Below are 57671 nucleotides of genomic sequence, written 5' to 3'. Positions count from 1 at the left end.
GGTATAGTGATTCCATTTGATTGGAGATGGCCAGTAGAAGGTCAAAATATAATCGGAGCATATAATGGCTTCACATCCATTACTGATGGATGGAATCCAGCGTGGTCTGATATTTTATCTGATATCAACTTAACTTTTGATCGTGACGCATGCGCACTTTAATTAGTTAATAATTTAACAATAAGCCCTGGCAGTATTGTCAGGGCTTTTTTATTGCTTCATAATCTGTAATTGTATCAATAATGATCTAATTTTATTAACAATTGTATAATTAAGTCGTTAAACAGCAAAATGGTTAATCAATGAACGAAGAATTTATCAAAAGCCTTTATCAAGAGCATCAGGAAGCTGCTGAATGTCCCTCTCCAAAAATAGTCAGAGAATTTTTCGTCCATCTACTTGGGTTTCTATTTCCAGAATATGCTCATGCTGAAATTGAAAGTTTTGATAGATTTAAAGCAATAGCTTCAGGCTTAAGAGTGTCATTTGACGAAATAATGAATCGAAATAAAGGAATCTGTCTTGACGAGGGTATAAATATTACTGATGATTTTTTTGATGCCCTGCCTGAAATTAAAGCTAAACTGCAGATGGATGTTAAGGCAATGTATATGGGAGATCCAGCTGCTGAAAGTCATACTGAGGTAGTTAGAACATATCCTGGTTTTTATGCAATTGCGGCTCATAGAATTGCTCATTGTTTAAAACAATTAAAAGTTCGTTTGATCCCTCGAATTATCTCTGAACATGCTCATAGTAAAACAGGTATAGATATTCATCCCGGTGCTTCCATAGGGGATTATTTTTGTATAGACCATGGAACGGGAATCGTCATAGGGGAAACAACTGTAATAGGTAACAAGGTTAAAATTTATCAGGGAGTTACTTTAGGAGCATTGAGTGTTGATAAAAAACTGGCAAAAACAAAAAGGCATCCAACGATTGAGGATAATGTTGTAATATATGCCGGAGCTAGTATTTTGGGGGGTGATACTATTATTGGTGAAAATTCTGTAATTGGTGGTAATGTCTGGTTAACTAAATCAGTTCCACCACATTCCAAGGTATATTATAAAGCCAAAATGACAAATGTCGAAGGTGGTCATGATACGATCACTTTTAAACCCTGATTTTAATTTAGGTTATCGATTCAGGTAATTTGTTAAACGGTCTTTTATAAAATAATTCCATCCACCCCGACAACTTTCTTCAGAAAACTCCGGGATCTCTTGAGTGAATGATTCTAAGCCTGAATGAGTTATTCTGATTATGCAACCAAATTCACTGTGGAATAATTCAAAAGTTACCTCTCCTATACCATCATATTCTTTATATCTCCACTCGTATACTATTTTTGCTCCGGGAATAACCTCTTTTATTTTCCATAGGTGGGTGAAAATTCTTTCTCCGGAATCAACAGGAAATTCAGTGGTAAATCCAACTTCTGCTTTAAAATCAGGGATATTTTCGAAAAACCAATTTCTCATTAAATTCGGGTCGGTAATTACTTTCCAGACTAATTTACAATCGGAATCTAGTTTCTGTTCAACGATAACATCCATATAATTGTATTTTTTTAATAGTTCCCTAAAAATAATAATTGGAAATAAAAATCAATAAAAAAAGCCGGCTTTAACCGGCTTGATTATTTGGTCTGGTAATTATTTATTTTTCTTTCATGAAGGTACCATCAGTATTGAAAAATAGTTTTTTATGTTTTTTTCCATTTTCAATATTGACCTGAATAAATTCTTTACCATGGTCATGATGCTTAATTCGATAGAATTCATCAGAAACTATTCTATAGCCATCATAATCACCACTCGTGGCAAATTCTACAATTTCATCAGGTAATGGAAAGTTTTCTGCAGTCATTTTCGAACTAATGAGCTCACCATCCTTATTATACAATGCATGGATATAACTATTGTTTTCACCTTTTAGAATGACTGTGTAGTGATCCACATCTTCACCACTGGCCATTGTATTATCTGTTTCAACAATCCAGTTTGAGGTTAAATGGTCACCTTCTGCTACGTAATATTGAATAACTTCACCAGTAGGAAAATCTCTCTCAACTGCAGTTACTACGTATTTTGGAGTTTCATTTTTACCTACTTTTTTTGCATCGATCTTAAATTTATGATCTTGTGCATACATCGTAATTGTGAAAATACTTAAAAGTATTAATGTTAAAGTTTTCATCGAAATAGTGGTTTTGGTAATAAATAATGTCTTTATATTAATTTAACTATAAAAAATTGAATTTAAACCATTTTTAACCGCAGATTTCTTTATCAAACTATTAAATTTATTTATTTGTAATCTATTGATATTTAGTGTGTTGGGTTAATCAGGGATTATTGACATAGGTTTGGTTATCGCTTCTGTGGAATTCTCTTTATACAAAGAAATTATTTAAATAAAATTTTGCTAAACCCTAACGTGTTTTTTATGTCAATTTAGCTGGGATTATTCAATTTACATGTCGATTTTAACCAGGCCATTTAAAAGTTTTTCGCACTTATCTTTATAAATATCAAGTAAATTTTGAGATGTGAAGGTTATGAATTGAACCGTTCCACTTTCATCACTATAGTAATATCCGTAATATGAAAACTTAATACCTTGCATGGTTCCGTTTATCTGCATATGCAAGACTTTAAGTCCATTCACATTTCTATATTCTTCTTTTATGATTTTTGCATCAGGGGCAGCTGATCTGGCATTTTCAAGAGCAATATTCTTTAAGGTTGTAAGTGGAATCTCAATCTTTTCCGAAATGACCATTCCATACAGATTACCATCCTTGCTTTCCATTTTATATTCGGCTTCATCGTTCTCATTGGCTTTCTTGAAAGTCCATGATTTTGGATCTATGTAAAACCCAACATTAAGGTTTTGACTCTTTAGTAAGAAGGAAGATTCCTCGTCTTTCTTGAATTTTGTAGGATTTTCAGGGATCTCGTTTTTGGTTGCATTTTCTTTGTTTACATATTCCCATGAGCCGTCTTCGAAAAGTATAACCTCTTCACCAAATTCTGTGATGGCATTTTTTTGAGCAAGACAAGTATAAACGGTTAATATGGATAAAATAAAAAATGCATTCAGTTTCATAATTGACATTAAAGTTTAAAATAAAGCCCAAATATATATTTTTTGAAATTATAACTTTAAATGATGTCACTATTTTGTTGCTGTAATATCTGGATTTCCGAATATACATTTCAGACTAATTATAACCCTATTAGCTAAACAATCTATTATAGATATTGTATCTTATTATAAGATTAAATACTTAAAAAAGATTACCATGAAAAAAGTTATTGTAATTGGGGCTACAGGTAAAATAGGGAAGATTTTAAGTGAAAAATTAAGCGATGAAGCAGATTTTGAAATAAAAGCAGCATTTCGGAATGAGGATAAAAAGGATTTTTTTGAAGACAGGAATATTGAATTCACAATTTTAAATCTTGAAGATCCTGTCGATAAAATCGCGGAAGCAATTGAGGGAGCTGATGTGGTAGTGTTTACTGCCGGATCAGGTGGAAGTACCGGGCCTGATAAAACACTCGTAGTAGACCTGGATGGTGCAGTAAAATCTATGGAAGCTGCTAAAAAGGCGAATGTAAACAGATATGTCATTGTTAGTGCTATGAAAGCTGACAATCGTGAAATGTGGGATAAGTCTGGTATAAAACCTTACTATGTAGCCAAACATTATGCTGATAGAGTACTAAAAGATATTGGTCTTGATTATACAATTATTCGTCCTGGAAGGCTTCTTGATGAAGATGGAACCGGTAAAATCACTACAGAAAATCCTGAGAAGAATAAGAGTGTACCCAGAGAAGATGTAGCAGCGGTGATTGTTGAAGTATTAAAGAATGATAATACAATCGGGAAAATAGTTGAGTTTAATCAGGGTGACAAAGAGATTTCTGAGGCGATAGGAAATATTTAGCACAGCTGGCTATTTCCTTACCAATTTGCTGCATAAATTTTGTCACTCGTTTTATTGTTGATAAAATATTTGCTTCAATCAGTATAAAACACTCTAATTTAGTTTGGATTCGACATGATATAGAAAAATAGAATTATTTTTTATGTCATTTTCACTAATTGGAGGTATTAATCCATTTTGATCCTCTTCACTGAATGGGTACATTCCTTTGGTTGAATTGCTATATACTTATCTCCCGGATAATTATTATTATAATAGCCTTATACAGTAATTAAAATTACAAGAAACAAAGTTCTAGTAAATTCCAATGGAGAGTATAGTTCTTTTTCAAAAAATAATAAAAATAAAAATGTAATTGGTATAGATGTTATCCTGACATCTGCTAACTAAACTATTGAATATAACTAATGTTGAGGCTTATTGAGGTCATTAAATGAAGGGATAACCAATTTTCAAATCTTTTTATATACGATAGTCTCTTTTATTCTTCCTGGTGCAATAGTAGTTTTTAACACACTAACATTTCTCATTTCATCAATATTAATTTCCATTTCATTCTTAAAATCATCTGGTAAACCCGCTAAGCGAAATTTGTTTTTGCCAATATAGTCGTACCTTGTACCAAATACTTGATTTTTTATCCACAGTGATTTATTGTGCTCGAATAACTCAATAGTTTCTATGTTATTATTTACATTTTGATATTTACCAGTTATCATTCTAAATGAATTAAACGAAAGGTCTAGTTTCTTTTTCATGGTACAATCAAAAAGTATATGATTGTGACCATTTTCTGTATTGATATTCAGAATCCTTAATTCTGATTTTGGGTTAGAAGCCATAATATCATTTTCCAGATGTGGGTCACCTTTAAAATATATTTGTGTGATCAGGTCCTGATATCCAGAGGCTGAAAATAAAAAATGAAAATGCGCTGGTCGAATATTTCCATTACCAGCATCATATGGTATGGGCATTTGAGTCTTAAAGATGTACTTTCCATTTTCATCACTAAATGTCGTACCTCGATATTTAAATGCATCAGAATGATTGTCGTAGACTCCCTCAGGGTCACAATGCCAAAGTTCAATTTTGGCATCAGGAATTACGGTCTGACAATCTGGGCGTCTGATAACACCTGATATTTCTACTATTTCACCTTTAAGACCAGGTATTACAAGATTATTTTTCAAAGGACTTTCAGGGCGATAAAATGGCCCTAATATATCAGTGGTTGTTTCACAATCTCCAACATAGGTAGTGCCGTTGAAGTATTTAAAACCGGAAATTGATAAAGCCATCGCAGTAAGTCCGGTGTATTGTAGGAAATCTCTTCTTTTCATGAGAGTGGTAGCTAAGTGGCACCTTTTATTAGTATATTAATTTAACTAATTAATGTTATATTATTCCTAATTAAATCAATTATCCATTAAATATAGATGCTTGATATAAGGTATAAATTATTCATTCTGTTTATTTAAAATGTTATAAAATCGTGAATGAGTAAGGTTTTCAATTTTACATATTCTGTATAATTAAAATAAATTATTCTTAATGCTCTCTCCTACTTTTCGTAACATTACTTTAAAGACTAAAATCATTTAAAAATGAATATAGAACATTTGGTTGGTAATACTCCACTTGTTGAAATAAGGCATCTTACCAAAAACAAAAATGTCAAAGTTTATTGTAAGCTCGAGGGGCAAAATCCTGGTGGATCAGTAAAAGATCGGGCTGCTTTAGGTATGATCTCTGAAGCATTAAAAAGGGGTGATATTAAACCTGGAGATAAACTTATTGAAGCAACGTCAGGAAATACCGGGATTGCCCTGGCAATGATAGCCACACTTAAAGGACTGAATCTGACTCTTATAATGCCTGAAAACAGCACAAAAGAGCGCATCCAGACTATGGAAGCCTATGGAGCAAAAGTAATCCTCACTCCTGCTGATAAAACAATCGAATACTCCCGAACACTTGCAGAGGAAATGGCAGAAAACGAAGGCTATTATATTCTGAATCAATTTGCCAATCCAGATAATTATAAAATGCATCAACGTACCACAGGTCCAGAAATCTGGCGGGATACCTATGGGAAGATAACTCACTTTGTTTCGGCAATGGGTACTACTGGTACAATCATGGGAGTTTCCCGATACTTGAAGGAAGTAAACCCTGATGTGCAAATTGTGGGAACTCAGCCAAAAGACGGTTCCAGTATCCCAGGAATACGACGCTGGTCACCCGAGTTTCTTCCAAAAATTTTTGAACCTGATCGTGTTGATAGAGTGATTGATGTTAGCGAAGATGAAGCTGTACATATGACTAAGGAGATGGCTAAAAAAGAAGGGATTTTAGCTGGAATGAGTAGTGGTGGTGCTCTTCATGCGGCACTTAAATTAGCAGACGAACTAGACGAAGGAGTAATTGTCTGTATAACTTGTGATCGTGGAGATCGATATTTAAGCTCTGGGTTATTTGAATAAAATTAAAAAAAAAGCCTCAACTGAGGCTTTTTTTTAATCTTCCAATATTCCATTAAACCAGGAGTAAACTACTGTTAATACTACTAATGGTAGAAATGCAGTGAACCAGCTTTGATCCATAACAATACTGAGTATTGCTGCGTAACATCCTAAGCTGATCATAGCTAAACTAATCAGGATATTAATAAGGAATTTTACTTTGTTAGTAATTATGTCAAAGTGGTAAACCGGAACTGTAGCAACTAATAACCCTAAGGCAGTAATAAATAAAGAATTGTCAATAAAAATACCTCCCGGAATACAAATTAAAACCAGGCTGAATAAACTTGCATTAATATAAGTAGAGACTTTAGCAGTTTTATCTAGTAAATTTCTTCCATATTTATCAAATAGCAAGATTACTTCTGATATCGGCCCGACAAACCAGGTTCCGAAAACAAGGACCAAATAAAATGGCAATAATACAGGCACCAATTTTACTACTATTATTAATCCGACAAGTAATCCTATTCTTGCCGGTTTTGGTAATGTATTGAGCCACATTGAATATTTTAAAACCCAGCGGTATGCGAAATTTGAAGATTTGATCGCTTCCAGCATGCCTGAACGAGCCAGTTCATTATTGGGGTTTTTCATTAAAGCAATAGAATAATGTTCTTTAGCCTTTTTATGATTTCCCGTTCTTAGCTCCTGATATCCTGCGTTGATATGTGAAAATGCATTCTCAGGATTTTGTTCAAGTAATTCCTCAATATTGGTTTTAGCCTCATGATTATTCCCTGTAACATTATAGATCAAGGTAAGTAAATTGAGACAATGATCGTCATTCGGGTCTAATTCAAGTCCTTCTTTTACTTTTATTTCTGCTTTTTTATAATTCTTTTGGCCAAAATATATCGAAGCCCAGTGACCGTAATATTCTACTCTCGGGTTTATCCTTACGGCTTCAGCGATGGTAGATTCCGCAGTTTTTAAATTATCTTTATGGAAGTTTATCCTTGATTTGGTATAGAAATTATAATCATCTTCCGGGTCTAATTCGATTGCCTGATTAATCAGGTCTTCTGCAATTCTATACTCTTTTTTCTCACAAAACACCATTGCTTTGAGACAGTAGAGATAGGAAGATGCATTTCCTGACTCAAAAGCCTTGTCTATTTTTTCAAGTGCCTGATCATATTTCTCACTATTAATGAGATTTTCGATCGTAACATAAGTTTCAAAACCGATCATTAGTTTAAAAAGTAAAATTTATAGATTTAAGTATTCTTTGACATCATCATATAGACCAGAAGCATTTGAGTATAATGCATAATTTTTAGCAGTAGCAAACCATTCGCTTGTTGAAGGTTTTACCGTCTTTATAGCTTTTAACAGATCTTTGGTATTTAACTTTTCGATCTTGCCACTACGCATCGATATTCTTAATTTTTCTTCAATAGCGACATCTATTACAGCTTTGATATCTGCCCCACTGAATTTTTCCGTTTTTTTCGCTAGTTTTTCATAATCGAGATATTCGATTGGTTTCTCAACTGTCATTAATTTAAAAATCTCAATTCTGGCATTATAATCTGGAGGGGGTACAAAAATGACTCTGTCAAAACGGCCTGGTCTTAAAAATGCTGAATCCATATGCCATGGAGCATTGGTGGCTCCCAGCACTAGCAATCCTTCATTATCGGTGTCTACACCGTCTAATTCTTTCAAAAACTGATTAATAACATTCCTTCCTGCTGAATTTTTAAGATCATTACGTTTACTTCCTAATGCATCAATCTCATCGATAAACATTACGCAGGGATTATGCTGACGGCAGATCTCAAATCTTTGATGAAGATTCTTCTCACTATTACCGATATACATATCCATAATATCATCCAGATCGACATTCATGAATCTAGAATCGATCTCTCCAGCGGTTGCACGGGCCAGGAATGTTTTGCCGCAGCCCGGAGGTCCATACATCAGTATACCACCCCCTGCCTTTTTACCAAATGCCTTATATAAATCAGGATTCTGGAGAGGCTGAATAATCTTTATGCTGATCTCGTCTTTTATATTTTGCATCCCACCTACCCTTGAAAAATCAGCATCTGGTTTTTCAAGGAAAGCGTCAAATGCAGAGCCATCATGCTCAGGCTCGTCGACAGTGATTTTTAATTGCGATTCGATTACTTCATCATAGTAATCCGGAAGCTTTAATTGAAAGGCATTATATTGTTCTACCGCATCCTCTATTTGACCATTATTGATCAGGAGTTGCAGATATACAGGGATAACATCTTCATGCAGATCCTCTTCTAAAAGTTCTTCACATACTAAAATTCCCGGATAATAATTTTCTAAATGAAGGTAACATTTGGCTAACAAAACTTTAGAGTCGAAATCATTTTGATCAGACAAGATGATCTTTAAATGTTCCTTTGCAAATTCATACTCTTTCAGGCCAAAATAACCATTTGCTATTTGCTTTCTGAGAATCACATTTTCCGGAGAAGCCATTAAAGCTTCCTCTAATGCAGCAATAGTTTCTTTATTCACTTTCCTAACAGGTTAAAAAAATATTTAAAACAAATATACACTTCTCCGGAAATTAAAAAGTGGAAATGCATCCGGGAAATTACATATAGATAGATTATGATTTCTTAAGAATCATTCCCCCTGCAAATAAGGAGATAAACGCCCCTCCGAACATTACAAAAGCCATGTTTCTACCTTCTTTATCCGTTGAAGATAATTCCAGCTCCCCAATAGATAATGATCCTGTTGATTCTTCGTACTTATTATATCCTGTATATAGTAATACCAGACCAGCAACAATCAGAACGACTCCTATTATTTTTTTCATATCTTTAAGTTTTATTTTGATCTTAATACATATCAAAAGTAAAGAAGTATTTATTTATCTCATAATATTTTTTTATTACTACATAAATGGGCTTTCACCACGAGAAATATTTTTATCTGGTCAGACTTCAATACCTTGGTTTCAGATACCACGGATGGGCTCGTCAACCTGATGTTAAAACGGTACAGGAACAAGTCGAAAAAACATTAAACTATATATTTCCGGACGCCAAATTCAAAGTTCTGGCAGCAGGCAGAACAGATTCCATGGTTTCTGCGACAGGTGCTGCATTTGAGCTTTTTATCGATCACAAACTTGATCAGAACGCATTTCTAAGTGATTTTAATATTAATCTGCCTCCAGATATAAGAGCAGAATCAATAGATCAGGTGTCTTCCAAATTTAATATTATACATCACGCTGAAGAAAAAGAATATCATTATCTTTTCTGTACTGGTGAAAAACCTCACCCCTTCTCTGCTGCTCATATGGCTTATTTTCCTGATATTAAAGATATAGAACTCATGAAGGAAGCTGGTAAATTATTTGAAGGTGAACATGATTTTCAAAATTTTTGTCATAGTTCTGTAGCTGATGGAGAGACGATCCGTATTGTAGATCAATTTTTACTTCAGGAAAATAATGATTACCTGGCTAATTTTTTTCCAGATGAGTCCTGGGTTATTAAAGTGAAAGGTAAAGGATTTATGAGATATCAGATCCGCATGATGGTTGGAGCTCTTGCTTTGTTGGGAATGGGTAAAATACCTTATGATGAATTTAAAGGTTATCTTTCTCTTAGCGAAACTTATCATAAGCGTTATGTGGCACCATCCTCTGGATTAACATTACATAATATCAATTTTAAAACCGTATAGTTTTTATTTAAGTAAGTGGGTTTAAATAGCTTATATTCAGTTTACTATATAAAATAATGTGACTACATGCTCTAATCTCGGTTTTTTTTAATATATAAAATTTGAGGCTCCTTTTATGTATCGGGGAATAATGTGATTTCAACGATTATTATTCCGTTCATTCTGTTTTGTCCCATTTTATTAGATGAAATAATGTTTTTACCTGAAAAATTTAGATTTTAGGTGGTTTTGTGAAACTTCAAGTGCTAAAAACTTGTTCATATTAGTAGAACATATTTCTAACTTTAAACACCCACTAGCACATGAAATATTTAACTTACAGAAATGGAGACAAGATGCCAATCATTGGATTAGGCACATGGAAATCTGAACCCGGTGACGTTTATGATGCAGTTATTGAAGCTGTTAAAATGGGATACAGACATATAGATTGTGCTGCGATCTATCAAAATGAAAAGGAAATAGGTAAGGCATTCAAATATCTGTTTGATAACAATATTGTTAAGAGAGAAGATCTATGGGTTACGAGTAAATTATGGAATAACTCGCATAAAGAAGAAGAGGTTATTCCTGCTATTAAACAGACACTGGAAGATCTTCAATTGGAATATTTAGATTTATATTTAATTCACTGGCCGGTAGCATTAAAGCATGATGTAACCTTCCCCGAAAAAGGAGATGATTTCATTTCTTTAAATGATGTTCCTCTTTCTGAAACCTGGAAAGGAATGGAGAAAACACTCGCGGAAGGTCTGGCTAAACATATTGGCGTTTCGAATTTTAATTCCGATAAACTACAAAAGGTGGTCGATAGTGCAAATCATAATCCTGAAATGAACCAGGTTGAACTGCATCCGTTACTACCTCAAAATGATCTCATGGATTATTGTAATGGAATGGGAATTCATATGACTGCTTATTCTCCACTTGGTTCAAGAGATCGTGATGATCAAATGAAAAAAGAAAATGAGCCGAATATGTTTGAAATTCCTGATTTGAAAGATGCAGCAAATTCACTTAATATTTCAGTACCTCAGCTGTTGATTGCCTGGGGAGTAAATAGAAATACTGCTGTGATACCTAAATCAGTTAATCCTGATCATATGAAATCTAATCTAGAAGCAGCAGAAATTGATCTTTCTAAAGAAATGATGGAGAAAATAGAATCTGCCGGCGAACAATTCCGTTATGTTGATGGATCTTTTTGGACAATGGAAGGTAGTCCATATAAAATGGAAGACCTTTGGGAAACAGTTTGATATAAATTTTAAGAGAATTAAATTACCTCTTGGAATTCAGTTTCAAGAGGTAATTTTATTTATATGAAAACTAAAGAATGTCCATCGTGTGCAATGGAAATTGATGAAAAAGCAGATGTTTGTCCAATTTGCCAATATGAATTTCCAAAGCAATCACCACTTCTAAAATATGTGGCGATTGCTCTGGCAATATTGCTGCTATTATTTTGGATTATAATCTAAGCTGCTTCTTTACGCAATACTTCTAAAGGAGAGCTCCTGGTTGCACTTTTTGAATTGATCACTCCTATTGTTACTATTAGCCCTGCAATAATTGCAAAGATTATTAATAGAGGAAAGACAGAGAAATTAAATTCTGTTTCAAAACTAAAATAGGCTAATAACCATGATCCCAAAATGGCTATAAGAATTCCAGTAAATGCAGACAAAGTTCCTAGAATCAAATATTCAGTAAAAATAATTCCCCGTACCTGCTTTTTGTTTGCTCCTATTGTTCTTAATAATACATTTTCTCTTAGTCTGGCATCTTTTGAAGATCTTATGGAAGAATACAAAACTAATATTCCTGTCAGGATGCAAAGCCAAGCCATAAACTGAACTATATAGGAGATCTTATCGACAATATTTTCAATAGTGTTAATAACCAGGTTCAGGTCTATGATAGAGATATTAGGAAAATCTCTTGCTACTGTATTCCGGTACGAAGCAGTAGCTTCCGGTGTTTCTGCTCTGGTGAGTAACACATGAAATTTAGGTGCTTTATTTAATACTCCTTCGGGAAATAAAACCAAAAAGTTAGTCTGTAATCGCTGCCAATTTACTTTTCTGATACTTCCCACCGTTGTTTCAATTAAGGCCCCTTGTACGTTAAAAGTAAGATTATCTCCTACTTCCACCTTCATATCTTTAGCAAGGCCTTCATCGAGCGAGATATATACTGGTTCGCCCTTTTTAACTTCTCCGATAAATTCACCTTCTATTAGTTCTTCACTATCTATCAGGTGATCCCTGTAGGTAACCCTGTATTCCCTGTTTAATACCCAGCCACGGATTTGCGTAGTGGTATCTTTATCGATCTCCTCTACCGGCCGGCCTTTTATACTATGCAATTTGATCGTGACAATCGGAACAGAACTGATTACTGGCATGTCTTTCTGTTGAGTAAGTTCTTCTAAAGAATCAATCTGATCACTTTGTACATCAAAAGCAACTATACTTGGTCTTTCACCTGAGGAAACAAAATTCACTTTGCTCAACAAGAGGTCTTGTGTCAGATAAATAGTACACAATAATGCTGTCCCTAATCCAGCAGACATTACCAGTGTTGTGGTCTGATTATTTGGTCTGAATAAATTCGCAAGGCCCTGGCGCCAAATAAAGCTGGCTTTTGCCGGGAAAAATTTCTTTACTAAATAAATGATACCCTGAGCAACAGTCCATAAAATTCCAAAAGAAAAGAGTATGGCAATTGTAAAATATACAGCTCCCAGAGCATTTTTCATTTGGTAAAAGGAAAACAGATATATGAATATTATAAGCAATAAGTATAATAAATAGTTTATTCTAGGGATTTTAACCGGCTGTACTGATGACCGTATTGCTTGTAAAGGAGAAACATTTTTTGCGCGTATCAGGGGAATCAATGCAAATAATAATGTAACGATAATACCTGTAGCAATACCCGAAATTATCGAAGGAATATGAAGCATCATTTCGATGTCAAAAGGAATAAAGTCTTTAAATAATTCAGGTAATATAAATTGAATTATCACTCCTATTCCGGCTCCAATTACTGATCCGATGAAAGCAACAGTCAAAATCTGGATCAAATAAATTTGCATGGCTGTCCTTCCTGTTGTTCCAAGACATCTAAGAATGGCAGTTTGATTGGTTTTTTCTTTGATATAGGAATGAATAGATGAGCCAACTCCAAGGCATCCAAGTAACAGCGCAATGAAAGCTGTTAAGTTTAGAAAACTACCGAGATCGCTATAAGCTTCTCCCAGTTCTTCTTTCCTTTCTTCAACATCATCAAACCGAACTTCCAATGCTTCAAGCTTTGGTTTAATTACTTCTTCAAAGATATTTTGATTGAATTTAGCAGGATATTTTAAGTAGGCTTTGTAGGTAATTCTGGATCCAAATTGTATCAGACCTGTTTCTTCAATGGTTGAAAGGGGAATATATACAGGTGTGGCAAATGAACTGGCAAAACCTGATTCTCCCGGAATTTTGGTAATAGCCGCCGCAATAGGGTATTGTTTTTCGCCTATTTTAACCTGATCACCAATATTAGCATTAAACTGATTCATTAATGACTGTTCCACGACAGCCTTTTTTTCCCGGTTAAAGGTCTTTCCCTTTCCCGCAGGTGATGTTTCAATTTCTCCGTAAAATGGAAATGATTCTTCTACAGCTCTAACGTTTACCAGGCGTGAATCTCCAGTTTTCGGGAAGTATGCCATTGAAGCAAACCTGACCTCTTCACTTATCTGCATATTTAGTGAATCAGCCAGATCATAGACTTCTTTAGGGATCTCATTATTTCTTGAAGTAATTTCAATATCAGCGCCAAGTAGCTCTTTGGCCTCATTGTCAATTTGATTTTTTAGTCCTGCACTAAAAGAATTTATAGCGACCAGGGCTCCTATACCCAGTATAATTCCATTTACAATAAGGATCAATTTACCTATTGATCTTTTGCCGTCTCTGTAGGCCATCAAAGCCTTCCATTTAAATGATCTGTTACCTGGTTTCATCATACAGTTTGAGTGGTTTTATCTGAAACGATCATTCCACCTTTCATTTCCAGAATTCTTTCAGCCTGAACAGCAAGAGTTTGATCATGAGTTACCGTAACAAGCGTAGTCCCTTGCTCTGCATTCATCGAGAAAAGTAAATTTTCTATTTTTTTACCTGTTTCACTATCCAGATTTCCGGTCGGCTCATCAGCAAAAAGAATTTTTGGATTATTAGCGAAAGCTCTGGCTATAGCGACTCGTTGTTGTTCTCCTCCAGATAGCTGAGAGGGATAATGGGATGCCCTATCTGCCAGTCCTACCCTATCAAGCCAATCTTTTGCAGATTTAATAGCATTCTTTTTGCCTAATAGTTCTAAGGGAATTGCTACATTCTCCAGAGCGGTAATAGACTGTATCAGATTAAAACTTTGGAAAATGAACCCGACCTCGCGATTTCTTAATTCTGCCCGTTCATCTTCACTCATATTATTAATTACATGTCCGTCGAGTTCAATAATGCCCTCAGTAATAGTATCCAGGCCAGCACAGAGTCCCAGCAAGGTAGTCTTTCCGCTACCACTGGGTCCAATAATGGCACAGCTACTTCCTCTTTGGATTGAAAAATCAATATCATGAAGAATAGTCAATTCATGATCGCCTGATTTATATACTTTCTTTAGCTTTTCGACTCTTAATATATCTGTCATGTGCGATAATCTCTGATTTATATTAACTTGATATTATATAAATTTATTAATCAATAAACTAAACACTTAAATGATTTAGTTGTTTGGCGAATAGGTGTCATTAATGGCAAATTACAGTTATGAACAAATATTTCATTTTAATATTTTGCACATTTTTTCTCGGATGTTCTGGTGATAACACCAGTGATCAAAGTTCCGGTGATAAAGTGGAGAACACACGCGACAGAAGTTCGGAAACGAAAAAACAGAACAAAGCCACCAAGGTTATTTTATTTTATGGAAATAGTCTTACTGCTGGTTTGGGAGTTGATCCTGAAGAATCTTTTCCTTCTGTAACAGAAAGTATACTTGATTCACTGGGTTATAATTATGAAATAGTCAATGCTGGTGTAAGTGGAGAAACAACAGCTTCCGGTTTATCAAGGCTCGATTGGGTGATAGATAATACTGATTTTGACGTTTTTGTATTGGAACTTGGCGCAAATGATGGCTTAAGAGGTATTCCGGTAGAAGAAACATATCGTAACCTGACCGAAATAATTAAAAAAGTACGAAAAGCTGATCCTGATGTAAAGATATTATTAACTGGAATGATGGTTCCACCGAATATGGGGCCTGAATATAGTTCCGCTTTTTTAGAGGTGTTTCCGAAAGTTGCTGAAGAACAAAATGTGGAATTCATGCCTTTTTTATTAAAGGATGTTGCTGGAATTGATAGCCTTAACCAGGATGATGGAATCCATCCAAATGTTAAAGGTCATAAAATTACAGCACGTAATATTTCAAAAGTTTTAACTGAGCAGGTTCTTTAAACCGAAGAATAAAAAAACACCAACATGAAAAATCTAGAGTTTTCGATTATTTCAGCATTTACTGATAAAAAAGATTTGAAAGGCAATACAACTGCAGTTGTTCACTTAAATGTTCCTCTTAAGGAAAAGCAAATGCAAGAGTATGCCCGGATCTTGAATCAACCGGCAACTACATTTATATATCACGATGAATTTAACGAAGAATATCATCTGAGGTGGTTTGCTCCAGATGCAGAAATTGACTTATGCGGTCATGGAGCTTTTGGTGCAGTTGCTTTTCTTCTTGATGAGCCCGGAACTGTAGAATTGAATTATGCAGGGGGAATCATCAATGGGGAAAGATACATAAATGATGAGTGCTCCATTGAGTTGGCTGGAATCGAATCAGAGCATGCTTCAATTCCTAAAGGTCTTGAGGAAGCGCTAGGTGTTGATATAGAAAGTTATTTTAAGACCAATAATAAGCACATAGTTGTCTTGGATTCTGAAAAACAGCTGGCTAAAATGAAACCAAATTTTGATCTTCTAAGAAGAATCAAGGTATTTGGCTATGCTGTTACTGCTCCCGGAGATCAGGTTGATTTTGTCAGCCGTACGATCGTTCCTCATGTAGAGGCGTTGGAAGATCAGGCAACGGGTTCATCTCATGCTGCTCTTTTTCCATTTTGGGCTAAAAACCTTAAGACAGATTCTTTAAAAGCCTATCAATTAAGCCCAAGGGGTGGCTATTTTAAAGGCTACATTAATGATGGTAGAGTCCTTATTCGTTCATGCTTTAAGAAATGTGCTAAGGGCAGTTTGCAAGAATTATGATGTTTGGCCGGCATCCTTCTTCTCCGGGATTATTAATCTAATAATGGTAATTATCAATAATAACCAAGGAGCCCCGTGAAGTACAAGATCAAACCAATCGATTAGTTTCATTCCATTAGCTCCTCCAGCAACCCACTTTAATTTTCCTATTAAATGGGGTTCAGGAAAGAAAGGTGCTAACCCAAGTGTTAACGATAAGATTAATGGTAATATTAATTCTTTGATTTTATTTGTGTCCATGGTAATCCTCTTGTTTTGACTGGTTAAAATGATAATTAAGTATAATACTGAAATTGGTCATATTGACTTTGTTGATTTCATATTCAGGCTCAATTTTATCTGATTTAGCCAATTTATGAGTTAATAAAAAATGAGCTTCCATGCCATCCAAAAATCCATGGAATTTATAATTAAAATCCACTACTCCCTGATAGAATGAAGGTAACCCATATCGGTTTTTTACCGAATCTGATGGTTCTGGCAAGTTATAATAACCTAAGCTAGTTCTTAAATCAATAGAATTCGATATCTCAAAGTCAGCTGAAAGATTATAGGCATGTGCATCAGCTATACCTTCCATTCTTTCTCTTGGCATGGTAGTGAACATTTTTTCTTTACCATATTCCCTGGGAATTAGAAATTGGCCTTTTTCTGATATTCGTGTATATGCGGCTTTAACCATTCCCTTTTTTAGTTTATAGCCGCCCATCACAGAGATATATCCTGATTGATGATCATGTTCGTGATAAAAGTCTTCAAAGGAGTTGCTGAGTACACTATATTGATAAAATAATTGAACTCCTACTTTTAAGAATCGATTCTCATATGTAGAGGTGAATAAGGAATTATTTATTAAGTTTTCGAAATAAAAATCCCAAATATCAATGATTAAACCATTTGATTTATAACCAATCTTGCCATATAAAACACCTTTAGAATCAGGATTTATTCCTTCATTATCTTCATGTCTACTCTTATTATAGAGTCCGATTGTTTCTGTTGTATTGTACCATTCTACTGTTGATCTGGGTGAAAACCGATAGATAAATCCTCCTGACCAGTTAATTTTTTTATCAGGATCGAAATATTCATAAGTTAGCCCTTCAAATAAATTAGGCCTCATTCTACTATCCTGTGCATTCAAAACAGGCGTTTCTAAAAACTGTTTACCAAATATTAAAGTATGATTATTATTAGTATACTTAATATAGAGTTCTTCAAGCCTGTCGAGATCATGTTTATTATCCCGGTGTTCTATATCGAATAGGCCGATTTCATATCGGTTTAACGCTCCTGTTAAAGGATCTGGTTCTGATAGATCAGAAGAAGCTATATTGTGAATTATAAATCCGCTGATTACTCCCTGTAGACCTTTATAGACTGAAGTTTCATACCCTACACCCAAACCTGTACCAATGGCATAATAGTCTGACAGGTTTTTATTGTTATTTGTCGACATAAAATAAGTTCGGAAATGCCCTTTGATCCTGCCTTTTGAGAAAAAATCACTTAATGTATGAAGCTCTTGATTGTTCTCCTGGATTGTGTCAATCTTATGTTCCTGAGCAAGTAATAGAACTGGAAATGCCAGCAATATTAATATTTCTCTCATTGCTTTTTTAATGCAATGTTCAGCAATTAACCTTCTTATTTCTGTGTCTTTAGTTACAGTGGGTTAGTAACTACTATCATTTAATTCGGTTTTACCGCGGTACGTCCAATATATTAAAGTAGTATATCCAATTACAAATGGCATACCCCAGATTGCTACGAAAAACATAGTTCTTAATGTATAATTACTACTTGAACCATTATATATATCCAGGTTATTTGCAGGATCAATAGATGAGATGATCATATTAGGGAAAATACCCAGTGCAAAGAGCATGATAAGAGCTCCGATTGTGCAGGCAGAACTGATAAAAGCACCAATGTATTTCTCTTTGCTCAACATTCGGGGAATATTCATTATGCTTAATATATTCAGAACAACAACAAGCCATGCAAAGATCGAAATAGCAAATTGATGATCAAGGATCAATTCATGCTTTGCTCCAGGTAATTCAACATTTCCAAAACTGAAATTTGCAATCATTTCAGGTTTTTGAAGCAATGTCAGGCCAGTTAGCGGGATAAAAAGAATTACAAATAAAGTATAAGCACGGTAGGCCCATTTTTTAACCTGTGTCTGTAGCTCTCCTTTAGTTTTAATTGTGAGATAAATAGCTCCATGCATTGCAAACATTACTACATTAAAAACTCCGGTCAATAAAGTATAGGGAGTGATTAGATCTAAAAATGATCCTGAATAGATTCTTTCGGAATTTAACTGCATTCCGATTATAATATTACCTATGGCAATTCCGAATAGCATCGCTGCAATAATAGAACCTACTGAAAAACCGATATCCCAACCTTTTCTCCACCGCTTATTTTCTTCTTTAGAGCGAAATTCTATACTTACTGCCCTGAAAATCAAAGCGATCAATAAAAGCATAAAAGGAAGATAAAAACCGGAGAAAGCAGTAGCGTAAACTTCAGGAAAAGCGGCAAAAAGTGCTCCACCGGCAGTTATTAGCCAGACTTCATTACCATCCCAGACAGGGCCTATAGAGTTTAGTAGTATTCTTCTGTTGTGATCTCCTTTAGAAAACAAATGAAGGGCTCCAACTCCCAGATCAAATCCATCTAGGATCGCATAGCCCATTAAAAGAACACCAACTATTATATACCAGATAACATTAAAATCCATGATTTAAAATTTTGAAATGGTTTCGGCAAAATCTTCTTCACTTTGGTACCCGGCTTCCGGAGAATTTTCATCGGTCGGACCATGTTTTATTTCCTTATCAAGAACATACAGCCAAACAAAAAATAATAAGATATAAACCAGGATGAATAAAATTAGAGAGATGATCACTTCTTCAGCTGTAACAGATTTTGACAATCCTTCACTTGTTCTCAAAAGCCCAGTTACGATCCACGGTTGCCGTCCTCTTTCAGCAGAAACCCATCCTAATTGATTGGCAATAACCGGAAGCGCTACACTGAACATAAATATTCTAAGCATGATCCTGGAGGAGAAAAGTTTATTTCTAAAGTACAGGAACCAACTAAATAGAGTCAACGCAATAAAAAACATGCCGAGAGCAACCATAATATGATAAGATTGAAATACCATTGCTGCCGGAGGCCAGTCTTTTTCTGGTATAGCATTTAAACCTGTAACTTCAGCATTAGTGTCGCCATGCACAAGGAAACTCAGCATACCCGGGATTTTTATACCATAAGTACTTTTGGTTTCTGGATCAGTATATCCAATAATATATAAGGGTGCATTAGTTTGAGTTTCATAAAGGCCTTCATATGCCGCTAATTTTGCCGGTTGGTATTCCGCAACCACCTTGCCGTGTTCATGACCAAGAAATAACTGAGATATTGAAGCGATGGTAGCAATAAAAAGAGCAATTGAAAATGATTTTCTGGCAAAATCTACATATTTATTTTTTAATAAATAATATGCTGATACGCTAATAACTAAAAAGCTGCCCTGAATAAAAGCTCCAACCAGAACGTGGCCAAACCTGACCATAGCAGAGGGATTAAATACCATTCCCCAGAAGTCCGTTATTACTGCCCTCATGTGTCCGTTAAATTCTACCAGTTCATAAGCTACCGGAGTTTGTTGCCAACTGTTTGCAACGACGATCCAGAAGGCAGACATCATAGAACCTAAAGCTACCATTATAGTAGAAAATAAATGAACTCCGGGTTTCACCCTGTTCCAGCCAAATAATAAAATAGCTAAAAATCCCGATTCAAGAAAAAAAGCAAAAATTCCTTCTGCAGCTAATGGTGACCCGAATACATCACCAACAAATCTTGAGTATTGAGCCCAATTTGTTCCAAATTCAAATTCCATTACAATTCCTGACGCCACACCGACAGAAAAATTTGCTGCAAAAATCTTTATCCAAAATCTGGTGATATTTTCATAAACCTTCTTCCTGGTTATGACATATTTAGATTCAAATATCACCAGCAATAATCCAACACCAATACTGAATGGGGGAAAGATATAGTGAAACATGATAGTAAAGGCAAATTGCAGCCTGGATAAGAATTCTACATCAGAAAACATATTGGTTTATTTACGATAGATCATGAAAGTTCCAAATATAAAAAGCAGACCTATGCCTGCTTTAATCCATTTTAAAACTGATATTTCCAGCAATTCAATATTCTCTACTGGAAATCGTCTGATAAGAGCAAAAGCAATCGAACAGCCGAAAACCAACAGAAACATTTTTTTATGATTGCTGAGGTCTTGCATTAAAATTTTTACTTAGGTTGAATTTACACTTCAATAAGTTTTTGTAATTACTTTCCCTTATAAAATTTTAAATATTCATATTGTTTTGATATTCAGTGCTTCGGCTTTTTTAAAATCAGGGAAATTCACAATAAAAGTAGCTCCACCTCCAGGCGTATCTTCTACTTTGATTGATCCGTTTAATTGATCTACCAATAATTTCACAATGGAAAGCCCCAGTCCTGTTGAACTTTCACCATGTGTTGGTCGGGCTGATAAACGCTTAAACTTTTGAAATAGATGCTTTTTATCCTCTTCCGAAAAACCCTGAGCATGGTCACTAATTTTTAATTGAAGATTAGTATGTCCTGTTAATAAAACTTCAATTTTGGAATTTAAAGAGGAAAATTTAATTGCATTACTCAATAGATTATCAATTATCCTTCCTATATAAGATCTGTCTGAATAAAACTCGGAAATGTTTGATTCAATTGCATAATTAATTTCTATACTTTTAGCTAACGCCTCAGGCTGGTATTCTGAGATTTTTTCTATTATCAATTCTACAGGATCAAACCCTTTTGGATTTGCTGAATTCTTATTGGCTTCCAGGTTATTTAAAAAACTTAATTCTTCAATTAACCTCCTGCCCTCTTCAGTGATATTTTGAATTTTGGATAAAATATCATTTTGATCATTATTGAGAGTTGTATAATTAAGGATATCAGATAGCCCTTTGATTTTATTTAATGGTGATTTCAGATCATGAGCTACAATTGCCATTAAATTCTCCATTTCAGCATTTTGAGCTTCTACCTCTTTGTTCCTTAGAATTAGCAGATCATGTTGAGAAGTTATTTTTTCGTTTGAATTAATTAACGCATTGTTGATTTTCTCTATTTCATTTTTCTGATACCCAATTAATTTATTTTTTCTGTAGACAATAAAACTTATGAATATAAATGATGCAAGAACCACTGAAAGACCCATTATATAGAGGTTTCTACTGAATAGCTTTTCTTCATTTAACTCTTCTTTAATTTGTAATGCAGCTAACTGTTCACCCTGGATCTTATTTTGAAATATTGCCTCATTCATTGCAATTTCTTCCGTTTTTTTAACAGATAGAAGGCTGTCATTCAGAATGCTGTATTTTTTATAATTAGCTAATGCTTCAAAGGGTTTTTTCAAAGCTTCTTGTACCCTGGATAATTCATAATGAGTATCCATTATTCTTTCCGGGTCATTTAATTGAGTATAAAGTGCCAGAACCTCATTAAATTGATCTAATGCCAGTTCATAGTTCCTAAGCTGATAATTCACTATAGCTATTTCAAAAAGATTTTGAGCTATTTTATATTGGATATTATTTTCTCTTGCCCAATTGAGTGCTTCTTTTAAATATGCATGCGCTTTTTGATATTGACCATCTGCTGATAATATGGCTCCCAGATTATGAATAGTTCCGTACTTATAGTAATTATTTTTTATGGGAGTAGTTCTATAAACTGAATCTAAGAGATTATATGCTTTCGTGGTTTCTTTCAGATGCTTATAAAATAAGGCCAGATTATTTGCTGCAATTAAATAACTGAGATTATCATGCCATTTTGATGAGATATCGAAGTTTTTAAGATAGTATTTTTCAGCATTTTCCAGGTATCCAGCTCTTTTGTAGAATATACCTAGTGAATTATAGCCACTAATTATTTTTGCTGTATCATTTTTACTTATTACTACTTCCAGAGCACTTATTAAGGTATCAGTAGCAGATTTAAACTGACCTAAACGATCATAAACTATGCTTTTCAATCTTTTAAGTTCGAAAAGCTGTTTGTGATTTGGAGATAATTTTTCAATTGCTAAACCTTTGTCATATTCTTTTATAGCCTCATTGAATTTAGTATCTACATAATATAAATACCCAATCTCAATTTTGAATTCTATTATGTGAAAAGTATCCTTTGAGATTTTGGCCAGAGAGTCTCCACGAAATGCTAATTCATATTGCTTTTTTGAAGTAACCTGAGAATAACTTCTTAATTGATCAATTATTGATTTGAGTGTATCTTCAGATATTGCCCGCTGATGGCCGTTTTGACCATAAATGAGCAGATTGAAAAAACTCAGGGTAATAATGATCCCAAAAAATTTAGGCAAAGAATTCATTTCAAATTAAAATAATAGTCCGAAAGATAGGACTTTTATAAGTTAAGACATAAAAAAAGCCGGTTAAAAAATAACCGGCTTGTGTATCTTTTTATGATATTTTAATTTATTCCGTATAAAACGTCAGCACGACTTTCATAGCTATCTCCTTCCATCCAGTACGGAGTAAATTCCGAATTAGCAATCATTGCAGCAGTTTGAACAAAGATGCTCCAGTATTTTACTAAATAATCAAAATTAAGTGACTCAGCTTCATCAGCAGGATTGTGATAATATTTAAATATTTCCTGGTTAAAACTTTTCATACCTGGAGCCATGGTAATACTCGGTACACCTTTTCGTGCAAATGATGCATTATCAGATCTGTCAAATAGGTTTTGTTCAGGAGCCGGGTCATCACCTGCTTCTAAACCATGAGCATTGGCGGCATTATAGATGTAGTTTTTTACATTAGTCCTGTTTAATCCAATTACGCTTACTCTGGTAGTATCATTGTATCCAGCTCCGTCCGCATTTAGATTATATACTGTTTTCTCTAATGGAATTACTGGGTGATCAGCATACCAGATACTTCCCAGTAGCCCCATCTCCTCAGCTGTAAATGCAATAAGGATAATTGATCTTTTTGGTGGGTGTTCAGTGAAAAATTTAGCTGCATTCATTATAGCTCCAATGCCTAATGCATTATCACGTGCGCCATTGTATATAGAGTCACCCTCAATCGATCTGCCGGTACCCAGGTGATCGTAATGTGCAGTAACAGCGATATATTTTTCTTTTAATCGAGGGTCTGTTCCCTCAATCACTCCAACCAGGTTGTAAGCATCAATCTTTTCTGAATTACTATAAGCTGTGATCGATGCATTCGTATCCTCACCTTGCTTTATCTCAGTGATCATGGCATGCATTGTATCATTATTGTAATTCAGCCATCCATATGGGAATGTTTCATTACCCTGATCTAATACCACTTGTTCTTTGTTAAGATTTCTAACAATTATAGGCCAGGGTACTTTATCAGATTTATATAGCTCAATAAGTGCTACACCTCCATTTTCTTTAACCAGATCGATCTTTTTACTACTGGCTTCGAGCATTGCCATTGGGTGCTGGTTTTCCTCTGAACCAGCCCATGACATAACTATTTTACCGTCAATGTTTAAGTTTTTCAATACATCCTCAGATCCATGTCCGACAAAGACTATCTCAGCATCATACGATCCTGCTCCCGTAAAGAATAATAGTTGTTCACCTTGGGTATAAGTGTTTTCATCAATCTGGAAAACGGATTTTTGCTTGCCAGGCATCGACTTTCTAAGCCCTACATATTGCTTATAAGAATCAGTGCTTCCCATTGGCATAATGCCAAGCTCTTTCCAATAAGAAGTAATCATTTTGGCGGCAGAGTCTATTCCTGGCGTACCTGTTCCTCTACCTCCAAACTCATCAGAAGAAAGTCTGTAAACCCAGTTTTTTGACTCATTTTTATCAATTACATTATTGACTTGTTTAGTCAGTGCACTCTCTTTATCATCCTGAGCATTTAAAATGACGGATGATAAAAACAACAAGCAGATTAATTTGAGTTGATTATTCATTGCGTGTGGTTATTTTTTTCCTTTATGTTTAGCCCAGCTATCTTTTAAAGTAACTGTCCTGTTAAATATAAGATTATCTTCGGTGGAATCAAGGTCTACACAGAAATATCCTTGTCTTTCAAACTGAACAGTTGTACCTGGTTTGGCACCCTTAACTGAAGGTTCAACTTTTGCATTTTTTGCTACTGCTAAACTTTCCGGATTAAGAAATTCCTTAAAATCCTTCTCTTTATCAGCTGAAGGGGCTTCAACATTAAATAGCCTGTCATACATATTAACGGTAATATCCAGGGCACTTGTTGCATGAACCCAGCTCAAAGTACCTTTGGGCTTGATGCCACTGGTGTCTTGTCCTGACTTACTGTCTTTATGATAGGTGCAATAAATTTCTTCTATTTCACCAGTATCTTCATTTTTCTTGTAATCATCACAAGTAATGATATATGCATACTTCAAGCGAACATCTCTTCCCGGACCCAGGCGGAAAAATTTTCGTGGTGGGTCTTCCATGAAGTCAGCTTTATCAATATAAATCTCTCTTCCAAATGGAAGTAATCTCTTACCCGCACTTTCATCCTCAGGATTATTGATTGCAGGAAGTTCTTCTGTTTCTCCCTCCGGATAGTTAGTGATTATCACTTTTACAGGGTTGAGTACTCCCATTACCCGATTTGCCTTTTTATTCAGATCTTCGCGAACGCTATGTTCAAGCAGAGCAATATCTACTATCCCGTCACGTTTGGCAACACCAATAGTCTCACAAAAATTTCTAATAGAATCTGGAGTATAACCTCTTCTTCTCATGCCACTAATAGTAGGCATTCTCGGGTCATCCCATCCGGAAACATAATTTCCTTCAACAAGTTCGAGTAATTTTCTCTTACTCATCACCGTATAATTCAGATTTAATCTTGCGAATTCAATTTGTTGAGGATGAAATACCTCCAATTCATCAAGAATCCAATCGTATAATGGTCTGTGTACCTCAAATTCAAGAGTACATAAGCTATGTGTTATCCCCTCAAGGCTATCTGATAAGCAATGTGCAAAATCATACATTGGATAAATCGACCATTCACTACCGGTACGATGGTGATCTACTTTTCTGATTCTGTATAAGGCCGGGTCCCTCATATGCATATTAGGACTCGACATATCGATTTTTGCACGAAGGATTTTTTCACCATCATGAAATTCTCCATTTTTCATTTTTTCGAAGAGTTCCAGATTTTCTTCCACAGATCTGTTCCTGTACGGGCTTTCTTTACCCGGAACTGTTGGAGTACCTCTGGTCTCGGCAATCTCTTCTACAGACTGATCATCAACATAAGCTTTGCCTTTTTTGATTAATTGCACTGCATAATCATAAAGCTGATCAAAGTAATCTGAAGCAAAAAATTCCCTTTCATCCCAGTCAAAGCCAAGCCATTTCACATCTTCTCTAATCGCATCGACATATTCAGTCGATTCTTTCAAAGGATTCGTGTCATCAAATCGCAGGTTGGTCTTTCCCTGGTAATCTTCGGCAACACCAAAATTCAGGCAGATTGATTTTGCGTGCCCAATATGAAGATAACCGTTTGGTTCAGGAGGAAAACGAGTATGTACTTTATTGTCGTATCTCCCTGTTTTATTGTCGTGATTAATTCTTTGCTCAATAAAGTTGAGTGACTTTTTTTTCTTATCTCCCTCTTTAGTAGACATATGCTTTTTTTCTTTACTGATATTAATGCGAAAATACGCATAGCAACTTAAAAAGAGATGAAATTGAGCTAAATTTTAAATAGGCAGGTATATAAAAAAAGAAAGGTTTTCCTACGGGGAAAACCTTTTGGTATAATCGTGTCGTTATTTCACTTAACCATTCACTGTTTCCCCCTCTGTCATCTCTTCTACTTCAACTTGCTGTGTTTTTTCAACAGGTGTTGTCGTATCAGCATATGTAGGGCAAGTGTAATAACCGCATGAGGTTAACCCTAAAGAAACTAAAGTTAAAAGTGCGAAAATCTTTTTCATAAAAAAGTTAATTAGGTTTAAAAAGTAATAGTCAAACAAGTAAATCTTCCTTTCCTCATGCACAACGATTACAAAGAAACCAGTAATTGTATTCACCAACCACCCTGAATTGAGAATTAACTTACATCGGTACAATATTCGATGGAAGGCGATAAATATCAGATAATGTCAAAAAATGACAAACCATCATCGCTAGTGATATCATTTTTCCTTTTGAAAACATGAATAATTTAATTTTGATAGAAAACGAGGGTTGAAATCTTCTGATATTATTACACTGGAGGTTACCTGATTTATACCTAAAACGGGGTGAACTCCGGTTTGCTTTCCCCTTCTTTTACAAAAATCAATGCCGCAGAATTTATGCAATAACGCAAACCTGTGGGCTCAGGACCATCATTAAATACATGACCGAGATGACTACCTGATTTTGCATCTAATACTTCTATTCTATGCATACCGTGGCTGCGGTCTTCACGGTATACCACTGCATCTTCGGTTATAGGTTTAGTAAAAGATGGCCATCCGCAACCACTTTCAAATTTATCTTTTGAATCAAATAGCGGTTCAAGTGTTGCAGCACTGTAATAAATGCCTTTTTCTCTATGGTCATTATATTCTCCAGTAAAAGGTCTTTCGGTCCCTGCTTCACGGCAAATAAAATATCTTGTAGGTCCAAGACGTTTTTCCCATTCCTTGTCATCTACTTCTATTTCAAAATTATGGTCTTTATCGACGAAATTCATTTTAACTTTTTCCATGTCTATTTAACTATAATTATCAATCGATTGTTACATTCTGTGTAATTCATATTCGCCTGTATTCATCTAAATTTTGGTTTAAATCGTTTGCGTAAAATATTCACTTATATATAGGTGTTAAAGCATTTTTATTATTGTTATCTTGTATTGAACATAATATATTATACTAATAAATTAACTAGTCAATAATGAAAAATTACAAGGGACAAAGCAGAGTAATTATTGAATCTGTAATTCCTGAGATTAATAATGGTGAGTATTATGCGAAAGGTATCGTAGGGAAAAAGATAAAAGTTGAATGCGATCTTTTCGGTGATGGTCACGATGTTGTAAATGGTTCATTATTATATAAACATACAAACTCAAGATCATGGGCAGAAACTCCTTTGATTTTTGTTATAAACGATCATTGGTATGCGGAATTTTTACCTGAAAAGCAGGGTTTTTATGAATTTAAGCTCGAAGGTTGGGTAGACCATGCACTAAACTGGCAATCTGAATTACGACGAAAGGTTGAGGATGGCCAAGCTGTTAATGTAGAACTATTAGATGGGGTGAAGCATCTGAAAGCAATTCTACAAAGTGTAAATAAAAGTGAAAAGAAATACCTGGAAAAAGGAATTCAATTATTTAATGAGGGAAGTCAAAACCCGGAGACTATTGATTATGCTTTGAGTGATAAGTTACTTTTCTTATTAAAAAAATATCCCCAAAAGGAGTTTAAAACAGTTTATGATAATGATCTGAAAGTTTATATTGACAGGCGTAAAGCTTTGTTTAGTAGCTGGTACGAATTTTTTCCACGATCAGCAGGCGACTATTCAGATACACATGGTAATTTCAAAGATTGTATCAAAAGACTACCTTATTTAGCTGAATTAGGATTTGATGTATTATATCTGCCACCAATTCATCCAATTGGTATTTCTCACCGTAAGGGTAAAAATAATACTGTAACTGCTGAAGAAAATGATGTAGGAAGTCCGTGGGCAATAGGTAATGAAACAGGAGGACATAAATCTCTGCATCCGGAACTTGGTTCAATAGATGATTTCAAGAAACTAATATCTGAGGCACAAAAGTATGGAATTGAGGTTGCAATGGATTTCGCTTTACAATGTTCTCCTGATCACCCCTACGTAAAAGAACACCCTGAATGGTTTAATTGGCGAGCTGATGGTTCTGTTCAGTATGCAGAAAATCCACCAAAAAAATATCAGGATATCCTACCAATTAATTTTGAAACAAATGATTGGAAAAATTTATGGAAAGAGCTTTATTCTATACTCGAATATTGGATTGATGCTGGTATTACTATATTCAGGGTGGATAATCCTCATACAAAACCTTATCGATTTTGGCATTGGATTATTAACGAGGTTAAAAGTAAATATCCAGATATTATTTTCCTGTCTGAGGCTTTTACAAGACCCAGGGTAATGCACGAATTAGCAAAAGTAGGCTTTACACAGTCATATACTTATTATACATGGCGTAACAATAAAGATGATATAGAAAGGTATATGGACGAATTGGTTAATGGGATGGGTAAATACTATTTTCGACCCAATTTTTGGCCAAATACTCCGGATATTAATCCATATTCTTTACAAAGTGGTTATCCAGCGAATTTTATGACCCGCTATTTCATGGCTGCAACATTGTCTTCAAATTATGGAATCTACGGACCTGTTTTTGAAAATATGATTCATGAGGCTTATCCAGGAAAAGAAGAATACATGAACTCAGAAAAATATGAAACGAAAACCTGGGAGTGGAAGATAGATACAAAATTAAAACATATCATCAAGAAAATTAATGAGTTCAGAAAAGTGCATCCTGCGTTACAGGACACCTTTAATTACAGGAAATGTGAAGTAGATAACGAACAAATAATAGCATACTATAAGGAATCAGATGATAAGAAGGACCAGTTGCTGATGGTTGTAAATCTGGATCCACATTATACACAATCAGGTTGGTTACAATTGCCCCTGGATATTCTCGGTTATGAAGCCGGGCATCATTTTACTGTAACTGATCTTTTATCAGAAAACTCATATCTATGGGATAAAGAATGGAATTTTGTTGAACTTAATCCCGCATCTCTCCCCTTTCATTTGTTAAAAATAAGTCACTAATGGAAACCTTGGTAAGAGCAGTACATACGACCCATAAATGGCAAGAGGTTTTTAAGGACCCCTTGTTTCGTGATGCTTTTATCAAAGACTGGGTGCCTCAGTATATTACAAATCGTCGTTGGTTTGCAGGGAAAAGTACCCCGGTAAAAGTTTTTAAAATTGAAAGAATTTTACCCTTACCAACAGACTTTGGATATTATTATCACGTGATAGTTGAGGTGATTTACGAACCTGGATATACTGAAACCTATTTGTTGCCCCTTTCTTTTGTAACCGAACTTCCTGAAGAAGAGAATATTCAAATATTAGGAAGATGTGTGATCGAAGGAAAATCAGGATATTTAGTAGAAGCTGTATATCTTGAAGATTACAGAAATGCTCTTTTTAATCATATAATAAAATCAAGTCAGATCAATATTGGGGTTGACAATTACTTTGTTTTTGAAGGTGGAAAGATAATGACTGAAGATGAAGATGATAAGATTCACAGCCAACTTCTTAATGTAGAACAGAGTAATACCTCTATCATTTATAATGACAGGTATATTTTAAAAATATACAGGAAGCTGTTCATGGATCATAATCCGGATCATGAGCTTGTACGGTTTTTATCTGAATTTGCTGAATTTTCTCATGCACCAAGTTATGGGGGAAGTGTTTCCTGGGTGCGTTCAGGTAATTTTACTGTATCAATAGCTTTAATGACTGAACTGATCCCGAATAATGGTGAGGGATGGGATTACATGTTAAAAAAGATAGAAACAGCTTTTGATAATTTTCTTTCTTCCGATTTAAATATTTCAGAATTACCAAAATTGAAATATTTAAAAAGAATGAAAGCATCTTCTATACCTGCTGAATATAGAAAATTAATAGGAAACGACTTTTTAGATATAATAGAGATCCTGGCGAAGAGAACTGCCCAAATGCATGTCGCCTTAGCTTCGAATAAAATAGACAGGCATTTTGTGCCCCGTTCATACAATGGTGATTATAGTGTCTGGTTAAAAAATCGCCTTATTTATATTTTTGAGAATCGGTATAATATGCTTGAATCTAACCTCCATAAGCTCGAGGGAGATGGTTTGGATTATGCGCATGAGTTTATAGCACATAAATCTGATATCATTAAGCATATTTTATCATTTGATGAGCTAAAGCTAAATAGTAAAAGAATCAGAATACATGGTGATTATCATTTAGGTCAGGTGTTACTTACGGATAATGATTTTTTTATTTTAGATTTTGAAGGTGAACCTGAAAGTACTATCAGAGATAGAAAAGTAAAACAATCTCCGTTAAAAGATGTGGCAGGTATGTTTCGATCTTTTCACTATGCAATTTATGCTACCTTATTCAAATCAGAGAAGTATCAGGATAATAAGGAAGATTGTTCTCTATTAGGTTCAAAATTATTCAGAGTGATTACTAATGTATTCATGGATAAATACTGCCGGATTGCATTTAAAAATAATCTGGATATCGGATATAATGATGAGATAAAATATCTTTTAAAGTATCACTTACTTGAAAAGGCTGTATATGAGCTAGGGTATGAACTGAATGCCAGGCCAGACTGGGCAATAATCCCTTTAAAGGGAATAATGCAAATATTAAAAATTGAAGAAAATGAAAAATAATCATGAATCACCAGATAATCAGGTTCAGGGATATTCCTTACTAACTGATTTTGATATAGGTCTATTTAATACTGGCAAGCATTTTAAGCTATATGAAAAACTGGGTAGCCGATTAATTGAAAGTGAGGGCCAGAATGGGGCTTATTTTGCTGTATGGGCTCCAAATGCTTCTAAAGTAAGTGTGATTGGTGATTTTAATGACTGGAATGGAGATAAATATTATTTATTTCCCAGATGGGATGGTTCTGGTATCTGGGAAGGATTTATTCCGGGAATTGATAAAGGAACTATTTATAAATATCGCATTCACAATCAACACTCAGGAGAAATATTAGAAAAAGGAGACCCCTTCGCAATTTTTTGGGAAGTTCCACCGAATACTGCTTCAGTAGTGTGGGATATTGATTATAAATGGAAAGATGAAGATTGGATGAGTAAGCGCAAGGAAATCAATTCACTGGATCGTCCAATCAGTGTGTATGAAGTACATCTTGGTTCCTGGAAAAGAAAATATGAAGAGAATAACCGATCTTTTTCATATAAAGAATTAGCAGAAGATTTGGTGCCGTACATAAAGGATCTTGGATTTACCCATGTTGAATTTATGCCTGTTATGGAACATCCGTTTTTTGGTAGCTGGGGTTACCAGGTAACAGGCTATTTTGCGCCATCATCAAGATATGGAACACCTCAGGATTTCATGCATCTGATGGATAGCTTCCATAAAGAAGGTATAGGGGTCTATCTTGATTGGGTTCCCTCCCATTTTCCAAATGACGCGCATGGCCTACACCGTTTTGATGGTACCCATCTTTTTGAACATGAAGATCCCCGTCAGGGATATCATCCTGATTGGAATAGCTATATTTTTAATTATGGCAGAAGTGAAGTGAAATCATTTCTTATTTCCAATGCATGTTTCTGGTTTGAAAAGTTTCATGCTGATGGGCTTCGGGTAGATGCTGTCGCCTCTATGCTCTACCTGGATTATTCCAGAAAAGAAGGCGAATGGATACCCAATAAATATGGAGGCAGAGAAAACCTGGAAGCAATTGATTTCATGAAGGAAATGAATGAAACTGTTTATGCAAATTTTGAAGGTGTTCAAACTATTGCTGAAGAAAGTACTTCCTGGCCTATGGTGACCAAGCCTACCTATCTGGGTGGTCTTGGTTTTGGAATGAAGTGGATGATGGGTTGGATGAATGATACTTTGGAATATTTTAGCAAGGATACTCTTTACAGGCAACATCATCAAAATGAGATTACATTCAGCATGACTTATGCTTTTACCGAAAACTTTATGCTTCCTCTTTCGCATGATGAGGTAGTCCATGGTAAAGGTTCACTTTTAGCAAGAATGCCGGGAGATGAATGGCAAAAGTTTGCTAATCTAAGGTGTTTATATGGCTATATGTACACTCATCCCGGTACAAATTTAGTATTCATGAGTGGTGAAATTGGCCAAAGTGAAGAATGGAAACATGATAAGAGTTTAGATTGGTGGCTTACTGAGCACAAGTATCATCAGGGTATAACTGAATGGGTTAAGGATCTTAATAATTTATACAAGAATTCTCCTGGCCTGTATGAAAAGCAATTCAGTGCTGAAGGATTCGAGTGGATCGATTATACAGATGCTGCAAATTCAGTGATTGTATTTATGAGAAAAGGGCATTACAGGGAGGATACATTATTTGTAGCAATAAATTTCACTCCTGTGCCAAGAGAAAAATATGAAATAGGAGTACCTTATGAAGGAGAATATGAAGAAGTAATAAATTCTGATTACAAAAAGTATGGGGGAAGTGACCTGTATAATGGAGGCTCCCTGAAAACATCGAAAGGTGAAATCCATGGTCATCAGCATAAATTAAAGCTGAACCTTTCCCCTTTGGGAGTTAGTATTTTAAGAAAGAAATAAATGAAGAAATATATATGTATACATGGGCATTTCTATCAACCGCCAAGAGAAAATGCCTGGTTGGAGAAAATAGAAGTCCAGGAATCTGCTTTTCCATTTCATGATTGGAATGAGAGAATTAATTTTGAATGCTATGCACCAAATGCACAAGCAAGGGTGCTGGATGAGGAGGGTAAGATCATTAATATCGTAAATAACTACAGTAAAATAAGTTACAATTTCGGTCCTACGCTTCTTTCCTGGATGGAAGAACATGAACCTTCAACTTATAAAGGTATACTTGACGCTGATATAGAAAGTATGACCCGCTTCAATGGACATGGATCAGCGATGGCCCAGGTATATAATCATATCATTATGCCACTTGCTAATACCAGGGACAAAGAAACGCAGATTATTTGGGGTATACAGGACTTTGAATACCGGTATAAAAGAAAACCAGAGGGAATGTGGCTGGCAGAAACTGCTGTTGATTTGGAATCTCTGGATCTAATGGCTAAGCATGGTATTAAATATACTTTACTGGCTCCACGACAGGCCAAGAGGTTCAGGAAGGAAGGCGAAACCGAATGGAAGGATGGAATAAACACAAGAAAATCTTACTATATCAATCTGCCATCTGGACGAAAAATGAATTTATTTTTTTACGACGGGGATCGTTCACAAGAAATTGCTTTTAAAGGATTATTGTCTGATGGAGAAAAATTCGCTGCGCATTTAACCAGTTCCTTTGACGAAGGTGATAAAGAAAGTCAACTTGTTCATGTTGCAACAGATGGCGAAAGTTATGGTCATCATCATAGTTATGGAGAAATGGCTCTGGCTTATTGTCTGAGGAAAATTGAAACAACACAGGATATTGAACTAACGAATTACGGACAATATCTTGATGTCAATCCTCCTGTTCATGAAGTTGAGATTCATGAGGATAGCTCCTGGAGCTGTGTTCATGGAGTTGAAAGATGGAAATCTGATTGTGGATGTAGCACCGGAGGACATCCTGAGTGGAATCAAAAGTGGCGAAGTGGATTAAGAGATTCATTAAACTGGCTCAGAGATGAATTAGCCGATGCCTATGAGTCCGAAATGAAAAAATTTGAAACTGATCCATGGACATTAAGAGATAAATATATTGAAGTTTTATTAGATCGGTCTAAAAGTTCGGTAGATAGATTCATTAGTAAACATGTAGAAAGAATACCAATAGATCAAAAGGAAAAAACTCATTTATTAAGGCTTTTAGAACTTCAAAGACAAAGCCTGTTGATGTTTACAAGTTGCGGTTGGTTCTTTGATGAATTATCAGGCATTGAAACTGTTCAGATACTTCAATATGCTGACCGTGCTATTCAATTAGCAGAAAGTGAAGCTAAAATAAAGCTTGAAAAAGAATTCGCTAAAAGACTTGGTGTTGCAAAAAGTAATATTGAAGCATACGGATCTGGAAAGGATATTTATGAAAATCATGTAAGAAGCGGAAGGCTTACATTAACGAATATTGGTCTTCATTATGCGGTAAACTCCCTTTTTGCGGATAATCCTGCAATGCTTTCTGTTTTAAACTATGATTGTGAAAGTGAGATCTATAAAAGATATGAAGCAGGAATCCAGAAATTGGCACTCGGAAAAACCAAAGTAGTTAGTAAAGTAACTCAAAGTGAAAAGGTATTCTGGTTTGTGATAGTATATCTGGGGCAACACCAGTTATTCGGTAGTTCTTCTAATAAGTTGGATGATGAATCTTTCGATAAGGTAGCTAAATCAATTAGAAATGAATTTAATAAAGGTAATCTTTCCAAAACGATAGACATTATAAGGGCGAATTTCAAATCGAGAAATTTTAGTTTCTTCGATATGTTCAGAGATGAGCAAAATAAGCTTCTGGATACAGTCCTTGAAGAAAGCATTGGTCAGGCCGAGGCTTCATACCGCCGCATTTATGAAAGAAACTATAATTTACTTAACGTAATGAAAAACAGTGGTCTGCATATCCCATTAGCATTACAAAGGAATATAGAAGGTGTAGTTCAAAGTGAATTAAAGAAGATCTTTCTAAGCTATAAACTAGATATGAATAAGCTGGAAAGCACAGTTCGGGATGCTATAAAATGGAATGTATCAGTAAATAATATTATTCTTAATCCACTAGTTAATAATAAGCTTCTATCTATGTTAAATGAATTTATAGAGAAGCCTGAGGATGAATCTTTAATCGATGATATAAGAAGATCTATAGTTTTGATGAGGTCTATTGGACTGGAAAGTAATTTTAAGAAGATACAAAACCTCACATTTAATTTAATAAGAGGCTATGATCCGTTTATGCAGGATAAAATTTATTTAATTGAGGCTCTTGCAAAGGAATTAAATTTAAACCCTGATGGCATAAGGGAAGGTGTTAAATAAAAAATAAAGCCCGGACCAACCGGGCTTTATTTTTATACAATTACTACTGAATTATCTTCAAAAGTATAATTATTCGGTACATATTTATCAGCTTCAGGATCGTTTTCCCAGTTTTTTCCGTCGATCAAATATCTGAACTGGTACTCCCCTCCTGCTTTTAGATTTTTTACTACTTTAAATTCACCTGTTTTAAGTTTTTTCATCGGGATGGCATCTTTGTCCCAATCTGCAAAATCTGCTACGATACTTGCGGTTTGTGCACCTTTACCTAATTCCTTAGGAATTAAAAAAGTTACTTTACATTCAGGCTTGCTCTTTAAATACTGCTTTTTGATACTCATGATGGATTGAATTTTTATTCAAAGAACCATCAAATTTTAATTATTTCAACCCTTAACTGTATTTTTAATAGATTGATAACTTAAAAATTGAAATTTATTAAAAGAAATTAATGAAAAATTGATAAAAAGATAATCCAGCTGTAAATCAAACGATTACGGTTTTATTTTTCGTAAAAATAATTCATCAGACGGAGGCCATCGAGAGTAAGATTTACATCAACTATATCAAAACTATCTTTTAACGGTGATAAAATAGAGGATAAACCACCTGTTGCATAGACGTTCATGGGAGTTTTGAGTTCATCTTTGATCAAATAAACCATTTTTTCAACAAGGCCGGTATATCCACTAAGGATTCCAGCTTGAATTGCATGTACCGTATTTTTACCCAGAACAGATGATGGCATCTCAAGAGGGACTTCAGGTAATTTAGCTGTATTTTGAGTAAGTGCTTTGATCGCAGTTTTTAAACCAGGAGCTATTGCAACTCCTGCCACACTGCCATCATTATTTACAGAGGTGAATGTTAAAGCGGTACCAAAATCTACCACTATACATGCTTTTCTTCCTGCCCTGATGTATGCGGCCAAAGCATTACACATCAGGTCTGATCCTATCTCAGTCGGTCTTTCTGTTGAAATCGGGATCTTTTTATAGACATCAGGGCCAATAATCAAGGGATTAATTTCAAATAATCCTTTTACAGCGGCGCTGATTGTATCAGATAATTCCGGGACTACACTACTTAATGAGATCGAATCAACTTCACTGATTTTTATATCAGATTCAAGGAGCCATTCACGGAATATCATTTGAAAGGCTTCCGGGTTTTTCTCTTTAGAAGAAGGAGTCCTCCAAATGAATTCTATTTTGTCGTCTCTCCATAAACCGACAACCATGTCTGAGTTACCAATATCGATCGATAATAGTGTCTTCATAATTTTGGACACAAATAAAGGTAATTTATATTTAATGAGCTTACTTTATGATAAATAATAATGCTATGAAATTCGATTATCCCGCACTTCTGGTAGATAAAGAAAAGGTTATAAATAATGTCAAAAGAATGAAGCAAAAGGCTTCTAACCTCAAAAAGGACCTTAGGCCTCATTTTAAGACTCATCAATCAGTTGAAATTGGAGATTGGATACGTGAATTAGGAGTAAATAAAATAGCAGTTTCTTCTCCCCAAATGGCAGAATATTTTGCAAGGTACGGATGGAAAGACATTTTGATCGCTTTTCCAGTCAACCTCAGGGAAATGAAGTTAATAAATGATCTAGGTAGTAGAATCAGACTGGGCATTTGTATCTCTGATATTAAAGTTTTGGATCAGTTGATGGAAGAAGCAAAATCTGAAATTGATGTATGGATAGAAACAGATATAAATTATTACAGAAGTGGAATAGATTATAAAAATAAGGATCAAGCCATTGAAGTAATAAAAAGAGTTAATGAACATCGGTATTTAAACTTTAAGGGATTAATGATCCATAAAGGAGACCTTTATATTAACGATGTTGATCAACAAGAAAAAAAGCATATTGAGGCAATAAAGATAATTAAAGAATTAAAATCAATCCTAAGACAATATAGCGAAGATATCAAAGTGTCTTATGGTGATACGCCTTCTTGTTCATCATTTGATTATTTTGAAGAGGTAGATGAATTGCGCCCTGGTAATTTCGTTTTCTATGATTTAATGCAACATACTTATGAGGCGTGCAAATTAAATGATATCGCTATTTGTCTTTCATCACCTGTTGTTGCGGTATACGAAGATTCAAGGAGAGTTATTTCATATGGAGGAGCGGTACATTTAGCTAAGGATTATCTTCCCGGAGATGAAGATTGCTATGGTAAGGTAGTAAAGATCAATGACAGTAATTGGGATGTGGATATAGTAGGAAACGTTTATAAACTTTCCCAGGAACATGGCGTCATTAGATGGGCTGAAGAACACGATTTGCCATCACCTGGAGATGTAATAGGTATATTACCAGTTCATTCATGCCATACAGCTTCAGCTATGGGGTGTTATTATGAATTTAATGGAGGTAGAATTGAGCGTTTTAATGTTTCAGATCTGGGACATTACTATAATTAATCTATATTTAGGAATAGAAATTAAATTAACTGCAATATTATTATGAATTTAAAATACTTTTATTTTTTACTATCTGTTTTCATTCTTTTTTCATGTAACAATAAAGAAGAATCAGAAGAAACAGTAAATGATCAGCTAGTGCTGAATGGTTCTGTGATGAATGTAGGTGACAGGGAAATGGTTTATCTCTATTCCAGCATAAATCCAGGAGACGGGGCCATTGATTCAGTAATGCTTGATTCCGGTAAGTTTAATTTTGTATTAGATTGGAAAGGACCGGAAGCTGTAGGTATTCAGATTGGTAAACAAAACCTTCGATTTAATCATATAATTCTAACTCCTGATACAATAGATATATTTATTGATCCCAGAAACAGGGAAAAATCAATTGAAGTAAAAGGATCCGAGATCCATAATGAGTATATAACATTTCAGGATACAAAAAATAATTATAAAGCTGAAACATACGATTCCCTGATAAGAGAGTATTATCGGGCTGATAGTATTGGTACAGAGAAAGAAAAAAATGATATTAGAAATCAGCTAACAAAAATTTATGATGAAAGAGTCGATCTTGTAAAAGATTTTATTGATGAAAATCCTGATTCATATATTTCTCCTCTTTTAATACGTACGGAATTAATGTATGGGAAAAATTACGAGCAACTAGATAGCTTAGTAAGTTTAGTAGGATCATCTCAGCAGGACACAAAGGTAATGGAGTACCTGAATGATCGTCTGGAAAAATTACAAGTTGTAAAAACAGGAAATATGGCTCCGGAAATATCACAGGAAACTCCTGAAGGTGATACACTTAATTTGTCTGATTTCAGAGGTAAGTATGTCTTGATTGATTTTTGGGCAAGCTGGTGTGGTCCTTGTAGAAAAGAAAATCCATATATGGTGAAATTATATGACCGATTTAAAGGAGAAGATTTTGAGATTTTTGGTGTTTCATTAGATCAAAATGAAAAGGCATGGGTAAGTGCCATCGAGGCAGATAATATTAACTGGGCTCACGTATCAGACCTTCAGGGCTGGGGAAATGAAGCTGCACAAAAATATGTAGTCAACTCTATACCCCATACTGTACTTATTGATCCTGATGGAAAGATCATTGCATCAGGATTACGTGGGGAAAGCTTAAATGAAAAACTTGAAGAGATATTCCGAAAAGAAATCTAATTTTTCTGATTACCTGGTCAGAGAAACATAGTCATCAATAATTTTTGAAACGAACTCATCTTTATTTCTGAATTTGAGTTCGTTTCTTTTTATTTCGAGTCTGCTCACCAAATCATCTACCATTTCCTGATATAATTTTCTGTTTACATCATTATTGTACTGATTTGTTCTTTCCTTAATTTCTTTAAGAGCAAGTACATAATCATCATTCAATGATGTTACCTGGGGGAACATAGGTTCGTAATTTGATCTATCCGATAGTTTTAAAATATCATCAAGAGAAATATTATACTTAGGAGATAATTTGATTACTGTTGTGTTGGCAGCAATATCTCCTAATCTTTGAGCATATTTAGTAGATGTAATTGATAATATTGCTATAGATCCAAGTGTTAATATAACATCAACAGGTTTTAAAGCCCATCTTAAAAAATAATCTCCCCATGAGGCTTGTTCACCAGTTATTTTCACTGCTTGAATCTTTAATATTTTTTTTCCAGGAGTTTGGCCATTAAGTATTATTTCAAAGAATAAACTGTAAAAAACCGCTTGAGGAAAAAGGAAGGCCAAAAATACTTCTTCCATATATTTTCCTATCGCAGCATTAAGAATCGCAAATTGCAGACCGAGACCAATAGAAATTATTAAGATATCAATTAAGTAGCTTATAATTCGGTATTTAGCTCCCGCCAGCTCATATCTTATGATAACATTTTGACTGGTATTAATTTCTATCGTTTGCATTTTTATGTCTAATTAGTGTATCTTCGACCCATGCGCGAATCGGAGTTTATCAGACAAAATAAAGAAAAGTGGCAGTATTTTGAAAGGTTATCGAAAACTTCAGGTTCAAATCCTGATGAATTTCACAAGCTTTATATTGAAATTACTGATGATTTGAGCTATTCCAGATCTCATTATCCAAATCGGATGATTCGGGTCTATCTTAATAATATAAGCCAGAAACTTTACCACAGCCTCAATAAGAACAAAAAAACAGGAATGAACAGATTCCTGAATTTTTGGAAATTTGATCTTCCACAAACTATGTGGAATTCGAGAAAAGAAGTTTTAGCTTCCTTTATTTTGTTCTGGATGTTTTTTATGGTTGGTGCATTTTGTGCTCATTATCAACCTGATTTTGTACAGCAAATTCTTGGTCCGGAATATGTTTCTATGACAGAAGAAAATATTGCTGCCGGAGATCCTATGGGTGTTTATAAAGATTCAAATGAACTTTCCATGTTTGTTGGGATTAGTTTTAATAACATCATGGTTATGGCCAAAACTTATCTCTTTGGGATTTTTTCTTTAATAGGTACTTTTATTATTCTTCTTTATAATGGAATAATGATTGGATCATTTCAATACTTTTTCATTGAAAAAGGATTGTTCTGGGAATCCTTTTCAACAATCTGGGTTCATGGTACCATTGAGATTTCATGTATAGTTTTAGCTGGTGCTGCTGGTTTGGTCTTAGGTAAAGGATGGATGTTTCCTGGAACTTATTCAAGGTTGCAGTCCTTTTTAATCCAGGCAAAAAGATCTACCAAAATCATTGTTGGAACTGCTCCGTTTGTTTTTATAGCAGCTTTTATCGAGAGTTTTATAACCAGGTTTGACGATACACCTATTGCCTTTAGGTTATTGTTTATTCTCGTTTGTGCAATATTGATGATAGGTTATTTTATAGTGTATCCTTGGTTTTTAAATAAAACATCACAGCTAAAGGAAGAAAAAATTGAAGTTCCTTTAACTACTAACCATGAATTTAAACTTAAAAACCAGATTAAAAGCCCAGGTCTAATTATTACTGATTCTTTTTATCTGGTAAAGACAAATTTTAAGAAATTAATAATAGCCTATTCTTTACTTGTTTTTATAATTTCTGGATTAACATGGGCAATTCTTAATATAGACCAAGTTTTAAAGAATGACTTTTTCTCTATTTATAACTATTATTATTCCAGTACCCTGGTGGCTCGCTTTGAAGAGTTAAACATAATATGGCTTCTAGTTTTTGTCCTTACAACTTCATTTATAGGCTACTACTCACAAAAATTGGTATATCGTAATTTGAATCTCAAAATCAAGCCAGTTCAGGTTTTTCTACATTGTTTAATTGCATTTTCAATAATATGTGTTCTGCTAACTTTTAACTTTCATCTTATAGCTTTTGCGGGAATAATAATTTTCCCACTTCTGATCATTCCTGTTTTCGCTTCTGCATCCGGTGATTATAGTTTTTTTGAAATGATAGGGTCAGGATTTAAAGTACTTAGATATAATTTTACATCAGTTCTATTAGTAGGACTTAGCTGGTTATTCTTTTCATATGTAATTTTATATTTAATAGATTTTCTACTTGGGGCAGAATCTTTTGTGAATTATTTAATAAGTATGCATTTTGAGCAATTTGAAAGTTATGAAATTTTTAATTCAATATATTTACTAAGTATAGACCTGTTTAAAGTTGCTATTATTTCAACCTTATTCTTTTTTTTACAATTACAGGTATTTTATTCTTATAGAGAGATAACAGAATCAAATGGCTTACGTGATAAAATTCATAGCTTAATCAGAAACGAGGGATGAGTAAAACCGGGATTTTTTATTTTTTTATTTTTTCAGCTTTAATAAGTATTACTTCTCTAAAAGCACAGGACACTCTAATTCTTGATCAGGACGATCTGGAAGAGGTGTCAAAGGGAGTCAACTATAAATTTCAAGAAAAAGAAGTTGAGAAAGACAATAATGATCAAAAGAAGAATATAAACATTGATCCTGGTACAGGAAGCTGGTTTAATAATGCCGGCCCGGTTTTTAAAGTTGCTTTGATAATTATCGGTATAGGTATCATTTTATCATTATTGATTTGGCTTGTCAGTAATAGTGGTAAATCTAATGTTAAAAATGATCGGGCAGTTACCATTTTATCTGATGAAGAAATCACTGAAAAAACAATGACACTTGATTTTGATCAGTTGATCAAACAAGCAGAGGATGAAGGTAATTATGCTTATTCTTTAAGATTATTATATCAATGGGTTATTAGAATTCTTGCTGAGAATGAATATATAATTTGGAAAAAAGATAAAACAAATCACCAGTTTTTAAATGAAATTAAGGATCAGGAAATAAAATCAGATTTTAGGAAGATAACATTGATTTTTGAGAAATACTGGTATGGAGAATACCCGATAGATGTAAATAAATACATCCATGAAAAAGGAAAGTTCAACAACCTGCTAAAAGAATTAAATGAGAGACAACCTGGTTAATATAATCATAGCGGTATTTTTAGGTATAGTAGCTCTGCTTTTTGTAATGAATGCTCTTTCCAATACACATCACTGGACAGAAAGCTATTACTGGGAAGGTGAAAATCCCTATGACCTTAAAATTTATAAAGAATGGCTGGAAACGATTAATGAAAAGTCAGTTGAATATGTCGATGTCAGAAATGCAGACCGTGCCTTTGACAGTACTTCGGCATACGTTATTATCGGTAATCATATCGCAGAAAGTAATAAACAACTTCCAAAGTTCTTTAGTGCAGTTAATAAAGGAGCTACCGCTTTAATCGCGACTTATTCCAATCCATCTGACATCCTTGATTCACTCGAAGCAGAAATGGGGTATGAATTATATTATTTCAGCAATGAGAGGTTATCCCGGTATACGGTAAGTAACGAGAGTTATTCGGAGATATTTGTTAAGTATGATAAATTTGGGGACCCGGTTTTATCCAATGAAGTAAGAATTTTACAAGATTATAATGTTGATTATTTATCTCCATTATTATATGTTGATGAAGGGCCAATTGCTTTTAAGATTCCTTATGGAAAAGGTAAATTCATTTTTATTAACACTCCTATAGCATTTTCGAACTACTATTTGGCGAATAAGAAATTTCAAACTGCAAAATTCCTCACTAATGAACTGGCAGGTGAAAAAATATATTTAGACAGATATTTCACCAATCTTTATAAAAATGAGGAATTTATAGATACAGATCAAAACAGTTCTAACCCTTTGAGTTTCGTTCTTTCAAATAAGCATTTGTCAACTGCCTGGTATGTTTTTCTCGCCACAGCGATAATATATCTTTTCTATGTTTCCAAAAGAAAACAACGAGTGATTCCCGTTATTCCGGATAAAGAGAACAGGACTCTAAATCACGTTAAACTTGTAGGGGAACTATATTTTCAGAAAGCTGATTCTTATGTGATCTTTCAAAAACTATATAAAGTGTTTTATGAACATATCAGGTCGCGCTATAATCTGAATACTTCAAAGATCGATGATGATTTTATAAAGAAACTTACTATGAAATCCGGGGTTGATAGTACGTTAATTGAATCCATTTTTCAGAAAATTGAAAATTTGAATTACAAAAAATCGGTAACAGATAACGAATTAATAGACATATATAATTTAATACAAACTTTCTATAAAAAGGAACTGTAGAATATGGAAGAGAATAGAATTGAAGAAAACGAGCCGTTGTCGAGCTCAAGTGAAATTGAAAATAGCAACGAAGAAAAGTATATACACCTGAGTGACAAAGTTCAATTGCTAAAAAATGAAATTGGCAAACTAGTCGTCGGACAGGAAGAACTAGTAGAACTATATGTGATCGCACTATTTAGTGGTGGACATTTGTTGTTGGAAGGATTTCCTGGTATTGCTAAAACTATGAGTGCCAAGCTTCTATCTAAGGCTATTGATGCAGAATTTAGTAGGATACAATTCACACCTGACTTGATGCCTTCTGATGTTTTAGGGACCTCTATTTTCAATATGGGTAAATCAGAATTTGAATTTAAAAAAGGGCCGTTGTTTTCTCAGGTAGTACTTATCGATGAAATTAACAGGGCTCCAGCAAAAACCCAGGCGGCGCTTTTTGAGGTGATGGAAGAGAGACAGATCACGGTAGATGGAATGACTTATAAGATGGAATTTCCTTTTATGGTTCTTGCTACTCAAAATCCTATTGAACAGGAAGGAACTTATAAGTTGCCAGAAGCTCAATTAGACAGGTTTCTTTTTAAGGTTAATATGACCTATCCAAACCTTGAAGATGAGATAACTATACTCAATAAATTCAAGGATGATTTTAATAAAGAAAGTAAAACCGAAATAAATACTATACTTGAGAAATCTGATATAACTGAATTTCAAAAGCTGGTAGAAGAAGTTCATATTAAAGATCAGTTGATTAATTATATCGCTTCTATAGTTTATAATACCAGAAATCATCATGATTTGTATTTGGGGGCTTCTCCAAGGGCTTCTTTATCAATATTAAAGTCTTCTAAAGCTACAGCTGCTTTAAAAGGTAGAAGTTTTGTTATTCCTGAGGATATAATGTATGTCGCTCCTTTTGTTTTAAATCACAGAGTGGTATTGACTCCTGAAAAAGAACTCGAAGGTGTAGATAGCAAAGAAGTAATTAAAAATATTGTCGAAGAAATAGAGGTGCCAAGGTAATGTTCCTTAAAAAACTATTTATCAACTCTCCTTTTTACCTGATTCTTTTGGGGATCACAGGAGTGTTCTTTCTATCATTCTTTTTCCCGGTTTTATATATTGGGGGTTTCGTAATGTTAGGACTACTACTCCTTATCTCTTCTATAGATATAATTCTGCTTTTTAAAAGGTATCAAGATCAGTATTTTTCAGCTAGAAGATCGCATGCAAAAGTTCTGTCTCTCGGGAATGATAATAAGGTTAGAATACATCTTTCTAAGACCATTGAACGAAAATTGAATGGCTATTTTATTGATGAGGTACCAATTAAATGTCAGGAGCGTAATCTCAGGTTTAATTATGATTTTGGGGGGCTGGATCATCTCACAAAAACATATAGTTTACATATAGTAGAAAGAGGGAAATATGAGTTTGGCGATTTAAGGCTTTTTGTAAATAGTCCACTAAAATTATTTACCAAGAGGATTACTCTCCCACTTTCAGAAACAGTTCCTGCCTACCCTTCTGTAATCGATCTTAAAAAATATAACCTGCATTCCATTCAATCTCTTCAAATGTTTGAAGGAATAAAAAGAATAAGAAGAATTGGGCAAAGTACAGAATTTGAGCAAATAAAAGATTATGTACAAGGAGATGAAATTAAAAAGATCAATTGGAAGGCTACAGGTCGAACTGGCAAGCTTAAGGTAAATCATTACGAAGAAGAGAAGTCTCAGCAGATTTACTCAATTATTGACAGATCCAGGGCGATGTATATGCCATTTAATAAAATGTCTTTGACAGATTATGCTGTAAATGCATCCTTAATTCTTTCAAATGCTGCAATTCAAAAAAACGATAAGGCAGGTTTGGTCACTTTTTCAGCTCACCAGGGAGCTATTATTAAAGCTGATAAAAATTCTATTCAGCTTAGAAGGATTAATGAAGTGCTTTATTCTTTAGAACAAGACACTACTGAAGCAGATTTTGAGTTATTATATCAAAATATCAGAAAAGTAATTAAGCATCGAAGCATGTTGATGCTTTACACCAATTTCGAAAGTAAATACACCATAGAGAGAGTTCTGCCAGTGCTTCGAAAACTATCAAAGTTACATTTGTTGATAGTAGTAATTTTTGAAAATGAGGAAACAACAAATTTTGCAACTGAAGATGCTCACAACCTTCGGGAAATTTATTATAAGGTAGTTGCTGGTGAATTAGCAATGGAAAAAAAGCTTATGATCAAAGAACTTCAGCATCTTGGAATTCAAACAATTTACACACGTCCACAAGACCTGAGCATCAATACTTTAAATAAATACTTGGAATTGAAAGCAAAAGGTTTGATCTAAACAAATAAAAATAAAGGCTTTTTTAAATAGCATATAATGTTCCTGTTTCTTATTTTCGGGACAATTTTTTCAGGAAAAAAACTTAAAACCTAAACTGATGCAAGAATTAAATTCTTATTTAGAATCGATTAATAGCTTTGTTGGAGAGGCCGATTGGTTTTTATTTTTACTGCTTGGTACAGGCTTGTTTTTCACAATTTATTTAGGCTTTCCACAGATACGATATTTCAGACATGCAATAAATGTTGTTCTTGGAAAATACGATAAAAAAGGTGAAGCAGGAGATGCTTCTCACTTTCAGGCATTAACAACTGCCTTATCCGGAACTGTCGGTACAGGTAATATTGGTGGTGTAGCACTTGCATTACATATTGGTGGACCTGCAGCATTATTCTGGATGCTTGTTACAGCATTTTTTGGTATGACAACAAAATTTGTTGAAGTAACACTATCGCATAAATACCGTGAAAAGACTGCAGACGGAACTATGGCCGGTGGTCCGATGTACTACATGAAACATGCGAATTTTAAGTTGTTTAACCTGAATTTTAATGGTGTAAGCAGGATTTTAGCAGTAGTATTTGCGTTAGCAACTATCCTGTCTTCATTCGGAACAGGTAACATGCCTCAAATTAATAATATCGCTACATCAGTTAAAACTACCTTTGATATTGACCCGATAATTACCGGTTCTATTCTTAGTGTATTACTCGCTTTAGTGATAATTGGAGGTATAAAAAGAATAGTTAAAGTAACAGAGAAATTAGTTCCTTCAATGGCACTAATCTATTTCCTCGGTGCTTTCAGTGTGATATTTTATAACTGGGAAAATGTTCTTCCTTCGTTAACTTCAATATTTACAAATGTGTTCAGCGGAACGGCTGTTACCGGAGGTTTCCTGGGAGCAGGTTTTAAATTTGCATTTAATAATGGAGTTGCACGTGGTCTGTTTTCAAATGAAGCTGGTCAAGGTAGTGCTCCAATTGCTCACGCCGCTGCTAGAACTGAAGAGCCTGTTTCTGAGGGTATGGTTGCTATATTAGAACCTTTTATCGATACTATTCTGATCTGTACAATTACAGGTCTTGTATTGTTGTCATCAGGAGCTTGGAAAGATAAGTTCCAGAATGATTTTGCTACTACAGATATTGAGGTTATTGCTAAAGTAATGGAAGAGAATCCTGAAAACCAGCGGGCTGTATTCAGGCACCTGGAAGAACGTGAAATGCTTCCTGATTATACCGGTGACTTAACTATTGAAAATGGAAAGTTTGTCGATGAAGTGACAATTATTCATGCCAGATCTTTTGCTGAAGAAGTCAAGGTGACTAAAGACGGTGAACTTTATAATGGAACCATACCTGCAAAAAATGGTGATGTTACTCTTCCTGATGGAGTTGTTATCTCAGGAAAATCTCTAGTACACTCAGCACCTTTAACCACAGAGGCATTCAGGCTTGGATATCTGGGAGATTGGGGTAAGTATATTGTTTCAATTGGAATGTTACTATTTGCGTTTTCTACAGCTATTTCATGGTCATATTATGGAGACCGTGCCACAACCTTCTTATTTGGAAATAAATATGTGATCATCTACCGCATATTCTATGTGATAGCCTTTTTTATTGCTGCTTTTGTTGAAGCCAAGATTATATGGACTATTGCAGGAATAACGATCGCGTTGATGACTCTTCCTAACCTTATCGGTATAGCATTACTACATAAGGAAATGAAATCGACTGTTAGTGATTATTGGGAAAAATTTAGAAATAGAGATTAACCTTATTAAACCTAAACCTATTTAAAAGTGGCCTTTGTGCCACTTTTTTTATTTTATTTGTTTTCAGGGGGTTACATTTTTCATATAAAAAGTATAAATATTTAAATAGTTGATTTATAGTGACATAGATTAACTGATGATTTTTCAAGGTGAATAAGGTATTTTTGTCGATAAAAATTGATTATTGATATTTTTTAGCTTACTTTGCCCTTCCGGAATTGTAAAATAATGATAAATAAGCGGTTACATATCAAATTTAATATATCCAAAGCCAGAGTTCTCTTTGTGGCTTTCGGATTGTTATTGCTATGTGATTTATCAATATCAGCACAACAATATGCATACATTCCAGCAGCAAATGTAACCAGGTCTAATTCGGAAGAAATAAATCAGGCAAGGGCAGATTTACAGTCTCTTTTATATCACAGAGATAAGTATGATCTTGAATTTCAGATGAAAGAAATTAAACGGATTAAAAATCTGGAGTTGACAGATGACGTTGTAATTAACCTTATAGAAACTCTTGAAGATTTAATTGAAAAAGAAAGAATAATCTTACCTGAAGAAAAAGCCGAAGCTGATAATTTTGTCTTTATAAAAAATTTCAACAAAGAATTTTCTTTGGTCATAGATAAGATCGCAAGGGCTGAAGATTATGATAAAGCCAATAAATTAATTTCTGAAGCACTATCATATTTTTCAAGTGATAATGTTACTGTATTGGTCGATTTCGCCTCTGCTGGTGAGGATCCTGTATACGAAAGACCACAAACTATTTACGAATTTCTTGAATATTGTAAGTTTGTAAAGCAAACGAATTTTACAGTTTCGAATATAAAGCTTGAAGAAAACAATAAAATAGACAGACTAATTCTTCGTAAAATTTACGAATAATCTTTCTTCTGTTTTTTTTCGTTCCAATATTTATTCTTATTTATCCTGTTTTTTTGTAGGTTTGACTTTAGAAGTTTTTATTTTTAGAAGTAAAAACTTTTTTAACGAAGGTCGTTATTTTTTTATGTCCGAAATGTTTAACTCGGATGTTTGAGACGCGAAAATTATGTAAGTCGAATGAAAAAGTTATATTTTTCAATTTTTATCGTCATCGTGCCATTTTTTGTTGCGCATGCACAGGTCGGGAACGATTTTGCTGATAAGGAAGTATTAGTTGCATCAACCAAACAGGTTAATCAATTTTTCCGGCGGTTTAATCTAGAAGAAGACTGGCAAGGTAACAGGTTACGAAAAGATGATCCATTATATCGAAATAATGAGCTAAGGAAGAAAACCATTGCTCAGTTATTTGATATGAGCAATAACAGTATCAGTAATGATATAAAAAGACAATTCATTGAGGATGTCACTAGCCCCTCATCTTCGAACTATCTTACTTTCTGGGAAGGCGAATGGTTTGCCGAAGCACATTGTAAGTTTATGTATAATGGTAAAGTAGAAGATGCCATTTTGTACATGAAACTTGAAGAAGAAAATAAGGGGATTAAATGGGTGATCAGCGACATATATTTTGAACCGTTTTTTGAGATTTTTGATAAGGATCCAAATATTCGTAAAAAGTATCTACATCCGATGAGTCACGAGTTGGATTTCATGAACCTTAAGAAAAACCTTAAAGAAAGAGAAGAACAGGATCTTGCGGATAATTCTTATAAACCACATTATCTAACAGTTTTCTTTTACGAATTAAAAAAGGGAAATCTTAAGTTTTTATATACAACACAAACCTTTTATCATTTCTTTCAGGTTGATAACTGGTATTTTAAATTAGAAGAATTTAATCGCAGTACTTATAACAGTGGTTGGTTGATAGCTGATTTATTGAAGATTTCACAGTCAGAAAAAAACCTGTTACTAAAGAATATCTATCATGACTAATAGAAATTCATTATTTATTTTTCTTTTATTAATTGCTTTGGTGTTTTCTCCTGCGAATTTGAATGCCCAAAGTAATTTATCTGTAAAAGAACAAAATGAGAATAAGCAACGTGTCGAAGGGCTTGTTTCATTTTTGGAGTATTTGTTTAATACTTTAGGAGGAGATCGGGCGACAGTTAAAGAAAAGCAGATTATTACTGATCAAAGCTACCTTAAAGTTTTTAAGAATTCAGAGGTTCAAATAGAGGATGATCTGGATGAACAGAGGAGCTCTGCGATAAACAAAGATGTCCAGGATTATTTGAAGGATATTGATTTCTTTTTCCAAAAGGTAAATTTCGAATTACAAATTAAGAATATTTCCCATATCAATTCCAAAAAGGGTATTCATACTTATAAGGTGACACTTGTAAGGAGAATGAATGGAACCAATGTTAAAGGGGAAAAAGTAAGTTCTGATAAAATCAGATACATTGAAGTCAATTTAGATGAAAATAAAGATGACCTTAAGGTTGTTAGTATGTATTCAACTGATATTTCGGAATCTGAGATTAATCAGTGGTGGTCTAAAATTCCTGATGAATGGAAAATCGTATTTCTTGATGAAGTTGGTAGTGATGCTAAACTAGATTATAGTCTGTTAAAGAGAATAGCAAATATTGATAAAATTGATATTTCTAATAATAAAAATATACAATCACTTAAGCCTCTTGAAACTCTGATAAACCTGAAAGAAATTAATCTGGCCCATACTCAGATTACTTCACTAAAAGGTATTCAGGATCTGAAATTTTTAGAGGTAGTTGATATTTCTGATACTGATGTAGCCGATATCGATGAATTAACAGGTATGGAAAACCTGAGATTGATGTTTGTTCAAAATTCTTTAGTGTCAGATTTATCTCCTTTAGAAGCTTCTAAGGACCTTCAAAAGATTTATTGTGACAATACTCCTATCAGTCCTCAGGAGGCTGCCAGGTTTAATAAGATAGTTCCTAATTGTAAGGTGATATTCGACAGAGTAAACCTTGCTGATTGGTGGGGTAATCTTTCTATTGAATGGAAAAAAATGCTTTCCAGAATCATAGGTAAAACAAAAATGGAAAGAAATGATCTTCTTAAGATCCAAAACCTTCAGGCAATAAATGTTTCTGACGATAAATCTATAACTTCTCTGGATCCTATCAAGGATTTTGAAGACCTCAAGGAGATCAAAGCTTCAAATACTGGAATTACTAATATCCAGGCATTATCAGGAATGGAAAATCTAGAAATAATAGATATAAGCTATACTCAGGTAAGCGACCTCTCTCCTATTGCAGATCTGGATAATATTTCAAAGCTGAATTTTGAAAAGACCAGAGTGAATACCTTAGATGTGGTTAAAGGATTTGATAAGCTTACTTATTTAAACTGTGAAGAAACTGATATTCCTGAATCAGAAATTGAGAAATTCATTTCTAAAAATCCTAAAATTCAGGTTATTTATAAGGCTATTCCATTTACCATTTGGTGGATTAACCTTTCTCAGGAATGGCAAGCAGCTTTTAAAGATGCTTTAAAAATGAATGAAAATGATGTGTTAACTGTTGAACAACTTCATGACCTGGTTTTTAAGAAGGAGTTAAATTTATCAAACAAGCCACAACTTGGGTCTTTGGAGCCTCTTAAAATTTTTAAAGATCTTAGGAAGCTAAATGTTAAGAACAGCAGGATTCCATCTTTGAATCCAATCAAGAATATAACAAGCCTGGAATGGATCGATGCAAGTCAGAATCCTATTTCTTCAATTGAAGAATTAGAACCTCTTCAAAATTTAAAATATTTTAATATCGAATTTACCCAGGTTGATGATGTGTCTGTAGTTTCCAATTGGCAGGATTTAAAGGAATTGAAGATCTCTGCCACTTATGTGAAGTCTTTGAAACCTGTAGGGAGAATTGTATATCTTGAAAAAGTGGAATTCTACAACACTGACATCAAGGATATTGGTCCGGTTTTAGGGCTTAATTATCTTAAAAAGCTTGTTTGCTATAACACAAAGATATCCAAAAAAGACATTGAGACATTTAAGAATCTCAACGAGGGATGCGAAGTAGTTTATTACTAGATATCTGTTATTCTAAATATATTTAAACCGGATTTTTAATCCGGTTTTTTTTATTTATTTATTTTCTCTTTACTGTAACCCTGATAGTAATAAACTGGTTAAATGGTAAGTTGATGAAATTTTGTAATTTTACATTTCAAAATTAAAAAATTGTGAAAAAACGAGTTGTCGTAGGTCTGTCAGGAGGTGTTGATTCTAGCGTAGCTGCTTTAAAATTAGTAGAAGAAGGCTATGAGGTAATAGGTATGTTCATGAAAAACTGGCATGACGAATCTGTTACGATCAGTGATGAATGCCCTTGGGTTGAAGATTCAAATGATGCCTTAATTGTAGCTCAAAAGCTTGGTATTCCCTTTCAAACAATAGATTTAAGTAAAGAATATAAAAACAGGATCGTCGATTATATGTTCGGCGAATATGAAGCAGGAAGAACTCCTAATCCTGATGTGTTATGTAACAGGGAAATAAAGTTTGATATATTCCTTAAGGCTGCTCTAAAATTAGGAGCTGATTACGTAGCGACTGGGCATTATTGCCGAAAAGAAGAATTTACTGATGAGGGAATTGTTAAATACAGGTTGTTAGCTGGTAAGGATAATAATAAGGATCAAAGTTATTTTCTTTGTCAATTGACCCAGGAACAATTGAAATATGCTTTGTTCCCTATCGGAGACATGGAAAAGCCTGAAGTAAGGAAATTAGCTTCTGAAAATGATCTGGTAACTGCAGATAAAAAGGATTCTCAGGGTCTTTGTTTTGTTGGTAAGATAAGGCTTCCTGATTTCTTACAGCAAAAATTAAAACCTAAAGAAGGCAATATTGTTGAAATACCCGATAATCATAAGCAATATCAAGAGTATAACTCTAGCCTTGACAAATTAAACGGATCTCCTACTGAAGAAATGTTAAAGTTAATGGCTACTCCTTTTGCTTATAATGAAAATGATGGACAAAAAGTCGGCGAACACCGTGGTGCTCATTATTTTACAATCGGACAACGTAAAGGAATGAATGTCGGAGGTACACCTGAACCATTATTTGTAATAGGGACTGACGTTGAATCAAATACTATATATACAGGACAGAGTTCATCACATCCTGGATTACACAGGAAAGGCTTATTCATTGAAGAAGAGGATATTCATTGGGTTAGGCCTGATCTTGCCTTAGATAATGGTCAAAGCAGGGAGTTTTTAGTTAGAATCAGGTATCGCCAGCCTTTACAGAAAGGAAAATTGTTTAAAACAGATTCTGGCTTGTTTATAATGTTTGATGAAATGCAGAAAGGGATAACTCCCGGCCAATTTGCTGCATGGTATTCAGAAGATGAACTGATTGGGTCAGGTGTGATTAATTGATGTTCATCGAATAATACATATAATCAATCGATTTTAAGCCTTTACCATGGTGACTATTTATCCTGTATCAGGGATATATAGAAAAAAGGACAATGAAAATCTTTAATTTTTTTCGAGGCAAGAGAAACAAGGAGGCAGTTGAAAGCTTTATAAAAGGGTTATTGTCTGTTGGTAAAATTGATTCTCATCTTTCTTATACAGAATTAAAATATGTCTACCAGGTAGCCAATAAATACTCATTCTCCAAAGACCGGGTAAGAGAATTAATCAGGGAAAGAAGAAGTGAAAGATTTGAATATTCAGAAAAATATAAATTCCAACACCTTAAAGGTATCGTCGCAATGATCTCCATAGATGGTAAGATCTCAATTAAAGAATTATCTTATTGTAAAAATCTTGCTTTAAAGATGGGGTATGATTCGAGGGTTGTAGATGATTTACTTGAAGAATTTAAAAAGAAAGATTCAGAATTAGTTTTGATCTAAAAATCAAGATGTTATAATTGTTCCTAAAATAGAGGAATTGATCGTGTGTAACCCCTGATATCTCATGACTTCAGGGGTTATTTTTGTCAGGTCTTTTATGTAATCAATTATTTTTGTCGCATTTTCTTCAGTTATATACTCATCTTTATCTCCATAGACAAAATGAACTTGTGTGTTGGGTTTTAGTTTCAAAGGAAATGAAATATCGTGAGCGGGGTTTCCAGCGTAAAAAATCAGATGGTCAGGTTTTAAATTTAATTCAGAAACTACCCTTGATGCAGTAGCTACTCCTTGGGAAAACCCAAAAATGATAAGTTCTTTATCATTTGGATCTATATCTCCCAACTCTTTTTTTATTATTTGATGGATATAATTAATTTGATTTTTTCTACCGTATTCACGATACTCTTTTGTAAGCCAGGATGCTCCTACTTTTCTGTATTTATTATCAAGGTAAAATAATGATAATCCTTGAGGGATGATCAGGCAGTCTGACTTTTCGTATTGTTGAAATTTCTTAGAAAAGAATTCTATATTCTGGCCATAACCATGAAAAAGAATCCATATTCGTTTAGCCTCTTTAGGTGTTTTACCTCTAACAAGATAAGGTGCTTCAAAAGAAAAGTCTACAGTTGAAAATTGATTGCTCAAGTTATATCTGATTTTAAAATTTTATAATTGAATTTAGCAGGTAATTCAATCTTTATATATTTCTTTTCCTTTTTCTTTATAATCAATTAAAATTTGAGCAGGCTCAAAACGGTTGTGGAATTTGTCCTTTAGTGTATTTAAAAGATCAATAATATTTTCAATTCCTTTCTTATGAGTATACATAAATGGACCACCGGTGAACGCAGGAAATCCTAAGCCAAATATTGCACCAACATCACCGGATTCTGCATCCTTTAGAATATCTTCTTGTAGGCAATAAAATGATTCATTGATCATTATCATCATCAATCTATCAGCCACTTCACTGTCAGCTTTTTTGTCAAAACTGTGATCATCACCAAACAAGTTAGCTAAATCAGGATTTACTGATTTCTTTTTATCTTCATATACATAAAAGCCTTTACCAGACTTTTTACCGAGCCAGCCCTTATCTTCCATTATTCCCATCACGGGATGCGAATTAGCACCTCTTTCCTTAAACATTTTTCCTAACGCACCCCGGTTAATATGGGCCCCTACATCGATTCCTATTTCGTCGATCAAAGTAATTGGACCAACTGGAAAACCTCTTTTCTTCATGATCCGGTCTATGCTTTGAGGCTCGTATCCTTCTGATAAAGCAATCATTGCTTCATTTAACATAGGAGCAAGTATTCTGGTTGTATAAAAACCTGGGCCATCACTGACATCTATACACACCTTGCTCTGGTTAAGCCCGATGTCATAAGCTTTTGCTAATGCCGTTTTGCTTGTTTTATCTGTTTTTATTATCTCCAGTAAAGGCATTTTCTCAACCGGAGAGAAGTAGTGCATTCCTAAAACCCTTTCCGGGTTGGTACATACTTCGGCGATTTCAGATACCGGTAAGGCAGAAGTATTTGTTGCTATCAAAGCACTAGCATCGAGTTTTTCACTCCATTTTTTAAGGATTTTTTGTTTTAATTCGAGATCCTCGAAAACGGCTTCGATAAGAGCATCAGATTTTACTGGTTCATCTGATTCTATTAATTGTAGATCATTTAATAACTTTTGATAGTCAGACCTACTGATTTGCTTTCTTTTAACCTTATTTTCTAGATATTCAGAGGTATTTTTCTTGGCATTTTTTAAAGCGTCATCACTCAAATCCAAAAGAGTAACTTTGTACCCATTGTCAATGGAGACTGTGGAAATACCATTACCCATTAGCCCTGCACCCAGTACCGATAAGTGTTCAGGAGCATCTGACAGATCCTCTGAGTAAGGATTCTTTTTATAACTATTCATCAGGAAGAACAACCTGATCAGTTGTCTGGCTTCCGGAGAATGAAGAAGTTTAGTAAATCCTTCAATTTCTCTTTTAATGGCTTCTTCTCTTGATTTACCTGGATGATGCTCAAGGCATTTAAGGATTTCAAGAGGCGCAGGATAATTCCCCTGTGTTTTAGCCATAACATTGTCTTTAGCTTTACTGATTACAAAGCTTTTAAATGGTCCAAATAATAATGCTTTATCCTTAACGGAAAGTCCTTTAGATTTTTTTGTTATATGTTTTCCAGAAGCGATATCCTTTACAAGTTGAATTCCGGCCTTCAATCTGAAGTTTTCATCTACAAAAACATCAGCAAGTCCAAATTTCTTTGCTTTGGATGCATACATGTTTTTTCCTGTAAGAATATAATCTAGTGCATTGGGCAAACCGATACGTTTATAGAGCCTTACAGTACCACCCAAGCCCGGCAACAGCCCAAGCTTAACTTCAGGCAGGCCTAATTTAGTTTTTGAAGAATCTGTTATAACAAGCCCGTGACATGCAAGGGCCAATTCTGTCCCCCCTCCCATGCAAGCTCCATGAATAACTGCTACAAATGGTTTTTGACTATCTTCTATGCGGTTAAATAAAGAGTGCCCGGTTTTCCCTACCTTTCGGGTTTCTTCTTCTGACATCTCCAAAAATTTCTTAATATCAGCCCCGGCTAGGAAATCCTTTTTTTCACTATAAAAAACAGCTCCTTCAATCGAATTATCTTTTTCAATCGTATCTAATAATTCAACCATTGAATCGAGATCATCCATTGAGATAGTATTGTGATCACTACCCTCTTTATTCAACTTAATGATACCGACATTATTTTCTATTTGTAGCTTAAACATAATCAGACCCTTTCGATTAACATTGCATGACCATGCCCTCCAGCTGCACAAGCAGCTATGACAGCATATTTTTTATTTTCTATGTGAAGACGGTGAACAGCGGTATTCAATATTCTTGAACCCGTTGCTCCAAATGGATGTCCAATACTTAGTGAACCTCCCCAAAGATTTAATTTTTCCATCGGTATTTCCCCAAAGGCACCATCTAAACCAAGTTTATTTTTTCCAAATTTTTTACTCTTAAGAAGCTTTAGATTATATAATATCTGGGCTGCAAATGCTTCGTGAATTTCAAATACATCAATGTCATCCAGAGTTAATTTACATTTATTTAATAACTTCGGAATACTATAAGCAGGACCCAATAATAATTCTTCACCAGGATTTCTCGCGGTAAAAACATGATCTATAATTTTAGCTTTTGGTTTTAGCTCATATTTCTTTAATCCTTCTTCTGAAGCGAGTACACTTACAGCTGCTCCATCAGTTAAAAAAGATGAATTACCTGCAGTTAATGTGCCGTATTTCTTTTCAAAGGCAGGGTTCAGTTTTTGTAATTTCTCTTTAGTTGTCCCTTTTCTGACTCCATTATCAAATGTGATTTCATCAGATGCACCAGGATAAAATACTCCGGTGACTTCTTCTTTCAGGTAGCCATCTTCCCAGGCTTTTGCAGCCAATTGTTGAGATCTTGCAGCATATTCATCCTGTTCTTCTCTTGTTATATCATATTTAGCTGCAGATCGTTCACAATCCATTCCCATTACTGTACCCGTGGTAAACTCAGCGATATCAGGAATTTCAGGTTTAAAATCACCTGGTCTGAGCTTCAGAAGGAATTTGGCATAATCCCCGCTTGATTTGAAGGATCTTGTCTGGAATAATTTCTGTCTCATTTCCCTGGGGAACTGAATTGGGATATCAGAAACACTATCCGTACCGCCAGCTAAGGTAAGATCTGCACGTCCCAAACGGATGACATCAGACATGCTTGCTATAGCAGCATTAGCACTTATACAGGCTTGTGATACGGTATGACAAGGAGTAAAAGAGGTGACGCCACCGGTCAATGCAGCCTCCCTGGCAACATTTGAAGTCTGGGTCTGATGTATTACGGTCCCCAAACATACCTGTTCAAATTCTTTCTCCTCAATGTTATTTTTTTGCATTACTGCCTGGATAGCATTAGCGCCTAACTGATAGGACATCAAATTACGGTATCCCGTTCCTGCTTTTTGAAAGGGAGTTCGAATGCCATCTACAAAATAAACCTCTTTTATATCCATTGTTTGTTTTTTTCTT

At 34.4% G+C, this 57671-nt stretch carries 49 protein-coding genes (2 of these 49 only partly in view); 25 read left to right on the top strand and 24 right to left on the bottom strand.

Annotation, left to right across the window (positions count from 1 at the left end; translation table 11 throughout):
* Together OO013_RS09130 and epsC are read left to right on the top strand one after the other, a co-directional pair.
* Positions 1-162, top strand: partial view of an LruC domain-containing protein gene (locus OO013_RS09130; protein ID WP_266056493.1) — the 3' portion only. 1155 nt of this gene lie to the left of the window's left edge; 162 of the gene's 1317 nt are visible here — the last part of the coding sequence; its start codon lies off the left edge, out of view; its stop codon occupies positions 160-162.
* Between the two features lie 140 nt (positions 163-302).
* Entirely contained in the window at positions 303-1130 is an 828-nt protein-coding gene (epsC, locus tag OO013_RS09125; RefSeq protein WP_266056492.1) for a serine O-acetyltransferase EpsC, read from the top strand.
* 12 nt (positions 1131-1142) lie between these two features.
* Here epsC and OO013_RS09120 read toward each other — a convergent pair whose 3' ends face one another.
* The 3 genes from OO013_RS09120 to OO013_RS09110 all read right to left on the bottom strand — a co-directional run bounded on the left by OO013_RS09120 (position 1143) and on the right by OO013_RS09110 (position 3117).
* On the bottom strand, positions 1143-1562 hold the full coding sequence (locus OO013_RS09120) for an SRPBCC family protein (RefSeq protein ID WP_266056491.1): 420 nt from the start codon (positions 1560-1562) through the stop codon (positions 1143-1145).
* A 103-nt stretch (positions 1563-1665) separates the two neighbouring features.
* Positions 1666-2205 carry a hypothetical protein gene (locus tag OO013_RS09115; protein ID WP_266056490.1) on the bottom strand — a complete coding sequence of 180 codons (540 nt, stop codon included), beginning with the start codon at positions 2203-2205 and terminating at the stop codon, positions 1666-1668.
* A gap of 276 nt (positions 2206-2481) precedes the next feature.
* Positions 2482-3117, bottom strand: coding sequence for a hypothetical protein (locus OO013_RS09110; protein ID WP_266056489.1), 636 nt, complete (start codon positions 3115-3117; stop codon positions 2482-2484).
* A 196-nt stretch (positions 3118-3313) separates the two neighbouring features.
* Between OO013_RS09110 and OO013_RS09105 the strand changes: the two genes are divergently transcribed.
* Positions 3314-3964 (top strand): SDR family oxidoreductase, encoded by a 651-nt coding sequence (locus tag OO013_RS09105; RefSeq protein ID WP_266056488.1) that lies wholly within the window; start codon positions 3314-3316, stop codon positions 3962-3964.
* Positions 3965-4416: 452 nt separating this feature from the next.
* On the opposite strand, the gene OO013_RS09100 is transcribed toward OO013_RS09105, so the two are convergent.
* Positions 4417-5307, bottom strand: coding sequence for a dioxygenase family protein (locus OO013_RS09100; protein WP_266056487.1), 891 nt, complete (start codon positions 5305-5307; stop codon positions 4417-4419).
* Positions 5308-5571: 264 nt separating this feature from the next.
* Between OO013_RS09100 and cysM the strand changes: the two genes are divergently transcribed.
* On the top strand, positions 5572-6450 hold the full coding sequence (gene cysM, locus OO013_RS09095; RefSeq protein WP_266056486.1) for a cysteine synthase CysM: 879 nt from the start codon (positions 5572-5574) through the stop codon (positions 6448-6450).
* A gap of 33 nt (positions 6451-6483) precedes the next feature.
* Here the strand turns inward: cysM and OO013_RS09090 are convergent, their stop codons facing one another.
* From OO013_RS09090 to OO013_RS09080, 3 genes are all read right to left on the bottom strand, one after another.
* On the bottom strand, positions 6484-7683 hold the full coding sequence (locus tag OO013_RS09090) for a tetratricopeptide repeat protein (RefSeq protein WP_266056485.1): 1200 nt from the start codon (positions 7681-7683) through the stop codon (positions 6484-6486).
* An 18-nt stretch (positions 7684-7701) separates the two neighbouring features.
* Entirely contained in the window at positions 7702-8994 is a 1293-nt protein-coding gene (locus OO013_RS20275; protein WP_266056484.1) for an AAA family ATPase, read from the bottom strand.
* A 94-nt stretch (positions 8995-9088) separates the two neighbouring features.
* Positions 9089-9301, bottom strand: coding sequence for a DUF3185 family protein (locus OO013_RS09080; RefSeq protein ID WP_137090918.1), 213 nt, complete (start codon positions 9299-9301; stop codon positions 9089-9091).
* 86 nt (positions 9302-9387) lie between these two features.
* Between OO013_RS09080 and truA the strand changes: the two genes are divergently transcribed.
* Positions 9388-10179: a tRNA pseudouridine(38-40) synthase TruA gene (truA, locus tag OO013_RS09075; protein WP_266056483.1), complete on the top strand. Its 792-nt coding sequence runs from the start codon at positions 9388-9390 to the stop codon at positions 10177-10179.
* Positions 10180-10481: 302 nt separating this feature from the next.
* Positions 10482-11438 carry an aldo/keto reductase gene (locus OO013_RS09070; RefSeq protein WP_266056482.1) on the top strand — a complete coding sequence of 319 codons (957 nt, stop codon included), beginning with the start codon at positions 10482-10484 and terminating at the stop codon, positions 11436-11438.
* 218 nt (positions 11439-11656) lie between these two features.
* Here the strand turns inward: OO013_RS09070 and OO013_RS09065 are convergent, their stop codons facing one another.
* Positions 11657-14200 (bottom strand): ABC transporter permease, encoded by a 2544-nt coding sequence (locus OO013_RS09065; RefSeq protein WP_266056481.1) that lies wholly within the window; start codon positions 14198-14200, stop codon positions 11657-11659.
* Positions 14197-14886 carry an ABC transporter ATP-binding protein gene (locus OO013_RS09060; protein ID WP_266056480.1) on the bottom strand — a complete coding sequence of 230 codons (690 nt, stop codon included), beginning with the start codon at positions 14884-14886 and terminating at the stop codon, positions 14197-14199. Before OO013_RS09060 ends, OO013_RS09065 begins: the two co-directional genes overlap by 4 nt.
* A gap of 119 nt (positions 14887-15005) precedes the next feature.
* Between OO013_RS09060 and OO013_RS09055 the strand changes: the two genes are divergently transcribed.
* Together OO013_RS09055 and OO013_RS09050 are read left to right on the top strand one after the other, a co-directional pair.
* Positions 15006-15698 carry an arylesterase gene (locus OO013_RS09055; RefSeq protein ID WP_266056479.1) on the top strand — a complete coding sequence of 231 codons (693 nt, stop codon included), beginning with the start codon at positions 15006-15008 and terminating at the stop codon, positions 15696-15698.
* A 24-nt stretch (positions 15699-15722) separates the two neighbouring features.
* The gene (locus OO013_RS09050; RefSeq protein ID WP_266056478.1) at positions 15723-16511 is read left to right on the top strand and encodes a PhzF family phenazine biosynthesis protein; all 789 of its coding nucleotides are present in this window, start codon (positions 15723-15725) and stop codon (positions 16509-16511) included.
* On the opposite strand, the gene OO013_RS09045 is transcribed toward OO013_RS09050, so the two are convergent.
* The 9 genes from OO013_RS09045 to msrB form a co-directional block, all read right to left on the bottom strand.
* Positions 16506-16751 carry a hypothetical protein gene (locus OO013_RS09045; RefSeq protein ID WP_266056477.1) on the bottom strand — a complete coding sequence of 82 codons (246 nt, stop codon included), beginning with the start codon at positions 16749-16751 and terminating at the stop codon, positions 16506-16508. The two genes, OO013_RS09050 and OO013_RS09045, sit on opposite strands and share 6 nt — an antisense overlap.
* Entirely contained in the window at positions 16738-18123 is a 1386-nt protein-coding gene (locus OO013_RS09040; RefSeq protein ID WP_266056476.1) for a hypothetical protein, read from the bottom strand. Before OO013_RS09040 ends, OO013_RS09045 begins: the two co-directional genes overlap by 14 nt.
* 63 nt (positions 18124-18186) lie before the next feature.
* Positions 18187-19263: a cytochrome d ubiquinol oxidase subunit II gene (cydB, locus tag OO013_RS09035; RefSeq protein WP_266056475.1), complete on the bottom strand. Its 1077-nt coding sequence runs from the start codon at positions 19261-19263 to the stop codon at positions 18187-18189.
* Between the two features lie 3 nt (positions 19264-19266).
* Positions 19267-20652, bottom strand: a complete 1386-nt coding sequence (locus OO013_RS09030; RefSeq protein WP_266056474.1) for a cytochrome ubiquinol oxidase subunit I — start codon at positions 20650-20652, stop codon at positions 19267-19269.
* Positions 20653-20919: 267 nt separating this feature from the next.
* Positions 20920-22983, bottom strand: a complete 2064-nt coding sequence (locus OO013_RS09025) for a tetratricopeptide repeat-containing sensor histidine kinase (RefSeq protein ID WP_266056473.1) — start codon at positions 22981-22983, stop codon at positions 20920-20922.
* 110 nt (positions 22984-23093) lie between these two features.
* Complete coding sequence (locus OO013_RS09020; protein ID WP_266056472.1) at positions 23094-24590, bottom strand: M28 family peptidase; 1497 nt, start codon at positions 24588-24590, stop codon at positions 23094-23096.
* 9 nt (positions 24591-24599) lie between these two features.
* Positions 24600-26294: a glutamine--tRNA ligase/YqeY domain fusion protein gene (locus OO013_RS09015; RefSeq protein ID WP_266056471.1), complete on the bottom strand. Its 1695-nt coding sequence runs from the start codon at positions 26292-26294 to the stop codon at positions 24600-24602.
* Between the two features lie 153 nt (positions 26295-26447).
* Entirely contained in the window at positions 26448-26606 is a 159-nt protein-coding gene (locus OO013_RS09010; RefSeq protein ID WP_266056470.1) for a hypothetical protein, read from the bottom strand.
* 299 nt (positions 26607-26905) lie between these two features.
* Entirely contained in the window at positions 26906-27352 is a 447-nt protein-coding gene (gene msrB, locus OO013_RS09005) for a peptide-methionine (R)-S-oxide reductase MsrB (RefSeq protein WP_266056469.1), read from the bottom strand.
* A 203-nt stretch (positions 27353-27555) separates the two neighbouring features.
* On the opposite strand from msrB, the gene OO013_RS09000 reads away from it, so the two are divergent.
* Genes OO013_RS09000 through OO013_RS08985 form a run of 4 tightly spaced genes read left to right on the top strand, consistent with a single transcriptional unit; the run spans position 27556 to position 35478 of the window.
* Entirely contained in the window at positions 27556-29508 is a 1953-nt protein-coding gene (locus OO013_RS09000; protein WP_266056468.1) for an alpha-1,4-glucan--maltose-1-phosphate maltosyltransferase, read from the top strand.
* On the top strand, positions 29508-31148 hold the full coding sequence (locus tag OO013_RS08995; RefSeq protein ID WP_266056467.1) for a maltokinase N-terminal cap-like domain-containing protein: 1641 nt from the start codon (positions 29508-29510) through the stop codon (positions 31146-31148). Before OO013_RS09000 ends, OO013_RS08995 begins: the two co-directional genes overlap by 1 nt.
* On the top strand, positions 31138-33072 hold the full coding sequence (gene glgB, locus OO013_RS08990; RefSeq protein WP_266056466.1) for a 1,4-alpha-glucan branching protein GlgB: 1935 nt from the start codon (positions 31138-31140) through the stop codon (positions 33070-33072). Before OO013_RS08995 ends, glgB begins: the two co-directional genes overlap by 11 nt.
* Complete coding sequence (locus OO013_RS08985) at positions 33073-35478, top strand: DUF3536 domain-containing protein (protein WP_266056465.1); 2406 nt, start codon at positions 33073-33075, stop codon at positions 35476-35478.
* A 32-nt stretch (positions 35479-35510) separates the two neighbouring features.
* Here OO013_RS08985 and OO013_RS08980 read toward each other — a convergent pair whose 3' ends face one another.
* A complete protein-coding gene (locus OO013_RS08980; RefSeq protein WP_266056464.1) occupies positions 35511-35819 on the bottom strand; it encodes an isoamylase early set domain-containing protein in 309 nt (102 codons plus the stop codon).
* Between the two features lie 161 nt (positions 35820-35980).
* Complete coding sequence (locus OO013_RS08975; protein ID WP_266056463.1) at positions 35981-36757, bottom strand: type III pantothenate kinase; 777 nt, start codon at positions 36755-36757, stop codon at positions 35981-35983.
* Between the two features lie 65 nt (positions 36758-36822).
* On the opposite strand from OO013_RS08975, the gene OO013_RS08970 reads away from it, so the two are divergent.
* Together OO013_RS08970 and OO013_RS08965 are read left to right on the top strand one after the other, a co-directional pair.
* On the top strand, positions 36823-37926 hold the full coding sequence (locus tag OO013_RS08970; RefSeq protein WP_266056462.1) for an alanine racemase: 1104 nt from the start codon (positions 36823-36825) through the stop codon (positions 37924-37926).
* A 42-nt stretch (positions 37927-37968) separates the two neighbouring features.
* Complete coding sequence (locus OO013_RS08965) at positions 37969-39111, top strand: TlpA disulfide reductase family protein (RefSeq protein WP_266056461.1); 1143 nt, start codon at positions 37969-37971, stop codon at positions 39109-39111.
* A gap of 9 nt (positions 39112-39120) precedes the next feature.
* Here the strand turns inward: OO013_RS08965 and OO013_RS08960 are convergent, their stop codons facing one another.
* A complete protein-coding gene (locus OO013_RS08960; protein WP_266056460.1) occupies positions 39121-39855 on the bottom strand; it encodes an RDD family protein in 735 nt (244 codons plus the stop codon).
* Between the two features lie 30 nt (positions 39856-39885).
* Here OO013_RS08960 and OO013_RS08955 point away from each other — a divergent pair, with 30 nt between their 5' ends.
* From OO013_RS08955 to OO013_RS08905, 11 genes are all read left to right on the top strand, one after another.
* Entirely contained in the window at positions 39886-41706 is a 1821-nt protein-coding gene (locus OO013_RS08955) for a stage II sporulation protein M (RefSeq protein ID WP_266056459.1), read from the top strand.
* Positions 41703-42392 carry a hypothetical protein gene (locus OO013_RS08950; RefSeq protein WP_266056458.1) on the top strand — a complete coding sequence of 230 codons (690 nt, stop codon included), beginning with the start codon at positions 41703-41705 and terminating at the stop codon, positions 42390-42392. Before OO013_RS08955 ends, OO013_RS08950 begins: the two co-directional genes overlap by 4 nt.
* Entirely contained in the window at positions 42373-43581 is a 1209-nt protein-coding gene (locus OO013_RS08945; protein WP_266056457.1) for a DUF4350 domain-containing protein, read from the top strand. The genes OO013_RS08950 and OO013_RS08945 overlap by 20 nt, the downstream gene beginning before the upstream one ends.
* A 3-nt stretch (positions 43582-43584) precedes the next feature.
* Positions 43585-44604, top strand: coding sequence for an AAA family ATPase (locus OO013_RS08940; RefSeq protein ID WP_266056456.1), 1020 nt, complete (start codon positions 43585-43587; stop codon positions 44602-44604).
* Positions 44604-45938 (top strand): DUF58 domain-containing protein, encoded by a 1335-nt coding sequence (locus OO013_RS08935; protein WP_266056455.1) that lies wholly within the window; start codon positions 44604-44606, stop codon positions 45936-45938. Before OO013_RS08940 ends, OO013_RS08935 begins: the two co-directional genes overlap by 1 nt.
* 97 nt (positions 45939-46035) lie before the next feature.
* On the top strand, positions 46036-47718 hold the full coding sequence (locus tag OO013_RS08930; RefSeq protein WP_266056454.1) for an alanine/glycine:cation symporter family protein: 1683 nt from the start codon (positions 46036-46038) through the stop codon (positions 47716-47718).
* A 228-nt stretch (positions 47719-47946) separates the two neighbouring features.
* Positions 47947-48612: a hypothetical protein gene (locus OO013_RS08925; protein WP_266056453.1), complete on the top strand. Its 666-nt coding sequence runs from the start codon at positions 47947-47949 to the stop codon at positions 48610-48612.
* A gap of 177 nt (positions 48613-48789) precedes the next feature.
* Positions 48790-49611 carry a hypothetical protein gene (locus tag OO013_RS08920; protein WP_266056452.1) on the top strand — a complete coding sequence of 274 codons (822 nt, stop codon included), beginning with the start codon at positions 48790-48792 and terminating at the stop codon, positions 49609-49611.
* On the top strand, positions 49604-51721 hold the full coding sequence (locus OO013_RS08915) for a leucine-rich repeat domain-containing protein (protein ID WP_266056451.1): 2118 nt from the start codon (positions 49604-49606) through the stop codon (positions 51719-51721). Before OO013_RS08920 ends, OO013_RS08915 begins: the two co-directional genes overlap by 8 nt.
* A gap of 152 nt (positions 51722-51873) precedes the next feature.
* Positions 51874-53079: a tRNA 2-thiouridine(34) synthase MnmA gene (gene mnmA / locus OO013_RS08910; RefSeq protein WP_266056450.1), complete on the top strand. Its 1206-nt coding sequence runs from the start codon at positions 51874-51876 to the stop codon at positions 53077-53079.
* Between the two features lie 92 nt (positions 53080-53171).
* A complete protein-coding gene (locus tag OO013_RS08905; RefSeq protein ID WP_266056449.1) occupies positions 53172-53564 on the top strand; it encodes a hypothetical protein in 393 nt (130 codons plus the stop codon).
* A 3-nt stretch (positions 53565-53567) separates the two neighbouring features.
* Here OO013_RS08905 and OO013_RS08900 read toward each other — a convergent pair whose 3' ends face one another.
* The 3 genes in view from OO013_RS08900 to OO013_RS08890 are tightly spaced (at most 45 nt apart) and all read right to left on the bottom strand, a layout consistent with a single transcriptional unit that may run on beyond the window.
* The gene (locus OO013_RS08900) at positions 53568-54215 is read right to left on the bottom strand and encodes an alpha/beta hydrolase (protein WP_266056448.1); all 648 of its coding nucleotides are present in this window, start codon (positions 54213-54215) and stop codon (positions 53568-53570) included.
* 45 nt (positions 54216-54260) lie between these two features.
* The gene (locus tag OO013_RS08895; RefSeq protein WP_266056447.1) at positions 54261-56369 is read right to left on the bottom strand and encodes a 3-hydroxyacyl-CoA dehydrogenase NAD-binding domain-containing protein; all 2109 of its coding nucleotides are present in this window, start codon (positions 56367-56369) and stop codon (positions 54261-54263) included.
* Between the two features lie 2 nt (positions 56370-56371).
* Positions 56372-57671: the 3' portion of a thiolase family protein gene (locus tag OO013_RS08890; RefSeq protein ID WP_305067213.1), read on the bottom strand. The gene runs 8 nt beyond the window's last position; only the last 1300 of its 1308 coding nucleotides appear in the window; its start codon lies off the right edge, out of view — the gene reads right to left on this strand; the stop codon is at positions 56372-56374.

It is taken from the genome of Mangrovivirga halotolerans (assembly GCF_026241165.1).
GTDB classification, from domain to species: domain Bacteria; phylum Bacteroidota; class Bacteroidia; order Cytophagales; family Cyclobacteriaceae; genus Mangrovivirga; species Mangrovivirga halotolerans.
The sequence above is the reverse complement of the archived record's forward strand: the minus strand, read 5'-3'. Positions and strand labels throughout refer to the sequence as shown.

Excerpts from the sequence above, each read along its gene's own strand:
- epsC (WP_266056492.1), top strand. The coding sequence starts at position 303 with ATGAACGAAGAATTTATCAAAAGCCTTTATCAAGAGCATCAGGAAGCT.
- OO013_RS09120 (WP_266056491.1), bottom strand. The coding sequence starts at position 1,562 with ATGGATGTTATCGTTGAACAGAAACTAGATTCCGATTGTAAATTAGTC.
- OO013_RS09115 (WP_266056490.1), bottom strand. The coding sequence starts at position 2,205 with ATGAAAACTTTAACATTAATACTTTTAAGTATTTTCACAATTACGATG.
- OO013_RS09110 (WP_266056489.1), bottom strand. The coding sequence starts at position 3,117 with ATGAAACTGAATGCATTTTTTATTTTATCCATATTAACCGTTTATACT.
- OO013_RS09105 (WP_266056488.1), top strand. The coding sequence starts at position 3,314 with ATGAAAAAAGTTATTGTAATTGGGGCTACAGGTAAAATAGGGAAGATT.
- OO013_RS09100 (WP_266056487.1), bottom strand. The coding sequence starts at position 5,307 with ATGAAAAGAAGAGATTTCCTACAATACACCGGACTTACTGCGATGGCT.
- cysM (WP_266056486.1), top strand. The coding sequence starts at position 5,572 with ATGAATATAGAACATTTGGTTGGTAATACTCCACTTGTTGAAATAAGG.
- OO013_RS09090 (WP_266056485.1), bottom strand. The coding sequence starts at position 7,683 with ATGATCGGTTTTGAAACTTATGTTACGATCGAAAATCTCATTAATAGT.
- OO013_RS09080 (WP_137090918.1), bottom strand. The coding sequence starts at position 9,301 with ATGAAAAAAATAATAGGAGTCGTTCTGATTGTTGCTGGTCTGGTATTA.
- truA (WP_266056483.1), top strand. The coding sequence starts at position 9,388 with ATGGGCTTTCACCACGAGAAATATTTTTATCTGGTCAGACTTCAATAC.
- OO013_RS09070 (WP_266056482.1), top strand. The coding sequence starts at position 10,482 with ATGAAATATTTAACTTACAGAAATGGAGACAAGATGCCAATCATTGGA.
- OO013_RS09065 (WP_266056481.1), bottom strand. The coding sequence starts at position 14,200 with ATGATGAAACCAGGTAACAGATCATTTAAATGGAAGGCTTTGATGGCC.
- OO013_RS09060 (WP_266056480.1), bottom strand. The coding sequence starts at position 14,886 with ATGACAGATATATTAAGAGTCGAAAAGCTAAAGAAAGTATATAAATCA.
- OO013_RS09055 (WP_266056479.1), top strand. The coding sequence starts at position 15,006 with ATGAACAAATATTTCATTTTAATATTTTGCACATTTTTTCTCGGATGT.
- OO013_RS09050 (WP_266056478.1), top strand. The coding sequence starts at position 15,723 with ATGAAAAATCTAGAGTTTTCGATTATTTCAGCATTTACTGATAAAAAA.
- OO013_RS09045 (WP_266056477.1), bottom strand. The coding sequence starts at position 16,751 with ATGGACACAAATAAAATCAAAGAATTAATATTACCATTAATCTTATCG.
- OO013_RS09040 (WP_266056476.1), bottom strand. The coding sequence starts at position 18,123 with ATGAGAGAAATATTAATATTGCTGGCATTTCCAGTTCTATTACTTGCT.
- cydB (WP_266056475.1), bottom strand. The coding sequence starts at position 19,263 with ATGGATTTTAATGTTATCTGGTATATAATAGTTGGTGTTCTTTTAATG.
- OO013_RS09030 (WP_266056474.1), bottom strand. The coding sequence starts at position 20,652 with ATGTTTTCTGATGTAGAATTCTTATCCAGGCTGCAATTTGCCTTTACT.
- OO013_RS09020 (WP_266056472.1), bottom strand. The coding sequence starts at position 24,590 with ATGAATAATCAACTCAAATTAATCTGCTTGTTGTTTTTATCATCCGTC.
- OO013_RS09015 (WP_266056471.1), bottom strand. The coding sequence starts at position 26,294 with ATGTCTACTAAAGAGGGAGATAAGAAAAAAAAGTCACTCAACTTTATT.
- OO013_RS09010 (WP_266056470.1), bottom strand. The coding sequence starts at position 26,606 with ATGAAAAAGATTTTCGCACTTTTAACTTTAGTTTCTTTAGGGTTAACC.
- msrB (WP_266056469.1), bottom strand. The coding sequence starts at position 27,352 with ATGAATTTCGTCGATAAAGACCATAATTTTGAAATAGAAGTAGATGAC.
- OO013_RS09000 (WP_266056468.1), top strand. The coding sequence starts at position 27,556 with ATGAAAAATTACAAGGGACAAAGCAGAGTAATTATTGAATCTGTAATT.
- OO013_RS08995 (WP_266056467.1), top strand. The coding sequence starts at position 29,508 with ATGGAAACCTTGGTAAGAGCAGTACATACGACCCATAAATGGCAAGAG.
- glgB (WP_266056466.1), top strand. The coding sequence starts at position 31,138 with ATGAAAAATAATCATGAATCACCAGATAATCAGGTTCAGGGATATTCC.
- OO013_RS08985 (WP_266056465.1), top strand. The coding sequence starts at position 33,073 with ATGAAGAAATATATATGTATACATGGGCATTTCTATCAACCGCCAAGA.
- OO013_RS08980 (WP_266056464.1), bottom strand. The coding sequence starts at position 35,819 with ATGAGTATCAAAAAGCAGTATTTAAAGAGCAAGCCTGAATGTAAAGTA.
- OO013_RS08975 (WP_266056463.1), bottom strand. The coding sequence starts at position 36,757 with ATGAAGACACTATTATCGATCGATATTGGTAACTCAGACATGGTTGTC.
- OO013_RS08970 (WP_266056462.1), top strand. The coding sequence starts at position 36,823 with ATGAAATTCGATTATCCCGCACTTCTGGTAGATAAAGAAAAGGTTATA.
- OO013_RS08965 (WP_266056461.1), top strand. The coding sequence starts at position 37,969 with ATGAATTTAAAATACTTTTATTTTTTACTATCTGTTTTCATTCTTTTT.
- OO013_RS08960 (WP_266056460.1), bottom strand. The coding sequence starts at position 39,855 with ATGCAAACGATAGAAATTAATACCAGTCAAAATGTTATCATAAGATAT.
- OO013_RS08955 (WP_266056459.1), top strand. The coding sequence starts at position 39,886 with ATGCGCGAATCGGAGTTTATCAGACAAAATAAAGAAAAGTGGCAGTAT.
- OO013_RS08950 (WP_266056458.1), top strand. The coding sequence starts at position 41,703 with ATGAGTAAAACCGGGATTTTTTATTTTTTTATTTTTTCAGCTTTAATA.
- OO013_RS08945 (WP_266056457.1), top strand. The coding sequence starts at position 42,373 with ATGAGAGACAACCTGGTTAATATAATCATAGCGGTATTTTTAGGTATA.
- OO013_RS08940 (WP_266056456.1), top strand. The coding sequence starts at position 43,585 with ATGGAAGAGAATAGAATTGAAGAAAACGAGCCGTTGTCGAGCTCAAGT.
- OO013_RS08935 (WP_266056455.1), top strand. The coding sequence starts at position 44,604 with ATGTTCCTTAAAAAACTATTTATCAACTCTCCTTTTTACCTGATTCTT.
- OO013_RS08930 (WP_266056454.1), top strand. The coding sequence starts at position 46,036 with ATGCAAGAATTAAATTCTTATTTAGAATCGATTAATAGCTTTGTTGGA.
- OO013_RS08925 (WP_266056453.1), top strand. The coding sequence starts at position 47,947 with ATGATAAATAAGCGGTTACATATCAAATTTAATATATCCAAAGCCAGA.
- OO013_RS08920 (WP_266056452.1), top strand. The coding sequence starts at position 48,790 with ATGAAAAAGTTATATTTTTCAATTTTTATCGTCATCGTGCCATTTTTT.
- OO013_RS08915 (WP_266056451.1), top strand. The coding sequence starts at position 49,604 with ATGACTAATAGAAATTCATTATTTATTTTTCTTTTATTAATTGCTTTG.
- OO013_RS08905 (WP_266056449.1), top strand. The coding sequence starts at position 53,172 with ATGAAAATCTTTAATTTTTTTCGAGGCAAGAGAAACAAGGAGGCAGTT.
- OO013_RS08895 (WP_266056447.1), bottom strand. The coding sequence starts at position 56,369 with ATGTTTAAGCTACAAATAGAAAATAATGTCGGTATCATTAAGTTGAAT.